This is a genomic window from Streptomyces sp. NPDC054813 (assembly GCF_053611365.1).
Window position 1 is genome coordinate 1 of the sequence record NZ_JBSHAF010000038.1, and the last position, 55,198, is coordinate 55,198.

At 69.4% G+C, this 55,198-nt stretch carries 53 protein-coding genes and 8 pseudogenes (1 of these 61 cut by a window edge); 37 read left to right on the forward strand and 24 right to left on the reverse strand.

Annotation, left to right across the window (positions count from 1 at the left end; all coding sequences use genetic code 11):
* From ACWGJB_RS45315 to ACWGJB_RS45340, 6 genes and pseudogenes are all read left to right on the forward strand, one after another.
* On the forward strand, positions 1–735 hold a 735-nt coding region (locus ACWGJB_RS45315), incomplete at its 5' end, for a zinc-binding dehydrogenase (protein ID WP_453385888.1).
* Between the two features lie 78 nt (positions 736–813).
* Positions 814–962 (forward strand): annotated as a pseudogene (locus ACWGJB_RS45320) (GlsB/YeaQ/YmgE family stress response membrane protein); the annotation flags it as partial.
* Positions 963–1,412: 450 nt separating this feature from the next.
* Positions 1,413–4,658: a formate dehydrogenase gene (gene fdh / locus ACWGJB_RS45325; protein ID WP_453385889.1), complete on the forward strand. Its 3,246-nt coding sequence runs from the start codon at positions 1,413–1,415 to the stop codon at positions 4,656–4,658.
* On the forward strand, positions 4,655–5,566 hold the full coding sequence (locus tag ACWGJB_RS45330; RefSeq protein ID WP_453385890.1) for a 4Fe-4S dicluster domain-containing protein: 912 nt from the start codon (positions 4,655–4,657) through the stop codon (positions 5,564–5,566). Before fdh ends, ACWGJB_RS45330 begins: the two co-directional genes overlap by 4 nt.
* A gap of 68 nt (positions 5,567–5,634) precedes the next feature.
* Positions 5,635–6,543: an NrfD/PsrC family molybdoenzyme membrane anchor subunit gene (nrfD, locus tag ACWGJB_RS45335; protein WP_453385952.1), complete on the forward strand. Its 909-nt coding sequence runs from the start codon at positions 5,635–5,637 to the stop codon at positions 6,541–6,543.
* A 706-nt stretch (positions 6,544–7,249) separates the two neighbouring features.
* Positions 7,250–8,254 carry an AI-2E family transporter gene (locus ACWGJB_RS45340; RefSeq protein ID WP_453385891.1) on the forward strand — a complete coding sequence of 335 codons (1,005 nt, stop codon included), beginning with the start codon at positions 7,250–7,252 and terminating at the stop codon, positions 8,252–8,254.
* A gap of 188 nt (positions 8,255–8,442) precedes the next feature.
* On the opposite strand, the gene ACWGJB_RS45345 is transcribed toward ACWGJB_RS45340, so the two are convergent.
* Positions 8,443–9,507 (reverse strand): MBL fold metallo-hydrolase, encoded by a 1,065-nt coding sequence (locus ACWGJB_RS45345; RefSeq protein ID WP_453385892.1) that lies wholly within the window; start codon positions 9,505–9,507, stop codon positions 8,443–8,445.
* A gap of 338 nt (positions 9,508–9,845) precedes the next feature.
* Here ACWGJB_RS45345 and ACWGJB_RS45350 point away from each other — a divergent pair, with 338 nt between their 5' ends.
* Positions 9,846–9,983 (forward strand): hypothetical protein, encoded by a 138-nt coding sequence (locus ACWGJB_RS45350; protein ID WP_453385893.1) that lies wholly within the window; start codon positions 9,846–9,848, stop codon positions 9,981–9,983.
* A gap of 136 nt (positions 9,984–10,119) precedes the next feature.
* Here ACWGJB_RS45350 and ACWGJB_RS45355 read toward each other — a convergent pair whose 3' ends face one another.
* Together ACWGJB_RS45355 and ACWGJB_RS45360 are read right to left on the reverse strand one after the other, a co-directional pair.
* Complete coding sequence (locus ACWGJB_RS45355; protein ID WP_453385894.1) at positions 10,120–12,207, reverse strand: pentapeptide repeat-containing protein; 2,088 nt, start codon at positions 12,205–12,207, stop codon at positions 10,120–10,122.
* Positions 12,208–12,805: 598 nt separating this feature from the next.
* Complete coding sequence (locus tag ACWGJB_RS45360; RefSeq protein ID WP_453385895.1) at positions 12,806–13,405, reverse strand: DinB family protein; 600 nt, start codon at positions 13,403–13,405, stop codon at positions 12,806–12,808.
* 174 nt (positions 13,406–13,579) lie between these two features.
* Between ACWGJB_RS45360 and ACWGJB_RS45365 the strand changes: the two genes are divergently transcribed.
* The 7 genes and pseudogenes from ACWGJB_RS45365 (at position 13,580) to ACWGJB_RS45395 (ending at position 20,211) form a co-directional block, all read left to right on the forward strand.
* The gene (locus ACWGJB_RS45365) at positions 13,580–13,780 is read left to right on the forward strand and encodes a hypothetical protein (protein WP_453385959.1); all 201 of its coding nucleotides are present in this window, start codon (positions 13,580–13,582) and stop codon (positions 13,778–13,780) included.
* Positions 13,781–13,946: 166 nt separating this feature from the next.
* Positions 13,947–15,290 carry an aminomethyl transferase family protein gene (locus ACWGJB_RS45370; RefSeq protein WP_453385896.1) on the forward strand — a complete coding sequence of 448 codons (1,344 nt, stop codon included), beginning with the start codon at positions 13,947–13,949 and terminating at the stop codon, positions 15,288–15,290.
* A 141-nt stretch (positions 15,291–15,431) separates the two neighbouring features.
* Positions 15,432–16,304: a methylenetetrahydrofolate reductase gene (locus tag ACWGJB_RS45375; RefSeq protein ID WP_453385897.1), complete on the forward strand. Its 873-nt coding sequence runs from the start codon at positions 15,432–15,434 to the stop codon at positions 16,302–16,304.
* Entirely contained in the window at positions 16,301–17,206 is a 906-nt protein-coding gene (gene purU, locus ACWGJB_RS45380; protein WP_453385898.1) for a formyltetrahydrofolate deformylase, read from the forward strand. The genes ACWGJB_RS45375 and purU overlap by 4 nt, the downstream gene beginning before the upstream one ends.
* Before the next feature lie 210 nt (positions 17,207–17,416).
* Positions 17,417–18,298 carry a bifunctional 5,10-methylenetetrahydrofolate dehydrogenase/5,10-methenyltetrahydrofolate cyclohydrolase gene (locus tag ACWGJB_RS45385; protein ID WP_453385899.1) on the forward strand — a complete coding sequence of 294 codons (882 nt, stop codon included), beginning with the start codon at positions 17,417–17,419 and terminating at the stop codon, positions 18,296–18,298.
* 121 nt (positions 18,299–18,419) lie between these two features.
* Positions 18,420–18,887 (forward strand): annotated as a pseudogene (locus ACWGJB_RS45390) (chorismate-binding protein); the annotation flags it as partial.
* A 397-nt stretch (positions 18,888–19,284) separates the two neighbouring features.
* Positions 19,285–20,211: a LacI family DNA-binding transcriptional regulator gene (locus ACWGJB_RS45395; protein WP_453385900.1), complete on the forward strand. Its 927-nt coding sequence runs from the start codon at positions 19,285–19,287 to the stop codon at positions 20,209–20,211.
* 544 nt (positions 20,212–20,755) lie between these two features.
* Here the strand turns inward: ACWGJB_RS45395 and ACWGJB_RS45400 are convergent.
* Together ACWGJB_RS45400 and ACWGJB_RS45405 are read right to left on the reverse strand one after the other, a co-directional pair.
* On the reverse strand, positions 20,756–22,555 hold the full coding sequence (locus tag ACWGJB_RS45400) for an FAD-dependent oxidoreductase (RefSeq protein ID WP_453385901.1): 1,800 nt from the start codon (positions 22,553–22,555) through the stop codon (positions 20,756–20,758).
* 55 nt (positions 22,556–22,610) lie between these two features.
* A complete protein-coding gene (locus ACWGJB_RS45405) occupies positions 22,611–23,576 on the reverse strand; it encodes a zinc-binding dehydrogenase (protein WP_453385902.1) in 966 nt (321 codons plus the stop codon).
* 120 nt (positions 23,577–23,696) lie between these two features.
* Between ACWGJB_RS45405 and ACWGJB_RS45410 the strand changes: the two genes are divergently transcribed.
* Complete coding sequence (locus tag ACWGJB_RS45410) at positions 23,697–24,194, forward strand: MarR family winged helix-turn-helix transcriptional regulator (protein ID WP_453385903.1); 498 nt, start codon at positions 23,697–23,699, stop codon at positions 24,192–24,194.
* 10 nt (positions 24,195–24,204) lie between these two features.
* On the opposite strand, the gene ACWGJB_RS45415 is transcribed toward ACWGJB_RS45410, so the two are convergent.
* Complete coding sequence (locus ACWGJB_RS45415; protein ID WP_453385904.1) at positions 24,205–24,315, reverse strand: zinc-binding dehydrogenase; 111 nt, start codon at positions 24,313–24,315, stop codon at positions 24,205–24,207.
* The gene (locus ACWGJB_RS45420; RefSeq protein WP_453385905.1) at positions 24,312–24,476 is read right to left on the reverse strand and encodes a hypothetical protein; all 165 of its coding nucleotides are present in this window, start codon (positions 24,474–24,476) and stop codon (positions 24,312–24,314) included. The genes ACWGJB_RS45415 and ACWGJB_RS45420 overlap by 4 nt, the downstream gene beginning before the upstream one ends.
* Positions 24,477–24,515: 39 nt before the next feature.
* Here ACWGJB_RS45420 and ACWGJB_RS45425 point away from each other — a divergent pair, with 39 nt between their 5' ends.
* Positions 24,516–25,235, forward strand: coding sequence for an MmyB family transcriptional regulator (locus tag ACWGJB_RS45425; RefSeq protein ID WP_453385906.1), 720 nt, complete (start codon positions 24,516–24,518; stop codon positions 25,233–25,235).
* A complete protein-coding gene (locus ACWGJB_RS45430; RefSeq protein ID WP_453385907.1) occupies positions 25,225–25,530 on the forward strand; it encodes a hypothetical protein in 306 nt (101 codons plus the stop codon). Before ACWGJB_RS45425 ends, ACWGJB_RS45430 begins: the two co-directional genes overlap by 11 nt.
* 274 nt (positions 25,531–25,804) lie before the next feature.
* On the opposite strand, the gene ACWGJB_RS45435 is transcribed toward ACWGJB_RS45430, so the two are convergent.
* Positions 25,805–26,008 carry a cold-shock protein gene (locus ACWGJB_RS45435; RefSeq protein WP_020120296.1) on the reverse strand — a complete coding sequence of 68 codons (204 nt, stop codon included), beginning with the start codon at positions 26,006–26,008 and terminating at the stop codon, positions 25,805–25,807.
* Between the two features lie 463 nt (positions 26,009–26,471).
* Here ACWGJB_RS45435 and ACWGJB_RS45440 point away from each other — a divergent pair, with 463 nt between their 5' ends.
* Positions 26,472–27,263 carry a CPBP family intramembrane glutamic endopeptidase gene (locus tag ACWGJB_RS45440; protein WP_453385953.1) on the forward strand — a complete coding sequence of 264 codons (792 nt, stop codon included), beginning with the start codon at positions 26,472–26,474 and terminating at the stop codon, positions 27,261–27,263.
* Here the strand turns inward: ACWGJB_RS45440 and ACWGJB_RS45445 are convergent.
* Together ACWGJB_RS45445 and ACWGJB_RS45450 are read right to left on the reverse strand one after the other, a co-directional pair.
* A pseudogene (locus ACWGJB_RS45445) lies at positions 27,234–27,687 on the reverse strand (DNA polymerase/3'-5' exonuclease PolX); the annotation flags it as partial. The gene ACWGJB_RS45440 and the pseudogene ACWGJB_RS45445 overlap by 30 nt on opposite strands.
* Positions 27,688–27,783: 96 nt before the next feature.
* Positions 27,784–28,587, reverse strand: coding sequence for a VOC family protein (locus tag ACWGJB_RS45450; protein ID WP_453385954.1), 804 nt, complete (start codon positions 28,585–28,587; stop codon positions 27,784–27,786).
* Positions 28,588–28,737: 150 nt separating this feature from the next.
* Between ACWGJB_RS45450 and ACWGJB_RS45455 the strand changes: the two genes are divergently transcribed.
* The 3 genes from ACWGJB_RS45455 to ACWGJB_RS45465 all read left to right on the forward strand — a co-directional run bounded on the left by ACWGJB_RS45455 (position 28,738) and on the right by ACWGJB_RS45465 (position 29,796).
* Positions 28,738–28,953 (forward strand): hypothetical protein, encoded by a 216-nt coding sequence (locus ACWGJB_RS45455; RefSeq protein WP_453385908.1) that lies wholly within the window; start codon positions 28,738–28,740, stop codon positions 28,951–28,953.
* 286 nt (positions 28,954–29,239) lie between these two features.
* Positions 29,240–29,410, forward strand: coding sequence for a DUF5133 domain-containing protein (locus tag ACWGJB_RS45460; protein ID WP_453385955.1), 171 nt, complete (start codon positions 29,240–29,242; stop codon positions 29,408–29,410).
* 173 nt (positions 29,411–29,583) lie between these two features.
* Entirely contained in the window at positions 29,584–29,796 is a 213-nt protein-coding gene (locus tag ACWGJB_RS45465; protein WP_453385909.1) for a hypothetical protein, read from the forward strand.
* A gap of 23 nt (positions 29,797–29,819) precedes the next feature.
* Here ACWGJB_RS45465 and ACWGJB_RS45470 read toward each other — a convergent pair whose 3' ends face one another.
* Positions 29,820–30,662, reverse strand: coding sequence for a hypothetical protein (locus ACWGJB_RS45470; RefSeq protein ID WP_453385910.1), 843 nt, complete (start codon positions 30,660–30,662; stop codon positions 29,820–29,822).
* 239 nt (positions 30,663–30,901) lie between these two features.
* Between ACWGJB_RS45470 and ACWGJB_RS45475 the strand changes: the two genes are divergently transcribed.
* Positions 30,902–31,207 (forward strand): hypothetical protein, encoded by a 306-nt coding sequence (locus ACWGJB_RS45475; protein WP_453385911.1) that lies wholly within the window; start codon positions 30,902–30,904, stop codon positions 31,205–31,207.
* 299 nt (positions 31,208–31,506) lie between these two features.
* On the opposite strand, the gene ACWGJB_RS45480 is transcribed toward ACWGJB_RS45475, so the two are convergent.
* On the reverse strand, positions 31,507–33,192 hold the full coding sequence (locus tag ACWGJB_RS45480; RefSeq protein ID WP_453385912.1) for a ribonuclease J: 1,686 nt from the start codon (positions 33,190–33,192) through the stop codon (positions 31,507–31,509).
* A gap of 86 nt (positions 33,193–33,278) precedes the next feature.
* On the opposite strand from ACWGJB_RS45480, the gene ACWGJB_RS45485 reads away from it, so the two are divergent.
* Positions 33,279–33,677, forward strand: a complete 399-nt coding sequence (locus ACWGJB_RS45485) for a hypothetical protein (RefSeq protein ID WP_453385913.1) — start codon at positions 33,279–33,281, stop codon at positions 33,675–33,677.
* A 511-nt stretch (positions 33,678–34,188) separates the two neighbouring features.
* The gene (locus ACWGJB_RS45490; protein ID WP_453385914.1) at positions 34,189–34,728 is read left to right on the forward strand and encodes a hypothetical protein; all 540 of its coding nucleotides are present in this window, start codon (positions 34,189–34,191) and stop codon (positions 34,726–34,728) included.
* 180 nt (positions 34,729–34,908) lie between these two features.
* Here ACWGJB_RS45490 and ACWGJB_RS45495 read toward each other — a convergent pair whose 3' ends face one another.
* From ACWGJB_RS45495 to ACWGJB_RS45505, 3 genes are all read right to left on the reverse strand, one after another.
* A complete protein-coding gene (locus ACWGJB_RS45495) occupies positions 34,909–35,727 on the reverse strand; it encodes a hypothetical protein (protein WP_453385915.1) in 819 nt (272 codons plus the stop codon).
* A 501-nt stretch (positions 35,728–36,228) separates the two neighbouring features.
* A complete protein-coding gene (locus ACWGJB_RS45500; protein WP_453385916.1) occupies positions 36,229–38,388 on the reverse strand; it encodes an ATP-binding protein in 2,160 nt (719 codons plus the stop codon).
* Positions 38,389–38,503: 115 nt separating this feature from the next.
* Positions 38,504–39,007 (reverse strand): MarR family winged helix-turn-helix transcriptional regulator, encoded by a 504-nt coding sequence (locus ACWGJB_RS45505; RefSeq protein ID WP_453385917.1) that lies wholly within the window; start codon positions 39,005–39,007, stop codon positions 38,504–38,506.
* A 301-nt stretch (positions 39,008–39,308) separates the two neighbouring features.
* On the opposite strand from ACWGJB_RS45505, the gene ACWGJB_RS45510 reads away from it, so the two are divergent.
* The 5 genes from ACWGJB_RS45510 to ACWGJB_RS45530 all read left to right on the forward strand — a co-directional run bounded on the left by ACWGJB_RS45510 (position 39,309) and on the right by ACWGJB_RS45530 (position 41,921).
* Positions 39,309–39,776 carry a cupin domain-containing protein gene (locus tag ACWGJB_RS45510; protein ID WP_453385918.1) on the forward strand — a complete coding sequence of 156 codons (468 nt, stop codon included), beginning with the start codon at positions 39,309–39,311 and terminating at the stop codon, positions 39,774–39,776.
* A 49-nt stretch (positions 39,777–39,825) separates the two neighbouring features.
* Positions 39,826–40,401: an NAD(P)H-dependent oxidoreductase gene (locus ACWGJB_RS45515; protein WP_453385919.1), complete on the forward strand. Its 576-nt coding sequence runs from the start codon at positions 39,826–39,828 to the stop codon at positions 40,399–40,401.
* Between the two features lie 96 nt (positions 40,402–40,497).
* Complete coding sequence (locus ACWGJB_RS45520; RefSeq protein WP_453385920.1) at positions 40,498–41,442, forward strand: NADP-dependent oxidoreductase; 945 nt, start codon at positions 40,498–40,500, stop codon at positions 41,440–41,442.
* 29 nt (positions 41,443–41,471) lie between these two features.
* Positions 41,472–41,600 carry a hypothetical protein gene (locus ACWGJB_RS45525; RefSeq protein WP_453385921.1) on the forward strand — a complete coding sequence of 43 codons (129 nt, stop codon included), beginning with the start codon at positions 41,472–41,474 and terminating at the stop codon, positions 41,598–41,600.
* A 138-nt stretch (positions 41,601–41,738) separates the two neighbouring features.
* Positions 41,739–41,921 (forward strand): hypothetical protein, encoded by a 183-nt coding sequence (locus ACWGJB_RS45530; protein WP_453385922.1) that lies wholly within the window; start codon positions 41,739–41,741, stop codon positions 41,919–41,921.
* Positions 41,922–41,925: 4 nt separating this feature from the next.
* On the opposite strand, the gene ACWGJB_RS45535 is transcribed toward ACWGJB_RS45530, so the two are convergent.
* Positions 41,926–42,840, reverse strand: coding sequence for a DUF5996 family protein (locus ACWGJB_RS45535; RefSeq protein WP_453385956.1), 915 nt, complete (start codon positions 42,838–42,840; stop codon positions 41,926–41,928).
* 249 nt (positions 42,841–43,089) lie between these two features.
* Here ACWGJB_RS45535 and ACWGJB_RS45540 point away from each other — a divergent pair, with 249 nt between their 5' ends.
* The 4 genes and pseudogenes from ACWGJB_RS45540 (at position 43,090) to ACWGJB_RS45555 (ending at position 46,641) form a co-directional block, all read left to right on the forward strand.
* Positions 43,090–43,944, forward strand: coding sequence for an NmrA/HSCARG family protein (locus tag ACWGJB_RS45540; protein WP_453385923.1), 855 nt, complete (start codon positions 43,090–43,092; stop codon positions 43,942–43,944).
* Between the two features lie 34 nt (positions 43,945–43,978).
* Positions 43,979–45,120 (forward strand): annotated as a pseudogene (locus tag ACWGJB_RS45545) (transcriptional regulator); the annotation flags it as partial.
* An 18-nt stretch (positions 45,121–45,138) separates the two neighbouring features.
* Positions 45,139–45,312, forward strand: a pseudogene (locus tag ACWGJB_RS45550) (transcriptional regulator); the annotation flags it as partial.
* Between the two features lie 363 nt (positions 45,313–45,675).
* Positions 45,676–46,641: an ABC transporter permease gene (locus tag ACWGJB_RS45555; protein ID WP_453385924.1), complete on the forward strand. Its 966-nt coding sequence runs from the start codon at positions 45,676–45,678 to the stop codon at positions 46,639–46,641.
* A gap of 593 nt (positions 46,642–47,234) precedes the next feature.
* On the opposite strand, the pseudogene ACWGJB_RS45560 reads toward ACWGJB_RS45555, so the two are convergent.
* Positions 47,235–47,546 (reverse strand): annotated as a pseudogene (locus ACWGJB_RS45560) (transposase); the annotation flags it as partial.
* 229 nt (positions 47,547–47,775) lie between these two features.
* Here ACWGJB_RS45560 and ACWGJB_RS45565 point away from each other — a divergent pair.
* Both ACWGJB_RS45565 and ACWGJB_RS45570 read left to right on the forward strand, forming a co-directional pair.
* Positions 47,776–48,015, forward strand: a complete 240-nt coding sequence (locus ACWGJB_RS45565) for a VOC family protein (protein WP_453385925.1) — start codon at positions 47,776–47,778, stop codon at positions 48,013–48,015.
* Between the two features lie 32 nt (positions 48,016–48,047).
* Positions 48,048–48,284, forward strand: coding sequence for a DUF1330 domain-containing protein (locus ACWGJB_RS45570; protein ID WP_453385926.1), 237 nt, complete (start codon positions 48,048–48,050; stop codon positions 48,282–48,284).
* Between the two features lie 303 nt (positions 48,285–48,587).
* On the opposite strand, the gene ACWGJB_RS45575 is transcribed toward ACWGJB_RS45570, so the two are convergent.
* Together ACWGJB_RS45575 and ACWGJB_RS45580 are read right to left on the reverse strand one after the other, a co-directional pair.
* A complete protein-coding gene (locus ACWGJB_RS45575) occupies positions 48,588–49,415 on the reverse strand; it encodes a hypothetical protein (RefSeq protein WP_453385927.1) in 828 nt (275 codons plus the stop codon).
* 39 nt (positions 49,416–49,454) lie between these two features.
* Positions 49,455–49,619, reverse strand: a complete 165-nt coding sequence (locus ACWGJB_RS45580) for a hypothetical protein (protein WP_453385928.1) — start codon at positions 49,617–49,619, stop codon at positions 49,455–49,457.
* 1,192 nt (positions 49,620–50,811) lie between these two features.
* Between ACWGJB_RS45580 and ACWGJB_RS45585 the strand changes: the two are divergent.
* Positions 50,812–50,919 (forward strand): annotated as a pseudogene (locus ACWGJB_RS45585) (IS5/IS1182 family transposase); the annotation flags it as partial.
* Positions 50,920–50,966: 47 nt separating this feature from the next.
* Here ACWGJB_RS45585 and ACWGJB_RS45590 read toward each other — a convergent pair.
* Positions 50,967–51,419 carry a nitroreductase family deazaflavin-dependent oxidoreductase gene (locus tag ACWGJB_RS45590; protein ID WP_453385929.1) on the reverse strand — a complete coding sequence of 151 codons (453 nt, stop codon included), beginning with the start codon at positions 51,417–51,419 and terminating at the stop codon, positions 50,967–50,969.
* 220 nt (positions 51,420–51,639) lie between these two features.
* Positions 51,640–52,860 carry a Gfo/Idh/MocA family protein gene (locus tag ACWGJB_RS45595; RefSeq protein WP_453385930.1) on the reverse strand — a complete coding sequence of 407 codons (1,221 nt, stop codon included), beginning with the start codon at positions 52,858–52,860 and terminating at the stop codon, positions 51,640–51,642.
* A gap of 417 nt (positions 52,861–53,277) precedes the next feature.
* On the opposite strand from ACWGJB_RS45595, the pseudogene ACWGJB_RS45600 reads away from it, so the two are divergent.
* A pseudogene (locus ACWGJB_RS45600) lies at positions 53,278–53,619 on the forward strand (MFS transporter); the annotation flags it as partial.
* A gap of 88 nt (positions 53,620–53,707) precedes the next feature.
* Here ACWGJB_RS45600 and ACWGJB_RS45605 read toward each other — a convergent pair.
* The 3 genes from ACWGJB_RS45605 to ACWGJB_RS45615 form a co-directional block, all read right to left on the reverse strand.
* Complete coding sequence (locus tag ACWGJB_RS45605) at positions 53,708–54,322, reverse strand: DDE-type integrase/transposase/recombinase (RefSeq protein WP_453385931.1); 615 nt, start codon at positions 54,320–54,322, stop codon at positions 53,708–53,710.
* Positions 54,319–54,627 (reverse strand): transposase, encoded by a 309-nt coding sequence (locus ACWGJB_RS45610; RefSeq protein WP_453385932.1) that lies wholly within the window; start codon positions 54,625–54,627, stop codon positions 54,319–54,321. Before ACWGJB_RS45610 ends, ACWGJB_RS45605 begins: the two co-directional genes overlap by 4 nt.
* 91 nt (positions 54,628–54,718) lie before the next feature.
* Positions 54,719–55,198: the 3' portion of an NAD(P)H-binding protein gene (locus ACWGJB_RS45615; protein WP_453385933.1), read on the reverse strand. It continues 411 nt past the right edge of the window; only the last 480 of its 891 coding nucleotides appear in the window; its start codon lies off the right edge, out of view; the stop codon is at positions 54,719–54,721.

Consider the following 55,198-nt stretch of genomic DNA (forward strand, 5'->3'; position numbering starts at 1 on the left):
CCCGACGACCGCTTCGTCTACCTCTCCGATGTGCTCCCCACCGCCTGGCAGGCCGTGGCGTACGCCGCGGTGCCGCCGGGCGGTACTCTCGCCGTCCTGGGGCTCGGCCCCATCGGAGACATGTGCTGCCGCATCGCCCAAGCCCAGGGCGTGGAGCGGGTGTTCGGCGTCGACCTCGTGCCCGAGCGGCTCGCACGGGCCAGTCGTAGGGGCACCGCAGCCTACGACCTGCGGGTCTATGAAGACGAGAAGGAACTGGTCCAGGCGATCCGGGACGAGACCGGAGGCCGGGGCCCGGACGCCGTGATCGACGCCGTCGGCACCGAAGCCCACGGCAGCGCGGCCGCCAAGCTGGCCCAGACCGCTACCGGGCTGCTGCCCCGTAGGCTCAGCGTCCCGCTCGCCGAACGCTTCTCCGTCGACCGTCTCGGCGCCCTCCACATGGCCATTGACCTGGTTCGCCGCGGCGGCACGATCTCGCTCAGCGGTGTGTACGGCGGTATGGCCGACCCGATGCCGATGCTCACCCTGTTCGACAAGCAGATCCAGTTGCGCATGGGACAGGCCAACGTCCGCCGCTGGACCGACTCGATCATGCCCTACCTCGCGGACGGGGACCCGCTCGGTGTCGACGACTTCGCCACGCACCGGCTTCCCCTCACGGACGCTACGCGCGCCTACGACATGTTCCAGCGCAAGCAGGACGGCTCGGTCAAGATCCTCATGCAGCCCTGAGCAGCATCTGCCCTGCGGCTGCCGTGAGCAGAGGTTGTCGTCTTGGGCCGGTCGGCTGAGTGCCGTACGCCACGCCCCATGGGCATCATCGGCCTGCTCGCCGGCGCCATTCGCCAAGGCCCTGATGCCGGGCAAACCCTGGCGGCATCCATTGTCACCTGCTCATCGGCATCGTCGGCGGTCTGCTGGGCGGCTGGCTCGGCAAGGTGATCTCCGGCGTCGACTCCGCTGTACCGCAACGCTGCAGGCTCCACTGGCCCTGCGTAGTCACAGCGGCGGCGGGTACCCGACGTCGCGACCACGCCCGGCCGGGAGAGGGAAAGCACGTGAGCGACCGCCGTCCGAAGGAACCCGGGAACGACAGAGCGAGAGCGGGCGGGACCCGTGTTCAGGAACCTGCCCGACCAGCGGAGGGGCGCCGGCGAGAATCCGTGGACGCCCGGCAGTGACGCGACGTGGAAGGCCGAGGACGAGCAGCCGGCCCCCGTGATGCCCGACGGGGACGCAGCCGGAACGGGGCGGTAAGGCTCCCTTGGCTGCGGAGATCTCCGACCGGGCATCCCGTGTCCGAGGAACCGCCCGGCTGCGTCCCGCGCGCCGTACCCATCCCGGTGGGCCAGTCTGGGAGTGACACCCACCAACGCCGCCGGGCATCCCGGCCGCCGAAAGGACACACCATGGGTGTGCGTACGTGGATCAGCGACTGGCCCGCCTTCCGTCAGCTCACCGGATCCGACCCGCTGGGCCGGGGCCGGGCCGCCATGTCGGCGCGCACCGAACACCTCAGGCCCCGCACGGACACCGCCGACAGCGTGGTGCGTTCCGTGTGTCCCTACTGCGCGGTGGGCTGCGGACAGCAGGTCTACGTCAAGGACGGCAAGGTCGTCCAGATCGAGGGCGACCCGGACTCGCCCATCAGCCGAGGGCGCCTGTGCCCCAAGGGTTCGGCCACGCTGCAGCTCACCACCGGCCCGGCTCGTCGCCACGAGGTGCTGTACCGGCGGCCGTACGCCACCGAGTGGGAACCCCTCGACCTGGAGACCGCCATGGACATGGTGGCCGACCGGGTCATCGAGACGCGGCGCCGGACCTGGGAGTGGGAGTCCGAGGGACTGCGCACCGCGCGTACGCTCGGCATCGCCAGCCTCGGCGGCGCGACCCTCGACAACGAGGAGAACTACCTCATCAAGAAGCTGCTGACCGGCCTTGGTGTCGTCCAGGTGGAGAACCAGGCCCGGGTCTGCCACAGCTCCACCGTCGCCGGGCTCGGCACCTCCTTCGGGCGGGGCGGTGCCACCACTTTCATGCAGGACCTTCAGCACTCGGACTGCATCGTCATCCAGGGCTCCAACTTCGCCGAGGCCCATCCCGTCGGCTTCCAGTGGGTGATGGAGGCCAAGGCGCGCGGCGCCCGGATCATCCACGTCGACCCGCGGTTCACCCGCACCAGCGCCCTCGCCGACCTGTACGTTCCGATCCGGGTCGGCAGCGACATCGCGTTCCTCGGCGCGATCATCAACCACGTCCTGACCGAGGAGAAGGACTTCCGCGAGTACGTCCTCGCCTACACCAACGCAGCCACGCTGGTGAGCGAGGACTTCCGCGACACCGAGGACCTCGACGGCGTCTTCTCCGGGCTGGACGAGGACAAACACCACTACGACCCCTCCAGCTGGCAGTACGAGGGTGTCGAGGTGCAGCAGCCCACCGGTGAGGTCGACGAGCAGTACGAGGAGCGCGTCCACGGCTCCGGCGGACCGGAGGCGCACGGCTCGGGCGGGGCGCGTACCGCGGGCCGGGCACCCCGCGACGAGACGCTGCGACATCCGCGCTGCGTCTACCAGATCCTCAAGCGCCACTACGCCCGCTACACCCCGGAGCTGGTGGAGGAGGTCTGCGGCGTACCGCGCGCGAAGTTCCTCCAGGTGTGCGAGGACCTGACCGCCAACTCGGGCCGCGAGCGGACGAGCGCGTTCGTGTACGCGGTCGGCTGGACCCAGCACTCGGTCGGCTCCCAGTACATCCGCGCCGCGAGCGTGCTCCAGCTGCTGCTCGGCAATATCGGCCGCCCCGGCGGCGGCATCCAGGCCCTGCGCGGCCATGCCTCCATCCAGGGCTCCAGCGATATCCCCACCCTCTTCAACCTGCTGCCCGGCTACCTCCCCATGCCGCACGCCCACGCGCACGAGGACCTGGACGCCTTCATCGAGGCCAGCCGCACCGACAAGGGCTTCTGGGCCAACATGCGGGCCTACTTCGTGAGCCTCCTGAAGGCGTACTACGGCGACGCGGCCACCGCCGCCAACGACTTCTGCTTCGACCACCTGCCGCGCCTGACCGGCTCCCACTCCACGTACGACACGGTGATGGCCCAGTTGGACGGCGTGTGCAAGGGCTACTTCCTGATGGGCGAGAACCCCGCGGTCGGCTCCGCCAACACACGGCTCCAACGGCTCGGCATGGCCAACCTGGAGTGGCTCGTCGTACGCGACTTCTCCCTCATCGAGTCGGCGACCTGGTGGCAGGACGGCCCGGAGATCGAGACCGGCGAACTGCGCACCGAGGACATCGGCACCGAGGTGTTCTTCTTCCCCGCCGCCTCCCACACCGAGAAGAACGGCTCGTTCACCAACACCAACCGCTGGCTGCAGTGGCACCACGCGGCCGTCGAGCCCGGGGGCGACGCCCGCAGCGACCTGTGGTTCATGTACCACCTGGGCCGCCGTATCAAGGCGCGGCTGGCCACCTCGACCGATCCGATGGACCGGCCCGTGCAGGATCTGACCTGGGATTACCCCGTCGAGGGTCCCCTGGCCGAACCGGATGCCGCCGCCGTGCTCGCCGAGATCAACGGCCATGGCCCGGACGGGGCGCCCCTCTCCGCGTACACCGAACTCAAGGACGACGGCTCGACGAGGTGCGGCTGCTGGATCTACTGCGGGGTGTACGCGGACGGTGTCAACCAGGCCGCCCGTCGCCGGCCCGGAAGCGAACAGGACTGGGTGGCCGCCGAATGGGCCTGGGCGTGGCCCGCCAACCGCCGCGTCCTCTACAACCGGGCGTCGGCCGCCCCGGACGGCACTCCGTGGAGCGAGCGCAAGGCGTACGTCTGGTGGGACGAGGCCGAGGGGAAGTGGACCGGGTACGACGTCCCGGACTTCGTACCCGACCGCGCCCCCGACTTCGTACCGGACGAGAACGCGACCGGACCCGACGCGCTGCGCGGCGACGACCCGTTCATCATGCAGGCCGACGGCAAGGGCTGGCTGTATGCGCCCGCCGGCTTGGAGGACGGCCCGCTCCCGACCCACTACGAACCGCAGGACTCGCCCTTCGCCAACGCACTGCACCCGTCAACACCGCGTTCCCCCGTACGTCAGTTGCTGCCCCGGGAGGGCAACCGCTACCACCCGAGCGGCGACGACAAGGGCGCCGAGGTCTTCCCGTACGTCGTCACCACGCACCGCCTGACCGAGCACTTCACGGCGGGCGGTATGAGCCGCTGGTCGCCGTATCTCTCCGAACTCCAGCCGGAGTTCTTCTGCGAGGTCTCCCCCCAACTGGCCGCCGAGCGCGGCCTCGAGCACCTCGGGTGGGCCACGATCGTCACGGCCCGCAACGCCGTCGAGGCCCGCGTCATGGTCACCGCCCGGATCACGCCTCTCATGGTGCACGGCCGGACGGTCCACCAGATCGGGCTGCCGTTCCACTGGGGACCCAATGGCGTGGCCACCGGCGACGCGGCCAACGAACTCGTCGCGATCGCCCTCGATCCCAACGCCCATATACAGGAGGACAAGGCGCTGACCGCCGACATCCGCCCGGGCCGCCGGCCCCGTGGGCCCGACCTGCCGAAGCTGGTCGCCGAATACCGCAGCCGGGCGGGCATCACCGCCAGTACAGGGACGGAGACCCGGAAATGACCGACCGCCACCTGCTCAGCGGTACCGAGCCCGACCCCGCACGCGACGCAGGACACCCCGAACCCCCGCCCCGTGTCGGCTTCTTCACCGACACCTCCGTCTGCATCGGCTGCAAGGCCTGCGAGGTCGCCTGCAAGGAGTGGAACGCCATCCCGGAGGACGGCCTCTCCCTCACCGGCATGAGCTACGACAACACCCAGGGCCTCGGCGCCTCCAGCTGGCGCCATGTCGCCTTCATCGAGCAGCAGGTGCCGACGCCGGACGGACGTACCCGGCTTCCCCTGGCCGAAGCCGAGTCCGAGGCTTCCGCCGAGCCCGGGGAAATGCGCTGGCTGATGTCGTCCGACGTGTGCAAACACTGCACCCACGCCGCCTGTCTCGACGTCTGCCCCACCGGCTCCCTCTTCCGGACCGAGTTCGGCACGGTCGTCGTCCAGGAGGACATCTGCAACGGCTGCGGCTACTGCGTACCCGCCTGCCCGTACGGCGTCATCGAACAACGCCCCGAGGACGGGCGGGCGTTCAAGTGCACCATGTGCTACGACCGGCTCGGCGCCGGTCAGGAACCCGCCTGCGCCAAAGCCTGCCCGACCGAGTCCATCCAGTTCGGCCCCCTGGACGAACTGCGCGAACGAGCCGCACTGCGCGTGGACCAGTTGCACGCCGCGGGCGTGGACGGCGCACGGCTGTACGGGCACGAGCCCGATGACGGCGTCGGCGGCGACGGTGCGTTCTTCCTGCTCCTGGACGAGCCCGAGGTCTACGGGCTGCCCCCGAACCCGGTCGTCACCACCCGCGACCTCCCGACGATGTGGAAGCACGCCGGTGCGGCAGCCCTCTCCCTGGCCGGAGCCTTCGCCGTCTCCTTCGCGCTGCCCGAACTACTGCGCAGGAAGGCGACACGATGAGCGACTCCGCGAACGGCTCCGGGCAGGACGTACGCCGGGGGACCCGAAAGCGCCGTGGGGAACAACTCATGGTTCCCCGCGCCGAGTTCGAGTCGTACTACGGACGTCCGGTCATCAAGGCACCGTCCTGGAGCGCCCGGGACATCGCCGGGTACTTCTTCCTGGGCGGGCTCGCCGGTGCAGGCTCCGTGCTCGCGGCGGGCGCCCAGCTCACGGGACGTACGACCACGGCCACGGCGATGAAGGTGTCCTCGCTCGCCGCGGTCTCATTGTCCGCCGCCGCGCTCGTGCACGACCTCGGGGTGCCGAGCCGGTTCCCGAACATGCTCCGCGTCTTCAAGCCGACCTCGCCCATGAGTGTGGGTTCGTGGCTCCTCGGCGGTTACGGACCGGCGGCCGGCGCAGCCGCTGTCACCGCCGTCACCGGGCGGCTGCCCAGGGCTGGGGCGGCGGCGACCGCAGCGGCGGCGCTGCTCGGACCGGCCGTCGCCTCGTACACGGCCGTCCTGGCGGCGGACACCGCCGTTCCCGCCTGGCACGGCGCGCACCGCGAACTGCCCTACGTGTTCGCCGCCTCCGCGACGGCCGCCGCCTCCGGCATGGCCCTGCTCCTCGGTCCGGCGCACGAGTCGGCCCCCGCACGCTTCACCGCGGTGCTCGCCGCCGGCGCCGAGGAGGTCGCGACCCGGGCGGCCGAGCGGCGCCTCGGCATGGTCGCGGAGACCTACCGCGAGGGTCACGCCGGAACCCTGCTGCGCACCGCCCGTCTGCTGACTGCGACAGGCGCCGCCGCCGGCCTGCTGCTCGGACACCGCAGCCGTCCGGCGGCCGTCGTCGCGGGCCTCGCCCTCCTCACGGGCTCGGCCTGCACCCGCTTCGGCATCTTCGCGGCAGGCGTGGCCTCGGCCGAGGACCCGAAGTACACGGTCGTACCCCAACGCGCCGGCACGAACCCGTCCGACGAGGCTGAGGGCTGACGGCGCGCGACCCCAGGCTCGGGAGCCCCGCACAGAGTTCGCCGAGACCGACGAACCAGAAGACGACCTGCAGTACCAACTCCCGCTGGTTGACATCCATAGGGGCGTCGAACGCGCCTACACCTTCAACGGCCCTTGGTGGTCGCCGAGATGGTCATCCGGCTCCGAGACACACTCCAAGAGCTGTCAGAAACGGCTTGGCGCCGGCGGCAACCTCCAACAGGGTACCTATCTGGACGAATTGCCGCTTGGGCAGGTCGACGACATCGAGTTGCCCGAACACCCGACGGCGCACCTCCTCGCTGTGGATGCCCGACCGCGGACGTGGTAGCAGCGGAGCGTCTGGGTACCCGGCGCCGGTGCCGTCAGCCCGTCCTGGACGACCTGCTCGTGGGTGACCGCACAGGGCGAACACGGCTGCCGCGCCCGGCACCGGGAACGGTGGCCGACGGTGTCCCGCAGTGGTACCCACGCCCGTCCGAGGCAGTCGAGGAGAGGTGTCGCGATGTCTGCGCAGTCCGAGCCCGGGGCCGTTGGTGAGGAGCACGGCCCCGGGGCCGTTGGTGAGGAGCACGGCGCTGTCGAGGGGACGCGCGCGCACGACCCTGGTGCGGGCTCCGCGGATGGCGTGCCGGCGCCCCGGTCCGAGTTCCAGGAGTCTCCGCACCGGGATGCGCGTGAGCGTCGTCGGCGGTCGTGGGTGACCGTGGGGTTCGCTCTGGGGCTGGGGGCGAGCCTGGCGTGGCTGGCCGTCCAGACGGTACTGCGGGTCAGCTCGATGCTGACCTTGCTGTTGCTGGCCGTGTTCATCGCGATCAGCCTGGAACCGCTCGTCGTCTGGTTCACTCGCCGGGGTCTGCGGCGCGGCTGGGCCGTCGCGATCGTGCTGACGGGGTTCGTCATGGTGCTCGGCGGGTTCCTGGCACTGGTCATCCCGCCGGTGACCAAGGAGGTCTCGGCACTGGTCGACGCCGTACCGGGCTGGTTACAGCAGCTCCACGACCACCAGTCGGCGATCGGGCGCCTGGAGGACCGCTACCACGTGGTCGAGAAGGCCAAGCAGCAGATCGGGTCGGGAGGCGGAGCGACCGGCCTGGCCGGAGGGGTTCTGGGCGCCGGCCAGATGGTCCTGAGCACCCTCACCTCCATGGCGATCGTGATCACGGTGACCCTGTACTGCATGGCGGCGCTGCCGGCCATCAAACAGTTCTGCTTCCGCTTCGTGGCGGTCAGCCACCGCGAGCGCGTCGAGGGCGTGGCCGAAGAGATCATGAACCGGATAGGCAAGTTCATGCTCGGCAACCTCGTCACCTCCGGGATCGCCGGCGTGGCGACTTTCGGCTGGTGCGCGGCCACCGGTGTTCCGTATGCCGCCGCGCTGGGGATCTTCACAGCGCTGATGGACATGATCCCGATCGTCGGCTCCACCCTGGCCGGCATCGTCGTCAGCCTGGTCGCCCTGTCCGTGTCCGTCCCCGTCGCGACTGCGACGGCCGTTTTCTACATCGTCTTCCGGGTCGCCGAGGACTACCTCATCGTGCCCAGGGCCATGAAGTTCGCCGTCGACGTCCACCCGCTCGTCACCGTCCTCGCCGTGCTGGTCGGCGGCGCGCTCCTGGGCATCATCGGCGCCCTTGTCGCCATCCCGGCGGCCGTCGCCGTCGGCCTGGTCCTAGACGAGTACGTCTTTCCCAAGAAGGAACGGACATGACGCCCCGTGGACGGACGCCCCTCCCGGACCGACGCCCGGAGGGACACCCCGCGACCGTTGTCGAGGTCCGTCCCAACGGCCGTCAGCCGAGAGGTGTGGGACGGCTGGTGCTCCTTGGCGAATCTGCTCGCGTCGACAATGAGGTCCGCACCTGGGGGCTGCCAACACCATCGAGGACCCGTTTTCCGCTACCCCTGGCGGCCGCGGCCGCGCCGAACAGGCACGTGCATCAGGTCCGTGCCCAGGAGCGTGCGGCTGCCGTAGCCGGACCGGTGAGCGCTGTCACGGAGCAGTCCTCGCCAGGTCGCGTCGGAGACGGCGGCCGGGTCTCCCGGGCCGAGGTGCGTGGCGACCAGAGTGCCGGCACCGGCTTCGGCCGCGATACGGCCGAGTTCCGCGACGTCGGTGTGGGTGGTCAGGATGTGGTCGATGACGGGCTGCGGTAGGCCGAGGCTCGCCAGCCCGGCGGGGTAGATGGCCTCGTGGACCAGGACGTCCGCGTCTTCGGCGAGCGTGATGATGTTGGAGGTGGGGGCGGTGTCGCCGGAGAAGACGACGCTGCCGTGGTCGGTGTCGAACCGGTAGGCATAGGCGGGGTAGACCGCGCCGTGCGGTACGAGGACGGCGCTGACCTTGACGTCGTCGTTCTCCATGACGGTGAAGGGCCGCATGGCGGGTGCGGTGTTCGTCGTGGAGGCGCCGGTCGCGGCCGGCGGCAGTATGTCGTGGACGTTCAGCAGGGTGGCCGGGTCGATACCGGCGTGTTCGGTCATGAAGAAGGTGGGAGAGGCGGCGTATGCCTGCCCGGCCAGCTTGCTCATCTCGACGGTGCCCGGCACGGGACCGGGTGCACCGACGACCGTTGAGGCGATACCGGCGGAGCCGGGGCCGTACACGTCGATCGCCTTCTGGAAGCCCTGTGCGCCCGAGGCACCCGCCGACAGCAGCGGGAACGAGTAGTAGTCGACGATGTGGTCGGCGTGGAGGTGAGTGAGGAAGATACCGGCGAGGGAGGGCATCGACAGCCCTGCGCGCAGGTACTGGGTCACCGCTCCGCGGCCGCAGTCGACGACGTATGTCCGGCCGTTGACGACCAGGGCGGACGCGATGCCGTAGCGGTTCGCCAGTGGCGGCGGTCCGCCGTTGGTTCCGAGAAGGACGAGCGACAGGGTCGGGTCGGGGGCGCTCGCGGATGTCGCGGCCGCGGCCTGGGCCGCTCCGAGCAGCGGTGTGGCGACGGCGGTGGCTGCCACGGCGCCCAGTACCGCTCTGCGGGACGTGCGCCGCCCCCCTTCCCGTGGCGGACTCGTCTCCGGGCCATGGCCATGGATCGATTGTTCGTTTTCGGCGGCTTGGCACATGACGGGGCGGCTCCTCTGCTGTGCGCAGGACATGATGAGCACGGGCAGGGCGCGATCCAGCGGGGTCCGACCCGCTCTTCGTCCTCGCATCGCATACCGCAACCGCGATCATTCGGCCGAATGCTGCCCGCCGACGTGCACGGGAGGGGAGGGCGCGGCACGCAACATAAGATGCCGTTCCGTCGCGTTGAGTGTGTTCCGGCGCTATCTGCCCGAGTCAACTCGGCCGCGTGGCAGTGCGGTTCGTCGACGACTCCGCGGTCGCGGTCGTCTCGGTGGACCTGTTCGCCGTGTCGCCCGGCCATCGGATCGAGCGCGCCGGCGGTGGTGGAGGCAGGACCACTTCGGCAGCGGCCGCGTTTTCATGAAGACGGGCGGCGCACGGGGTACCGGAAAATCAGCATGATGGCCGGCCGGTGCTGCAACCGCCGGCCAGGGGTAAGTGTTACGGCGGAGGAGCGGCGCCGGTCGATCGGGTTGCGGAGGTTCTTGGACGGTTTCCGACTACCGTTCGGAGGTTCCCCCGCTGGGCGAGGGGTGCTTGCCAGGGATGGTGGCCCGTATCCGCAAGGTGCCGTCGGGGGTGGTTTCGGAGCGCGCCTGGATGGTGTCGGCGATCGTGCGGGGCCACTTGGTCGTGCTGGACCAGACCGCCTCCGCGAAGTCGGCGCCGTCGGTGTGGGCTCCGGTCAGGTCGGCCCCGATCAGGTCCGCGCCGCGCAGCCGGGCTCCGACCAGCCTGGCCCCGTTGAGGCGCGCTTCGGTCAGGTGGGCTCCGGCCAGGTCCGCGTGGGTGAGGTCGGCCCCTGTGAGCTTCGCCTTGTACAGAAAGGCCAGGGTGAGCCTGGCCCTGATCATCCGGGCCTGGGAGAAGTCCGCGGCGAAGAGATGCGCGCAGGTCAGGTCGGCTTCCGTGAGGATGGCGTTGGTCAGGTCCGCCTCGCTCAGGTGGGCAGAGGTCAGCTGGGCCCGCAGGAGCTTCGCGCCGCGCAGACCCGCCTTGTCCAGTGCGACATCGGTCAGGTCGGCGTCGGTCAGGTCGGCTCCGGTGAGCTTCGTTCCCGAGAGCAGGGCGCCGGTCAGGTTCGTACGGGTCAGGCGGGCCCCGGACAGGTCCGCGCCCACCAGATAGACGCCGCGCAGGTTCGCGCCGGTCAGGATCGCCCCGGTCACGTCAGCGCTGACGGTGTTGGCTCCGGCCAGGTCCGCGCCTTTCAGGTCGGCTCCCGACAGATTCGCGTGCGTCAGACGCGTCCGGGTCAGGTCGGCCCGGCTCAGGTCGGCGCCCGTCAGGGTCGCTTTCGTGAGGTCGGTCCGGCTGAGGTCCGTTCCGGAGAGGCTCACTCCCATGAGGTCGATGCGGTACAGCTGCTCACCTGACAGGGAGCCCCCGGAAACGGTCGTCCCGGACTTCAACGCGTCCCTGAGACCGTCCCGCCCGACGAGCCTGTTGCGCCCGGCGGTCTGCGGCTCCTTGCCGTGGCCGACGTCACCGGCCCGCAGCGGCCGGAACGCCGGGGCGGCATCGCAGAAGGCGATCAACAGCCGCTGGAAGAAGGGAGGTTGGCTCTTCCGGTCGGGCTTGTAGGGTTCGGGCGACCAGCCGTGCAGGCGGTACACGTCCTCGAAGAGCCGCTCCGAATCGTCCCGCATCCGGTCGGCCGGCCCGATGGGCCAGACGGTCTCCGACGTCCACAGTGCCCCGGCCAGGTTCGCGCCCGTCAGTTCCGCGCCGCTCAGGTCCGCGCCCGTCAGGTCGGCCCGCTCAAGTCGGGCCCCGGTCAGGTCGGCGCCGGTGAGGTTCGCCCGGACGAGCACGGCCCCGCCCAGGTCCGCTCCACGCAGCCGCGCTCCCGTGAGGTCCGCGTCCAGCAGGCTCGCGTGCGTCAAGTCCGCCCCTGTCAGGTCCGCCCCGGTCAACTGTGCCCGGACCAGCCTCGCGGAGCCCAGTTCCGCGCCCTCCAAGCGGGCCCGGGTCAGGTCGGCGTCGATCAGGTTCGCCACATAGAAGAAGCCCCTGGACAGGTTCGCCTCCCGAAGGCACACCCCTGGCAGCGTGCCCAGTCGCGCGTAGACCCAGGGAAGATCCACCCCGGTCAGGTCCGCCCCCCTGAGGTGGGCGTCTTTCAGGTTGACCGGCCGGGCCACCTCCTGCGCGCGGATACGCCGGGCCAGTTCGCCGGCCCAGGGATACGGGCCGGCGGAGGCTACGGGAGGGTGACCGGGCGGCGTGTTCCAGTACCGGCTCTCGGTCACCCGTACCTCGGTTCCCCCGTCCAGGGCATCGGGTATCAGGATCCTGAGGGCGAGCCGGCCGACCGGCTTGAACACGATCGGGGTGACGACCCCCAGGACCAGCGCGACCAGGGGCTTGACCGCACCTGCCAAGGCCGCCGCACAGCCGACCGCCGCACCGAGGACGGCGTGCACGCACAGACCCGCGACGAAGGCGCCGGTACCGGGCCCGTCGGGGTAGTCCCACCGCCCGTTCCGGTGCTGGAACGGGTCACGGTCGCGCAGGACGGCAGCCCGGACGATGAGACATCTGTACAGGGCGGCACCGACCAGCCCCCATACCGCATATGGCCACATGCGGTAACGATACGGGCCGATCACCGATCACCAACAGCGCAATTCCACAGGCTGGTTGACGCTGCACCGACGTGACTGACCGGGGCTGCTTCACGGCGCCCAAACGGCCCGCGACCAGTCGGCCCCGATACCCCCCACCTGGGCCGGCAGACGGCATCACCCGCCGGTACGTACGTCGCCCCTCCGTCAGATCCCTCGTCATGTCCCGATCACGGGAAGGGAGTTCTCCTTGAACCAGCGCGTGAGGAATGCGAGCAGGACCACGATCTTTCGCGGTGTGCTCTGGCCTGGGCCGTAGATCGCATACAGCGGGCGGTCTGGTGTGGGGGCGGGTGCTCGGCCCCGTACTGATGCCGCATACGTCGTCGCCCGCCTTCTGGGAGAGCCGGTTGCGGGCGTCGTCGCTCACGGGGAACACGTCTACCTGCGCAGCTTCGACGACACCTTCGCGCGCAGCGTGCTGTCGGCACAAGAACGCCTCGCGGATCCGCCGTCAGACGCCCGGACGCCCGGACGCCGTGCCGCGGATCCCGAACTCGGTCATGTTCAGGGGCTGGTACTCCAGCTGCAGTTCGTGATCTTGCTGCTTGGCTGTGCGTCAGGAGCGTGGCAGGCGTCGAGGCGTCGTGTTGACCACGTCGCCGTGCGGTCCTTGCTCCGCGGTGAAGCTGTGGAGGTAAAGGTCGCGAAGGACGCCGAGTTCGGCCCCGTGGTGAGCGGCTTCGTCCAAGGCGTGGAGGGCCAGTAGAAGGTAGCTCTCGTGACCGTAAACGCCGGCGCGGGAACCCATGGGTTGGAGGAGACGGTCATCCCCGAGGGACTTGACCTGGGTTCGGAATCGGGACCAGTCGGCGGCCATCATCTGGACGCCCTCGGTCGCTGTGCCCGGCCACAGGTGCCGGTCGTCGCCGCTCTGGGACTGGCCTTCGAAGAAGCGGCCGTAACCGCGCAGACAGTCGGCCCCGATGTGCCAGATTCGCCAGGCGATCGTCGTGAACGGTGCCGGGCGGACATCGCCTGCGGGCCGCGGGTCGGCACGGAACACGCCGTCCGTATCCGCCCGGAGTGTCATACACGAGGCGACGGGCTCCCAGAGGTACTCGGCGTCGGTGACGCCGTCAAGGCGAGCGAAGGTTCTGGAACGTACGTCGTCAAAGGTTTCGAGCAGGTCGCGGGTGACGGGGCCGGACGAGGTCATTGGCTACTCCAGGTTCGCCGACAGGTGCGGCCACCGTTGATCATCGGTGTGTGAAGACAGAAGATCAGGCGGTCGCCGCAGGTCACAGCATAAATCCTGCGCGTTGGCGGAACACGTTCGAGGTCCTGATGAGCCGTATCGCAGGGCGGTTTGCCCGGGTGGAACCGCGGCGCCGTGCACGGGAGTTCGTGCTCGGCCCTCGCGGAGGACGGTGTCGGCGAGGTGCCGCCCGCGGCGCGTGACGTGGCGACGGCCGCCGTCTCCGCGCTCGCGGCGGTCGGGGGCGCGTTCTGTGTGCGTGTGCACGACGTTCGTGCGAGCCTCGACGCGGTACACATGGCGGCCGCCTACGTCGAGTGCGTCGATCGCACGTAATGAATGCGAAACGGGCGTCTCTCCTGAGCGGGACCGCTCTGCTAGCTTTCGCTAGATCGTTTTAGCGCCCCAGTCCGCCGGTAGGTCGGTCGTGTTGGCCTGCCGCTGGGGCCTACTAGATCGATCTAGCTCTCACGGGACAGACAGCGAAGAATGAGGAGCCGTTATGGCAACCCCCTCCCTACAGGACGGCATCGACAAGGCCGGCTCGCCGATGAAGCTGCTGTGGCAGCCGAACGCCGAGCCGTGGACCCCCGAGGTCGTCGAGCGCGAGTACACCGGCTGGCGTCAGGAGCAGGCCGCGTGGCACGAGGGCGTGGCCCTGCTCAACCTCTCGCACCACATGTACGACATGTGGATCGAGGGCCCGGACGCGACGCGGGTGCTCGCCGACCACGGCGCCAACAACTTCGAGAAGTTCGCCATCGGGCAGGCCAAGCAGTACGTACCGGTCACCCGTAACGGCCACATCGTCACCGACGGGATCCTCGCCCGCGAGGGCGAGAACAAGTACCTGCTCAGCGGCATCCCCGCGGCTCAGCACTGGGTGCAGTACCACGCGGAGAAGGGCGGCTACGACGTCGGCTTCGTCACCGACCCCTCGTCCGCCTTCCGGCCCGGCGGCGGTGACCCGCAGCTGTTCCGCTACCAGATCCAGGGCCCGCTGGCCGCGGAACTCGTCGAGCGTGCCTTCGGCGGGCCGCTGCCGGAGACCAAGTTCTTCCACTCCAGCGTGGTCACGCTGGACGGCCGCCCCATCCGCGCCCTGCGGCACGGCATGGCCGGGCAGGCCGGCTTCGAGTTCATCGGCCCCTGGGAGCACGCCGCGTACGTCCACGAGACGTTCCTGAAGGTCGGCGAGCCGCTCGGTCTGATCCAGGTCGGCGCCCTGGCCTACGCCACGCCCAGCGTGGAGAGCGGCTGGATCCCCTCGCCGGTGCCCGGCATCTACACCGACCCCGACCTGCTCGACTACCGGCGGCACTTGGCCCTGTTCGGCATCGAGGGCAAGCGCCCGCTGAACGGCAGCTACTTCTCCGAGGACATCGAGGACTACTACGTCTCCCCGTACGAACTCGGCTACGGGAAGATGATCTCCTTCAACCACGACTTCCTGGGCCGGGACGCTCTGGAGAAGGCCAAGGGCGAGGTCCGCCGTACCAAGGTCACCCTCGTCCTAGACCCCGACGACGTGCGCACGGTCATCGGGGAGGGCCAGGACCCCGGCTTCGTGCTCAGCTACGCCCGTCATCGGGTGGAGAGCGCCGCCGGTCCGGTCGGCGTCACGATGCAGAGCGCGTCGATCGACCCGGTGGGCACCGTGCTGGCGCAGACCCTGATCGACGCCGAGGACGCCGCCGCCGGCACCGAGGTGACGGTGGTCTGGGGTGAGCACCCTGGCTCCGGCACCGATCCTGAGGCCGACCTCGGCTTCCCCCGCATCCGGGCCACCGTCCAGCCCTCCCCGTTCAACGAGCACGCGCGCACCTTCTACCGCCGCGACCGCTGACGCGACCACCTGCCCGGCACCGCTCCGGCCCCACGCGCCGTGCGACGCGACCCCGCGTCGCCGCCCGCCCTACCCGCCCCAGCGGTGCCTCGGGGCCCGGAGGACTCGGCCCCCGCAGACGAGAAAGCGAGACGAAAGACGATGAATCCCGCGAGCACGGCACGAACAGCGGTCGGCACAGCGCTCCTTGAGGACTTCTCCCTGGAGATGACCGGCAAGGACATTCCCAAACTGGAAGAAGCCCGCGACACCATCCCCCAGGGCACCCGCATCAACGTCACCTTCCTCGGCAACGAGGATCTGGAGATGCGCCTGGCGGCGGCCCGCGCGGTCAAACGGCTCGGCTTCGTGCCCGTGCCGCACATATCCGCCCGGCGTCTCGGATCACGCGCCGACTTCGAGCAGTTCCTGGCCGGACTGCACGCCGACGGCACGTCCGACAACGTGTTCCTCGTCGGCGGAGACCCGGCACACCCCGAGGGCCCGTTCGCGGACTCCCTGTCCCTCATCGACACGGGGCTGCTGCAGGAGTACGGCGTCCGGCACGTCGGCATCACCGGATACCCCGAAGGCCACCCGGCGATCGACGGCGACACGCTCTGGTCCGCGCTGCGGGACAAGCACACCGCGCTCGCCGCCCAGCCCCTGGAGGGCGGTGTCATCACACAGTTCGGGTTCGACGTCGACCCGGTGCTCGCCTGGGTGGAAGGTGCCCGCGGCCGGGGCATCGGCCTCCCGATCCGGATCGGCGTGCCCGGGCCCGCCGGAGTGCGCCGGCTCATGTCGTACGCGTCCCGCTTCGGCGTCGGGACCAGCGCGTCCGTCGTCAGGAAATACGGGTTCTCGATCACGAACCTGATGGGTACCGCGGGTCCCGACCGTTTCCTGCGCGACCTCGCCACGGCCTACGACCCCACCCGCCACGGCGAGTTGAAGATCCACTTCTATACGTTCGGCGGGCTCAAGGCCACCTCCGACTGGGCCGCCCGCTTCCGGAAGGACAGCCTCGCATGACCCTCACGCAAGACGCCGCGGCCCGCACCGCCACGGGCAAGCCCCCTGCCCAGCAGGCGTCGCTGATCGTGCAGGGCGCCGACGCGACGGGCATCGTCGCGGCCGTGACGTCGGTCCTCAGCGACCACGGCGCGAACATCGTCTCCCTCGACCAGTACTCCGACAATCCGCAGGGCGGTGCCTTCTTCCAGCGCACCGTCTTCGGCCTGGAGAGTCTCCGCGCAGCACTGCCCGCACTGCGAGACGACCTCGACAGGCGCCTGGTGGACGCGTTCGGGCTGACCTACACGCTGCGGGACATGTCGGTGCCCAAGCGGGTCGCGATCTTCGCCTCCAAGTCCGACCACTGCCTGCTCGACCTGCTGTGGCGCCACCGGCAGGGTCAACTCCCCGTCGCCGTCTCCATGGTGATCTCCAATCACCCCGACGTGGCCGAAGAGGTACGCAGCTTCGGCATCCCCTTCTTCCACGTGCCTTGCCAGGGCGCGGACAAGTCCGCCGCCGAGGCCGAACACCTGCGGCTGCTGAAGGGCAACATCGACTTCGTCGTCCTCGCCCGCTACATGCAGATCCTGTCCGGCGACTTCATCGAGCAGGTCGGTGTACCGATCATCAACATCCACCACTCCTTTCTGCCCGCGTTCATCGGCGCCGGCCCCTACGCCAAGGCCAAGGAGCGGGGCGTCAAGCTGGTCGGCGCCACCGCTCACTACGTCACCCAGGACCTCGACGAGGGCCCGATCATCGAGCAGGACGTCGTCCGCGTCACCCACGCGCACACCGCGACCGACCTCACCCGCCGCGGCGCCGACGTGGAACGCGCGGTGCTCTCCCGCGCCGTGCTGTGGCACGCCGAGGACCGGGTCATCCGCGACGGCAACCACACCATCGTCTTCGCCTGACGGAGGACCGTTCTCCGGCAGGCAACACCGCCCGGTGCAGGGACAGACGGTCTTGTCGTGCGCCACCCCTGTCGACCGAGCCGTCCGGCCGCGAAGACCGGCGGCCGGCCCGGTCACGGCGCCGTACAGCCGCGGTCACGCCGACCGCGCGCAGCACACCCCTCTCACCCGGGCGAATCGTTCCTCACGACAAGAAAGCGGTTCGCCACCATGACCATCACCATCGAGGGCACCAGGATCGCCCGGCGCATCCGCGCACAGGTCGCCGAGCAGGTCGCCGCGGCCACGGCCACGGCCACGGCCACGGGTTCGGGTCGCATCCCCGGCCTCGCGACCATCCTCGTCGGCGACGACCCGGCCAGCGCCGTGTACGTCGCCGCCAAACGACGCGCCATCCGGGAAGCCGGCATGCGCGACTTCCACCGCCACCTGCCTCCGAACGCGGCCCACGACGACGTGGCCGCGGTGATCGACGAACTCGCCGCCGACCCGCACGTCTCCGGCATCCTGCTCCAACTCCCGCTGCCCGCACAGCTGGACGCGCCCGCGCTGATCGACCGCATCCCCGTCATCAAGGACGTCGACGGCCTCACCACCGCCAGCGCCGGCCTCCTCGCCCGCGGGGAACGCGGGCTGCGCCCCTGCACACCCAGCGGCGTCATCGAACTCCTGGACGCCGAGGGGATACCACTCAAGGGCGCCCTGGTCGCCGTGGTCGGCTGGGGCGAACTGGTCGGACGGCCGCTGGCCCAGCTCCTGCTGCGGCGCGGCGCCACCGTGTCCGTCGCGCACGAGTTCACCATCGACCTCGCGGCCGTCACCCGGCCCGCCGACATCGTCGTGGTCGCCACCGGAGTCCGCGGGCTCATCGGACCCGAACACATCAGCCCTGGTGCCGTCGTCATCGACGTCGGCATCCACCGCACACCGTCCGGTCTGACCGGCGACGTCCGCTCCGCCGAACTCGACGGCATCGCCGACCGCATCACCCCCGTCCCCGGCGGCGTGGGTCCCATGACCATCGCCATGCTGATGGTCAACACGCTGCGTGCCGCCCAGTGGGGCGCCGAACGCGAGGCCGTCGCGGCATAGACGCCACGCGTGTTGCCCAACGGCCCGGTTTCGCGCCGCACTTCAGTGACCCCGCGTCCCTGGACGGGCTGAACACCCCGAGGGGCCGCGGCACCGCACCGCAGCACACAGGAGGCGCGGAATGGACAAGCTCCCTCCCATGGCCCTGCTCGGCGGACGCCTCGCCACCGGACTCGTCGACGTCACCGGCGATCCCTCGGCGCTGGACTCCAAGGGCTTCTGGGTTGTAGCGGCCTCGTTCGAGGGCCGGCTGACGTGCGCCCGCTTCCGAGACGTACGGCGGATCGACCGCCATGTCCCCATGGCGCCATGGCGGGGACCGTGCGCAGACACCTGGGTCACCTCACTCGACCGTCTCGCCTACACGAACAGCGTGACACGCATCCGTGAGCACATCGCCGCCGGTGAGGTCTACCAGGCGAACCTGTGCCGGGTCCTGTCCGCTCCCGTCGGCGCGGACGCCGACGTCGAGGCGCTGGCCGGACAGCTGGCACGACACAACCCGGCGCCGTACGCAGGCGTCATCCGCATTCCGCGGCACGGCGTCGAGGTGGCCACCGCCTCCCCGGAGCTCTGTCGTCGGCGCTCACCGAGTCGAGCAGACGGACGGCGGCGGGACCTTCGATGAAGGCGTGCGACATGTGATGGGAGAGATCGACGAAGGCCACGCCCGAGCGCCAGGCGGCCGGCTCCAGGCGCCACTCCGCGTACTCGGCGTCGACGCCCTCCGGCAGCCACGGCTCGGCATCTGGCTTCCGCAGCAGTTCCACGGCGGATCCCGCCCGGGCGATGCCGTCCTCCACCGTCTGGCAGACACGGTACCGAATCGCTCTTGTAGCGGCACCGAAACGGGCGGGGAACAACTTGAACGATCTAGTCGCGTAGGCTGGCCCCTGCGCTTAATCGTTCTAGATGTCGGATACCACTTTTGGTGACATCGCTCGTGGTCGGGCGCACCCGGTCCGACGCGGAGGGAGCATCTCGATATGGGCCGTTCTGGCCGGGTGACGTTGAGCGATGTGGCCAAGGCCTCCGGTGTGTCGCGGGCGACGGTGAGCTTCGTGCTGAACGACGACCCGCGGCAGACGATTTCCGTGGCGACACGGGAGCGGGTCCTGGAGGCCGCCAACGATCTGGGATACGTCCCGCACGGGATCGCCCGTGCGCTGCGCGAGGGGTCTTCGCGCATCGTCGTGCTCAACGTGGACTGGGGGATGGAGGGCAACTTCTCCCGCAGCTACGTCCGGGGCCTGGACGAGGAACTGGCCGACCACGACCACGTTCTCCTCGTCCGGCACGGGCACACGGCGCCCGAGGCCACGCAGAAGATCCTCGACGCCATCGTGCCGCGGGCGGTGTTCCGGCTGGGCGAGGTCTACATGCAGGGACGCGCGCCGAGTGAAGAGGACTGGGAGAACGGGTTCGCCGCCAACGCCGCCCTCCAGGTCGGCTACCTCGCCCAACGGGGGCACACCTGCCTTGCGATGGCCATGCCTGACCACGACTTCCCGCTCACCGAGGCGCGACTCGGATTCGCCCGGGAGGCCGCCCGGCGCCTGGAACTTCCACCCCTGGAGCACCTCGTCGTGCCCCGGCCGCGGGAGGCCGGCGCGGCCGCCGTCGAGACGTTCCTGGCGGCGCACCCGGACGTGACCGCCCTCGCCGCCTTCGATGACGACATCGCTCTGCGCAGCCTGACCGCCCTGCGCGACCTCGGGGTACGCGTGCCCGAGGACGTGGCGGTGATGGGCTTCGACGAGACCGAGCACGGTTCCTTGTCCACGCCCGCGCTCACCACCGTCCACATCGACGCCGAGATCCTTGGACGGCTGGCCGCCCGAAACGCCCTGGGTGTCGACAGTGGGGGACTGGCGCCGGTGCCCGGCCGGGTCGTGGTCCGCGCCTCGGTGTGACCGCGGTGGCCCGTCGCGAACAGGCTGTTTCCCGGCGGCGTTCGGGGGTCCGTGCCGCAATCGATGCTTGCAGGTCAGTGGCGGATGCCGCCGCCCGAAGGAGCTGACCAGCCCGATCATCCGCGAGCGCCTCGGGTGCTTTTCCCGGCCCCCGGAAATGATCTTCATCCTGTCCGTCGCCACCACTGAAGTCGTCTGCTGCGGCCGCGCTTAATCGATCTATCGATCTAGTTGCCGCTTCGCGACCGGACGAACGAAGAAGCAACCGCATGATGCAGACGGTTTCGACTGTTTCGCCCTTCGCCGTCAGGACACTGCCGCCACCACGGGTGGCGGCAGCCGCTGCGTCTCTTCGGGGACCATGGGGAGGCCTCCGTCAGCCGTCCGAAGTTCCTCACCGGACTGTGGCCGAACTCCTGGTCCTACAGGTGCACGTCAGCGACGCGGCCGCGGTGAGACCGCCGGTCACCAGCGCAGACAGGCCGAGCTGTGACTGACGCCGAGGCCGTGAAGTCTCGTCGAAGACCCTGTAAGAGCTGGGCGCTTACTGGTCGGTGCGATCCGTGCGGAAGTTGGCCGTCAGCCGGTTGATGCTTTTGACCGCGAGTTCGGCGAAGTTCGAGCGGGCGACGATGGTTGTGGTCTCGCCGTGCCGGCGGACACTGCGCAGGTCACGCTGCACCTGGCGCGAGAGCTGGTGGAGTTCGCGTTGGGCGGTGGCGAGTCGCTGCTCGGCGGCGGTGCGGGCCTGCCGGTGCTCGCGTCGGGTGCGGGGCGTGCCGGTGCTGCCGGAAGGGGTCTCGGTGGGGACGTCGGTGCTCGATTCCGTGGTCGTGGGTCGCGTCGCCGCGACGGGGCGGACGCCGACGGTGTCGAGATAGGTTTCGATGCCGGTGAGGTCGGCGGTGTCGACCACGGCCGCGACGTATCCGTCCGGGCGGACGAGCACCCACTGTTCGGAGGACAGTCCGTAGGCGCTGTGGACGCGGTCGCCGCTGTCGAGGATGTCGCCCCGGGCGCCGATGGTGTGGATGTGCAGGCCGCGACGCGGCGCCGGGGTCGAAGCGTCGTCGACGTCGTGGCCGAGCAGGGTCCAGTGGGGGCCCTGGAAGAGGGTGAACAGCCGGGTGGGGAGGCCGCCGGTGCCGGTCACGGGTGCGTCGGGGGCTCGGTCGCCGGCCAGTACACCCTTGTCGCGCTCCGGGGTGTGCAGCGACAGGGGTGAGTTAAGGTAGCCGAGGTCGAGCTGGCTGACCTCGCGGCCCCGGTGGATGTCACGGTTCTTGGCCGCTTCGAGCAGCTTCTCGGACAGGCCGAGGACGGCTTCGGCGATGGGCCGGCGTTCCTGCTCGTACGTCTCGAGCAGGGATTCCGGGGCGCCGTCGAGTACGGCGGCGAGTTTCCAGCCGAGGTTGTAGGCGTCCTGGACGCTGGTGTTGAGGCCCTGGCCGCCGGTCGGCGGATGGCAGTGCGCCGCGTCCCCGGTCAGGAACACCCGTCCGCGCCGGTAGGTGTCGGCCAGCCGGGCGTTCATCTGGAACGCGGACGCCCAGGACACGGAGCGGATCACGACGTCTTGGCGGCCGGTGCGCTCGCGGAAGAACGCGGTGAGTCCCTCGGCCGAGAGGTCCAGGTCGACGTCGAAGGGGACGGGGGCCTGGAGCTGGAACATGTCGGTGCCGTACAGCGGGCACATCGACACCTGCCCCGCGGTGTCCTCGCCCCAGCGGTGCCAGGCGTCCGACGAGACGCCATCGACGTACACGTCGGCCACGACCGCCCGCACACCGAGGGTCCTGCCGGGGAAGCCGATGCCGAGGGTCTTGCGGACGAAGCTTGATCCGCCGTCGGCGCCGATCAAGTACGTGGCCTGTGCGGTCTGTTCGCCGTCCGGGGTCGCGATCCGCGCGGTCACGCCGACGGCGTCCTGGTCGAAGCCGACGAGTTCGTGGCTGTAGTGCGGGGCGTGCCCGAGTTCGGCCAGCCGCTCGCGCAGTCGGCGCTCGGTGAGGAACTGCGGGACGAGCAAAGGTATTTGGTACGGCTCCTCCGGCGTCGGCTCCGACATCTCCACGGCGACCTGGTCGATGGGCCCGTCGTCGGTGTAGATGCGCTGGACGGGGTATTCGCCGCCGGAGGCGACGATCCGGTCGATCACGCCGAGGTCCTCGAAGACCTCCTGGCTGCGGGGCTGGATGCCCTTGCCGCGGGATCCGACGAACGGGTGCGGCGCCTTGTCGATCAGCAGGAAGGGGACGTTCCTGCGGGCGAGGTCGATGGCGAGGGTCAGCCCTGCCGCGCCGGTCCCGCAGATGATCACGTCGGTGTCCGTGGTGTGTGACATAGCTCTGTGCTCCTTCGGTAAGTCCAGTAGGCGCTGCATGACGGTCCTGCCGGGGTCAGGGCACCAGGACGGTGCGTACGCCCGGGACCTCGGGTGCGGTCCACGCGGTTTCCACGTCGGCGAGGGGGACCGGCTTGGCGGTGACCGTGAGACTTCCGGCCTCGATCTCGTCGACCAGGGACGGCAGTTCCTCCAGGTACGTCCGGGTCGAGACCGCGCCCTGGCCGTTCCCCTGGAGCCGGAAGTTCGCCGAGCGCAGTGCCACTGACGGGAGTTCGATGGCGGGGCCTGCCATGGCGCCGATCTGGATCCAGTTCAGGGCACGGCTGCGGTCGGGCCGGGCCTGGAGCAGCGTCATGATCGCGTCGCCGGCGGGCTTGCCCCAGAGGTAGTCGATGACCAGGTCGACTTCGGCGGCTTCCTGGGCCAGCGCCGCTGCGGTGGCGTCGGCGTCGTCGGTGAGCGCGACGGTGGCGTCCGCGCCGAGCCCGGTCAGGGTCGCCAGGCGGGCCTGGTCGCGGCCGGCGCCGACGACCCGGCCGGCGCCGAGCCGCTTGGCGACCTGGACGGCCATCTGTCCGGCGTTGCCGGTGGCCCCGAGGATCAGCACCGACTGCCCGGCCTCGATCGGGACGCGGCGGCGCAGCGCCACCCAGGACGACATGGCCGGGTTCATCGCCGCGGCGATCTTCGCGACGTCCGCGCCGTCGGGCAGCGGGATGCTGCGGCGGCTGTCGATGACGGTCCTGGTGGCCATCGGGCCGACGAGTTCGTCATCGGCGACGAAGTACACCAGGCGGCCGTCTTCGCGTCGACCGACACCATCGACACCAGGCACCATCGGCAGCTTCCCGGCGCTGGTGTAGTGGCTGCCCGATGCGCCGGTCCGCACGCGGGGGTGCAGGCCCACCGCGAGGACGTCGACGAGCGCCTGGTCCTCGTCGGTCGGGGCGGGCAGGTCGAAGGGCTCGTAGCGGGGCGGGTTGTCGAACGAGCTGACGACGGCGGCGTGGACGTCCATGGCTGCTCTCCTCGGGCTTGGTACGCGGAACGAACAATTTAGTATGTGCCACGAAGGATTTAGTTCGTGACGCAAATCAAACTAGTAGGTGCCACGTACCTTTGCAAGTAGGATCAGGACATGACGTCATCCCACGACATGCCGACCCCGCCCGGACCACCGCCCGCAGCTGAGGGCCTCGGGCTGGTCGATGCCCTGGCCCAGCTGTCGTTCCTGGTGCAGAGCGCCCTGGCGGAGATCGCGGGGCAGCACGACCTGTCGGTCGTTCAGACACGGCTGCTCGGGATACTGCGGGACCGGGAGCCGACCATGAACCAGCTCGGCCGGCACCTCGGCCTCGACAAGTCCTCGATCACCGGCCTGGTCGACCGCGCACAGCGCCGCGGTCTGGTCACCCGCACGGCCAGCGCAACCGACCGTCGCTCATTCCAGGTATCGATCACCGATGCGGGCCGGCAACTCGTCGAGCAGGTCGCCGCCCAGTTCGCCGAGCGGATCGAGGGGTGTGTCGAACCGCTTCCCGAAACCGACCGGCAGCGGCTGTCAAGGATGGCGACCCGGATCGTGACCGCCGACGCCCACGTCCGCGGCATCGACCTGCGCACCGCACCCCACTGACCGGACCCCGTCAGACGGAGCTACGCGGCACCGTCACCACGTGCTTGCCCGCGACGCCGCCCCGCTCGAACGCCTGGTGCGCCGCGGCGATGTCCGCGAACGGGTACACGCTGTCGATCACCGGCGCAGCGCGCCGGAGGTGACCTGGCCGCCCATGGCGTGCGCCAGTTGTACGGCGGCCGTGCCGACTCCGCCGGCCGCGCCCCGGACCTGCACCCGCTCCCCGGCCTTGATGTGCACCCTGTCGCGCAGCGCGATCAGCGCCGTGGAACCCGCGACCACCAGGGAAGCCGCCTCGACCGACGAGAGGTCCGCCGGGGCATGCGCGATACGGTCCGCGGAGACGACGACGCCCTCGCCCGCGCCCTGAACTTCTCCGCCGAGGAGTCCCGGCACCTGCACAGCCTCGCCGCCGCCGCGCGCATCCCGGCCCGCCCGCCGCGGACGTACGAGCCGGAGGAAGTCCCGGACACCACACGGCGGTTGCTGCGCACGATGACCTCGCCCGCTCTGGTCGTAGGCCGTTTCCTGGACGTGCTGGCCTGGAACCCGCTCGGCGGAGCCCTGCTGGGGGAATTCACCCGGCGGCCGCAGCCGCAGCCGCAGCGGGAGCGGGAGCGGAACCTGCTGGCGCTGTTCCTGCACCCCGAGGCCGACCGGGCGTGCCCGAACCGGGCGGCCACCGTCGCGGAGCTGATCGGGATGCTGCGCACGCAGGTCGCGGCCGATCCGGGGAACCCGCGCGCCGTCAAGCTGGTGGGTGAACTCGCCGTCGCATGGAACGCCTGCCGGGCCGTCGGGCGTGCCGCAGGCGCACAGTTCGGCCGGCGCAGCGCGGTGCTCGCCGCCGAACCTCACCGGGGTGGGTGGCTGGCGGTATGCTGCCGCGTGGCGCAAGGTGGTCGATCCGGTTCATCGGGCGGCCTGCGCAGGCGACTTCACCGCGCTGGGCCGCCTGCTCGGCGGCGGCCTTCCAACGGACTTCCTCACCGAGGAGTGCTCCGGGTGCACGTCGGCCGACATCGTCACCATGTGGCGTGACGAGTACGGCTTCGACCCCGCATCGCTCGCTCGTCTGCTGGAGACTTCTCCCGTCGTGGACCAGGGTGGGCTGACCTACGAGCGCGGCGACACGGTGGCGGTCTTCGCCCGGGGTACGTCGCAACTGCCGACCGAGTGGTCGGCGTTTTTCGTGCAGTGTCATGAGGACGATATGTGCGCCAGGTCGGCGCCGTCGCCATCTGACGCCCTTGACCATGCCGGTGAGGCCACGGTGCCGTCGCGGACGCCGGCCAGCGAGGCGCGCGTTTACGCAGCGGCTCGATGGCGTGGCTGATCATTGTGTCCCTGGTCGGCGCACGGCACGAACAGGATGCGAATCGGAGGCTGTCGTAGCTTTCGCCGGGGTGAAGTGAGGAGCCGGAGCAACCCTCGGGTCAGCCCGAATCCGTACACCACTTCCTCAACGCAACCCTGTGTTCCTGCCGATGGTTCATTGGCTTCCCGTGCGTGCCAAGACGCCGAGGTGCTCCCGGCACGCTGACGAATTACGGCACGCGGCAAGGCCGGCGTTTGAAGTGCGGAACGCCGGCCTTGCCGCAACAGCGGGATCAGACGGGGCGGATGTTCTCAGCCTGCGGGCCCTTCTGGCCCTGCGTCACGTCGAACTCCACCTTCTGGCCCTCCTGCAGCTCGCGGAAACCCTGGGCCGCGATGTTGGAGTAGTGGGCGAAGACATCGGGGCCGCCGCCCTCCTGCTCGATGAATCCGAAGCCCTTCTCGCTGTTGAACCACTTCACAGTGCCCTTGGCCATGACTGTCTCCTTCGAGGGAAACCGGACCCGCGCCCTGCGTGTCCGGGAGGTGATCGCCCTGGTCCGGAGAGGCGCTGAAACGCAAGAACGCCCGTGAATGCGATCACGGGCGAACGGGACTTCGGAACCACGACTGCTAGAGCAAAACGCTACACCCGCGCGGTGGCAGCCGCTATTCAGAAGGCGCCGGTGTCGGCGACTGGTTCTCTCGGTGTCCTCCCAGCCATCGCTCACCTCGGACCGTCGCCCGGCGCCGGCCCCTCGTTCGTGCGGCCGGGGGCGGCGTGGACCGCGCGGATGCATGCAGGCATTTCCCCGTGGGGTTGAGAGTCGTGTCGTAGGAAGAACCTCCAGGGGGCCTTGGCGCTGGCTTCGCGTACTGACGGCACTCACGGTCGGACTCGTCGCAGGTATCAGCATGAGCCCCGTTCCTCCGCGCTCTCCTGGCTACGCTCGGCCCGTGATGAAACGGTGGAAAGGCCACGCGACGCGCCATCCGCTGTGCGGCGCCGTCGAGTTGACGCTCGCCTGGCACGTCGTGCTGGTGCTGTTCGCCAAGGTGGTCCTGCCGCCCCTCGCCCCGTCCTGGTTTCCCGGCCTCGGCGCGACCGTGGTCAACGCGATCTGTTTCGCGGGGGCCTGGTTGGTGCTGTGGCGGTGGGGGTGGCTGCGGGCGTCCGGCGTGGCGACGCTCGGCCGGGTGCGGCGCTGGTGGCTGGCCGTCCCCATGCTCTTTGTCGCCTGCTCGTACGCCCTCGCGGGCCTCGACGGCAGCACGACCATGCTCGTCAGCTCGCTGGTCTCGTTGTTGTGGGTCGGCATGAACGAGGAGGTGTCCAGCCGGGGCCTGGTGCAGCAGATCCTTGCCCCGCTCGGGGCGACGCGCGCGGCGATCGGCGTCGCTGTCCTGTTCGGCGTCGGTCATGTGCAGAACTACCTGTTCTTCGACGCCCGGTTGGACGACACGCTGTGGCAGATGCTGGCCGCCAGGCTGTTCGGCTTCGCCTGCGCCGGGCTGCGCTTCGCGATCGGCTCGGTCTGGCCGATGGTCGTGGTGCACGGGCTGGACGACTTCTTCCAGATCCGTTCGCCGGGTGCGGCGCCGGACCGGTGGCAGGTGTACGTGTACGTCTTCCACGCCGCGTTCGGGGTGTGGTTGTTGCGGCGATACGGCAGCGGGGCCGTCGCAGAGCTGCACAGTGCTGTGCGTCAGGACCGCGACGGGCGCTCCGATCAGGCCGGGGCGCTCGACTGATGTCGGCGGAATCCACGGCAGCCCGAGCCGGGCATGGACCTCCTCCTCGGTCTCGGAGACGATCTTCCCCCCCGCTTTCGGCGTCGAACAGGCCGTACTCGGACGGCTTCAGCCCCTCGTGCACGGCCGGCTCCCGAGTGCGGATGTCGTGCGCCTTCGAGCCGGTGGAGTACTGCGAAGTCGCGCCCCAGGAATCCGGCGGTACGACCCGCAGATCGACGGCCAGCCCCTTGACGGTGTGCACCGAGGTCTTCGCCTGGCCGTGCGCGATAACCTCCGTGACGTACGGCAGCTGGGTGAACGCTTTCATCAGCGGCGCCGTTTTCTCGGACGCGACGAGGACGTCGATGTCGCCGTTCGTCTCCCGGACGCGGCGCAGCGACCCGGCGTAGGTGCAGCGGCGGCAGCCGGTCACGCGGGACAGCGGTGACCTTACGGGCCATGTCCGCCTCGCTGATAATGCCGATCACGACCTTGTCCCCGATCACTGGGAGGCCCTTGATCCGGTGGCTCCGCCTTGTCAGTACTGCCGACGCGAGGTCACCGTGAACTGGGCGCCGTCGGGGTCGCGCAGCGTGGCCTCCTGCCCGCCCTCCGCCAAGACACTGCCGCCGTACTTCCCCGCGGCTCGGACGCACGGTCCCACGTCGGCAACGGTGAAGTGGACCTGCCAGTGCGGTCGGACCGAAGGGTCGGGTGGCGTCTCCACCGAGCCCGACTCGATGCGGGCCACGACGGTGCCCTGGCTGCGCAGCAGTACTTCGCCCCCCGCGTACTCGACCTCGCAGGAGCCGGGCAGGTCCGAGGCCCATTCGAGGGCCTCGCCGTAGAAGATGGCCGCGTCGAAGGCGTCACGGGTGTGCAGGGTGATGAACGTCGATGCTGCCTGCCGCCACGCCTCCCACTCGGTGGCGAGTTTCCCCTGCCACACGCCGAAGCGGGCCCCGTCGCGGTCCGCGAGCAGCGCCGCCCTTCCGGGAGGGAAAGAGATCGGCCCCACTGCCACGGTCCCGCCGCGCTCCCGGACGCGGGCGACCGCCTCGTCCGCGTTCGCCACGGCGAAGTACGGCGTCCAGGCCACGGCCATCTGCCACGTGGTAGCCATCTCCGCGACCCCCGCGACGGGTACCCCGTCCGCCAGCGCGGTCCGGAAACGGTCGCCGAGTCTGGCGGTGCGCCACCGCCAGCCCAGTACGGCCCCGTAGAAGTCCTGCGTGGCGTCGAGGTCGCGGCTGCTCAGACTCACCCAGCACGGCGCGCCGAACACGGAACGTGTGGAGACGGCATCCGTCGCACCGGAGGAGTGTGTCGTGCCGTGGTTCATAGCCATCGCGCCCAGGGTCGTACGCCGTCAGCCACTGCTCTGCCCCCAGTGTCCGACCAGAGTTCCGGTCCTGCATGTCTGTCGCGGCGAGTTCGCGGGTCCACCCGTCCGGCGCACTTCGCTCCCCAGGCCCAATTCGTTGGATATGCCGTGGCAGCACAGCGATACGGCACGGGTGTGCAGTACACGGAGTTGCGGGTGCAGCTCCAGCGTGTCCTGGCGCGCAGCGAGCCCGCGTTCATGGGGCGCCTGGGCGTTGCCGGTGATGAGGACGGCGTGAACGGGGTCGAGTCGCCCGGCGCTGCGGAGACGCGCACCCTGGAGGGCGACCCGTATGGCCCACTCTCCAGAGGTGAACGGCGATGACGTTGCCCGTCCGGCAAGGCCCGGCAGCCTGCTGGACAGGCCCTTCGCCGGCTTCGGCCGGGGTGAACCGATCGCCGCCGCGTTCGAAGAGCTTGAGCGCGTGAACTGGCTGCTGGAAGGCGCCGCCGCCGTACCTGCCGCCGCACGGCGGACCTGTTCTGGGCGGGGCTCCGCCGTGCGACGCGGTCTGACGGCATAGGGAAGCGCGACCGCATGCTGTTGCCCCACGTCCACGTCAGGACCGCTGCCGCTGCGCTTCGCGCGTAACGGTCTGCTGCGGAATCCGCTGAACTCGCTCAGCTACCGCCGGCTCGACGACGCCGCCTACACACTCTGCGTCCTCATGGGGCAACGCAACGCCGCAGACGCCGTGGCACAGGCAGTGAGCCTTCTCGCCCGGGCCTCGACCGAGCATGGCTGGCGTCGGGGCGGGCACGCGCGCACCGCCAGCCGCTGACGCCGCACCGCGGCCGACCGCTCGTTCCGTCGGCACCCAGGCCGACCCGCGGGCGCCGCCTCGCGCGGCAAGCAGTGGATTTATGGTGGTCGTGAAGGACTTTATTCGGTCATCGAGCCGAGCGGTGTACGCCGCTTCGCCTGGTGTCCTGCCTGCCCGTCTGCGGGGGCGTCATGCGAGTCGAACTGGTCCAACCCGCCGCCAGCGTGCTCTTTGAGGTGCCGGACGAGATGCACGCGGAGATCATGGCGCTCATCGACGCGGTCACCGAGGACGCGAAGATGCGGGCCCCGGACCTGGCGGCAGCGTTCGGTGAGTGGTGCTGGCTCGTCTACACGGTCCACGGAGAGGTGATCGAAGTACTGGACGTCGGCTGCGCGCAGTGAGCCTCTGCTCGGTCGCCTGACTGTCACCGCGTATCGGGCCGGGACTCGTAGCGCAGGCTGTGGAAACGACCGTCCTCCTCGCGCCCCGCGGGGTCGCCTCCCAGCGCCCGTACCGCCTCGATCGCATACCGCTGTTCCCGCTCGTCGGTGAAGAGACGCTGCGGATAGGTGTGGGAGACATCGACGGCGGTGCTCAGACCGTGCACGGCCAGTACCCGGACGATCGGGTGGTACGACACGGTCCGCAGAACGAACGCGCTGACCCACACCGGCCTTCTGGCACCGTCCAGCAGTGCGGTGAATGTCCGGGCGGTGATATAGCTGCCGCCGCCTGTCAGCGTGATGAGGCCGACCTCGGCGAGCGCGCGCCTCAGACCAGGGCTGGGTGGACTCTGTTCCAGGTCATCGGTGAAAGCGGCGTCCAGCAGTCCCACCTCGAGGGCGTACTGCACGGCGGGCGCCGCCACGTCCAGGCCGAAGACAGGTACTGCGTCAGGTCGGCGTCGCTCGGCATAGAACTCCTTGTCCCATGCGGCGAGCTCTGACCTCGACATCGTCTGGCAAGCAGGGGAGGTGTACCGCTCGTACATCTCCGCCAGCGTGACGTCGTGGTTGAGCAGCGCGGCATTGATCCCGTACGAGCAGCACACGTCCAGCATCGCCGGCCTGCCGGGGTGGCCGTCGTCGAGCGCGGCCCGGTCGGTTGCTACCTGCCGGAAGACCGGCTGGGCATGATGCGGGATCTCGTACTCAAGCGGGGCCAGCCGCTGGAAGTACGCGCGGGGGTCCGGACGGTCGTAGATGTCATCGAACCGCGATTTGCCGCCCGCCACATCGTCGGCACCGCCAGGGCCGGATTCGGCCATTTTGTACCCCTCCTCCTGGAACGCTGATTTACGTCCATCATGTCCCGCCTTCCGTGCCGGGGACGTCTGCCGCGCACGGCGCAGTACAGGGCACACCGGGTCGCGACTCAGCCCCTGCCGACACCACAGGGGGATTCTCCGTAGCACCGCGATCGCCGCTCAGGCGCAATCGGTGCTGCGGACCTACGGTGGTCGCATGGGCGCCGACGAGCCGGGCCGACGTAGCGGAGGAGGACGGGATGGATGAACACTTCGTGTGGGTGTCGACGCGCCGCATTCGGCCGGGCACCCTCGATGACTTCGAGAAGGCGTGGCGGCCGGCCACCCGTCCGCAGGGTATGCACCGTGCCTTCGCGTACTGGTCCGAGGACGGACAGGAGATCACCGGGGTGTCCTTCTGGGACTCCAACGAGGCGTGCGACTCCTGGCGGGCCTCCGAGTCCGAGACTCAGCGGCGTGCCGCCATGGCCCCGTACGTCGTGGAGGAGCGGGAAGGCTTTTACCGTGGCCGTGAACTCGCCATCCCCAGCGGTCGCCCCGGGTGAGGGCCCTGTATGAGGGGCTCAGCAATTCAGCAGCTGTAACCGGCAAGTACGTCCGCGCGCATGCGCGCAGAGCGGCACCCTCGGTCATGACGCTCCGGTGCGGCCTGCACAACGGGCCGAGAAACTCTGCCTGACCTGCAGACTTCCCCGGCCGCGCGGTGAGTGTCATGTTTCCGATGAACCGTCCTGTGGGGTGCGGTGCTACCCCGGCCTCCTCGCGTGGTCGCTGACTCCCGAGCCCGGCCTCGATGCCCGCCGGGCCGCGAGCGGAACCGGGGAGCGCGCTGCCGTGCTGTGGCTCAGGCGTCGATGATGACGGGGATGATGAGGGGCTTGCGGCGGTGGGTGCGGAAAGCCCAGTTCGCCACGGCGCGGGCGAGGAGTTGTTCGAGTTGGCGTGCGTCCCCGACACCTTCCTCGGCTGCGGTGGCCAGGGTCTTCTCGATGACGGGGATGACCGGCTCGAAGGTGGTGTCGTCGTGGACGAAACCGCGGGCCAGGAAGTCGGGGGCCTCGGCGAGGGCGCCGGTGTCCGCGTCGACGATCGCCACCACCGTGACCACGCCTTCGGCGGCGAGGGTGAGGCGGTCCTTGAGGGACGCTTCGGTGGCGCCGCCGACTTCCATGCCGTCCACGTAGACGTTGCCGGCGGGGACCTTGCCGGTGATGGACGCGCGCCCGTCGACGAGGTCGACGACCACGCCGTCCTCGGCGATGACGACCCGGTCGGGGTCGACACCGGTACGGATGGCGAGGTCGCCGTTGGCCCGCAGGTGGCGCCATTCGCCGTGCACGGGCATGACGTTGCGGGGTTTGACGATGTTGTAGCAGTAGACGAGTTCGCCGGCGCTGGCGTGCCCGGAGACGTGCACCTTGGCGTTGCCCTTGTGGACCACGTGGGCGCCCCACCGGGTGAGTCCATTGATCACCCGGTAGATGGCGTTCTCGTTGCCGGGGATGAGGGAGCTGGCGAGCAGGACGGTGTCGCCCTTGCCGATGCGGATCATGTGGTCGCGGTTGGCCATCCGTGACAGCGCGGCCATCGGTTCGCCCTGGGAGCCGGTGCACACCAGAGTGATCTTGTGGTCGGGGAGCTTCTCCAGCTCCTTCGTGCTCACGACCAGTCCGGACGGGACCTTCAGATAGCCCAGGTCACGGGCGATGCCCATGTTGCGGACCATCGACCGGCCGACAAAGGCGACCTTGCGGCCGTTTTGGTGGGCGGCGTCCAGGACCTGCTGGATGCGGTGCACATGGCTGGCGAAGCTTGAGACGATGACCCGGCGCGGCGCGGTGCGCATCACCTGCTCGATCGCCGGATTCAGCTCACGCTCGGAGGTGGTGAAGCCGGGTACTTCGGCGTTGGTGGAGTCGGTGAGGAACAGGTCCACGCCCTCCTCGCCGAGGCGGGCGAAGGCGCGTAGATCGGTGATGCGGTCGTCGAGAGGGAACTGGTCCATCTTGAAGTCGCCGGTGTGCAGCACCATCCCGGCGCCGGTGCGGATCGCGACCGCGAGGCCGTCGGGGATGGAGTGGTTGACCGCCACGAACTCGCAGTCGAAGGGCCCGAAGCCGCGCCGGTCGCCCTCCCGTACCCGCACCGTGCGCGGCCGGATGCCGTGTTCCTTGAGCTTGGCCTCCAGGAACGCCAGCGTCAGCTTGGAGCCGACGACGGGAATGTCGGACCGCTCGCGCAGCAGGTACGGCACGCCGCCGATGTGGTCCTCGTGGCCGTGGGTGAGTACCAAGGCCACGATGTCGTCCAGCCGGTCCCGGATCGAGGTGAAGTCCGGCAGGATGACGTCCACGCCGGGCTGGGTCTCCTCGGGGAACAGCACGCCGCAGTCGACGATGAGCAGTTTGCCGGCGTGCTCGAAGACGGTCATGTTGCGGCCGATCTCACCCAGACCGCCCAGGGCGACGACCCGCAACCCTCCTGCGGGAAGGGGTGGGGCGGCTTTGAGGTCGGGGTGTGGATGACTCATACCTTGACGTTACCCGGCGAGCGGGACGGGGTGATCCATTGCCTGCGTGATCTTTTCCTCCCGACGGAGCGGGACAGGCGCAGTGGGTGCCCCGAGACGACCGGATCACGCCGACAGACGCCCGGGCGAACGTGCACCCCACGCACACCCCTCCCCGAACACAGTGCAGTTGGCAGCTAGGCCACCCTGTCGGCTACGGAGGCGAGGAGTTCAGCACCTGGGCCCAAGACACGCTGGGCATCACGATCAAGGTCGTCCCCCGCCCCAAGGACGCCAAAGGCTTCGTCCTGCTGCCGAAGAGGCGGGTGGTGGAACGGAGCGACTCCTGGACGATGCGGGCCCGGCGCAACGCGAGGGACTACGAGCTACTGATGTCCCACGCCGAAGCCCACATCCAGTGGGCCTTCATCACCCTCATGTCCCGCCGCCTGGCCCGCCCCCGCCGCCAGAACGAGGCGCCGCCGGTCACCCTCGCAGCCGCCTGAAGACCAGCACGCTACCGGTGGCGTTCGGAACAGCGACCATCGACGCCCAATCGAACGGCAAGCGGGGATCACGACCACCATTCATGCCTCCGTGAGCTGCGAAAAGAGGAAACGCAGGGCCTGTCAAACGGATCGTTGATCGTTTGACAGACCCCGACCTGGCCGTCGTCACAACGGTGCCGGTACCCCGCCTGCGTTTTCGCCTATGCCGGTACATCAGATGCTGGGAGCATTTACGCCGATCTAGGCGTCGGATCAAAATGGGGGTCTGTCGTGAAATCCGCTCTCAAACTTCTCGCGGTCCCGCTCTCCGCAGTCCTCGTCGCCGGCTGCGGCGGCTCCAGCGGCTTGGGCAACTCGGGGGGTTCATCCGGAACTCCGGCGGCCACGGCCACCGCATCGGCGGGAATCCCGGGGTGCGCCCCGGCGTGCCTCTCGGGGGGGTTCGGATCCCGGAAGCCTGCCTACGGGCCCGCATCGGACGTCACACTTCTTCAACGGGCAACTGACGGTGACCTTCACAGGACGGTGGGAGAGCCACGAGGACCAGCCCGTTGAGTTCTCCGTGGCGCCGGACGGCAGTTGGGATCTGCACCGGGTCCTGTTCTGGTCCGACCTCATCCCGGTGGGTAACGACCACAAACGTGCCGCCGGAGTTGCCAGCACCGCGTCGGGGCTGGTGGCGTGGCTCAGAACCCGCCCGAACCTACAGGTCTCCAAACCCCGGAGCGACACGATCGGCACCGACGCTCTCCCTGCGCAGGTAGTCGACATCGCGATCTCCAGCAAGGCGGTGAATGAGGCCTCCGACTGCCCGGTGCGAGCCTGCGTAGACTTTCTGACCTGGCCGAATTCTGGAGACAACGTCTATGGCCTTGCCGAGCCCGCGGTGCTACGGCTCTATCTGTCCGACATTAGATACGGAGGCAAGAGCCACCTATTCGCCATCGGGATCGAGGGGAGGGACCAGGCCGACCTCAAGGTCTTCCTCCCCGATGCGGAGCACCTGATCGCCAGTGCCGACGCCCCTGTCACCCCGGCACCCTCATGACTCGCCGTCGTGACGAGACCGCCGCCCCACAACGTTCCCGGCCGCTCTCGCGGCAGCCGCCCGAAGGTCCCCCACTGCCGTTCGGCCGGCCGTCCATTGACGCCCAACCGAACGGGAAACCGGATCACTCTCACACTTCACAATGCGCTGGCCTGCGGAAAGAGGATGTGACCCAGCTTCTTAGCCGAGCTTCCGCAGCACCTCGGCGACGGTGGCCCGGTACGTCCGCAGCGCCTGCAGCCCGGCGGCGTAGCGGTCGCGGTGCCGTGTGATGTCCACGGTCTGTTGCCGCGCCCGTGCAGCGTGCCAGAGCTCGGCCGTATGGTGGCGGCGCTTGCAGGTGACGTCCGCGACGGCGGTGGCCCGCTCCCGCTGCGTATGCCGGGTGTTGCCGTCACTGCTGCGTTGCCAGGCGTTGTCGGTGTACGCCGCGACGGGGTCGGGATAGCGCGTGAATCCTCGTTCTGCCACACAGCGGGACCACACGTCCCAAGCCGCGCGGATGCGTGGGTCGCGTTTGACCGCCTTGTCGACCTCGATCGCCCGTGTACTTGCGTAGAGCCAGTCCCGCTTGAGGTCGATGCCGCGCATCAGCCGCCGGCTCGCCTCGGCGTTGCAGGCGGGGAAGTCCGCATACTCGGCGTTGGTCATCCGGCGGCCCTTCGGGCGGAGGGCCGGGGACTTGGCCGGGTCCCAGCCGTAGCCCCAGCGGCGGGCGGTGGCTAGATCCAGGACGCCGTAGTCGGTGCCGACCGCGGTGGCGACGATGGGGTCGCTCGGGTAGCGGGGGTCGAGCGGGAAGTCCCGGTGGCCGTGCTCCGCCATGCACTGCCGGACCAGCAACGCCGATGCCCGCTGCGATTGTTGGTAGTCCTGCGGCGTGTAGTCGTAGCGGTCGGCCGGCAGGGGGCCGAGGTCCGACGCCGTACGGATGACCTCCGGCCGTCCTGGACCCGAGACACAGATCGCCGCCAGCACCGTAACGACACCCAGTCGCATCCCCCGCCTCATCATGCGAAGGGATGCTAGCGGGCGGCGTGTAGCGGTCGGCCGTGGCCCCCAGCACTCATCCACGCCCGCCAGGACTTCAAGTGACACAAAGCTTGATCAGATGACACCTACCGAGCAGCCTTCCGGACCCCTGGATCTGGGTCCGACCCGCACCACCAACTCGCCCACTACGACGCCGATATGTGTACCCCGTTTGAGGAACCCAGCCCTGGTCATCACCTTGGCCGTCATCAGGGTGCACGCTCTGCTCTTCAGCCGCATGCCCGGCCCATGGCTCGAGCAGCGAGTACGGCAATCCGGACTCTGCGGAGCAGGGGCGATCCTGATGCTGATCCGCTGGAACCTGCGCTCCCCATCGGTCCTGGCTGTTGGTATCGGCCTCGTGGCACTGGGGCATGCGATGCAGTCCCGTCGATGAGGCGCGCCGGCCCTCAAGGTCAAAAGCCAGGCTTGAGCCAGGAATCCCCTCCCTTCGGGGAGGAGAGGATGTCAACGGTAGTTCGGCGAGGTCCTGGGTGGCCGTGGCAGTGTGCTGGTGACCGCCGAGGCCGTCTTGCCCGGCGGTTTCGCAGAGATCTCACTACTCCGGCAAAGAGTGTGGTGGGGTCGGTGTGGATGTCGCAGCAGGTATTCGATGAGACGTTCCTTGGCCAGGGCGAGGTGACGCCGGTAGGTGCCGTAGGGCACCCCCAGTCGTCGGGCGGCGGCCTTGTGGGTGCGGGAGGCCGCCATGTAGGTGGCGGTGAGAGCCTCGTGCGCCTTGACGCCCGGGGGGTCGATCTGCAGCGCGTCGAGGGCGGTGCTGATGGCGCCGCGCAGGTCTGCGACCGGGTCGGGTGAGCCCGGAGGCACGAGATGGGAGTGCAGCAGGACGCTGGTCGCGAATTCGCGGGGGGTGTGCCAGGTGCGCAGCGCCTCGAGCACGCCTTCCGCAAACGCGGCGCGCGGTAACTGGTCGCCCGGGCCACTCGCGGAGGTGGTTGCGGGCCATGTTGCTACGGGCGGGACCGCTGTGCGAGCGCGGTGTTGCACCCACTGTTCCACTGTTTGCCGTCGCCAGTCCCGGCCGAAGACGTGCTGTTGCCTCCCGTCGACGTCCACGGCCGCGACCTCCGGCATCCCGGCTTCGGCGAGGTAGCGCCCCCACCGGTCGGCGTCTTCGAAGACGGTGAAGGTCACCGCGCGTCCGTGGGTTCTCATCTCCTCCCCGATGGTGCGCCGGCTGGTGAGTTCCATCAGGGGCGAGGGCCGCTGGTGCCCGCCGGGTTGCACCGCGAAGCGGCGGATGCCCAGGTGCTCGCCCGGCCCCAGGGGAGCGGCCGCCTCCACTAGGTCCCAGACTGCTGCGATCACGGGGTCCTCGGCGCGGTCCTCGGGCAGTGGTGCGTCGAGCCGCAGAATGGCCATGAATGACGCGGGTACGGAGGAGCCCGCATAGCGATGGACACGGAAGGCCTCCGGTTGGCGGCGCACCCAGTGTGCGACCGCTGCCGCTGATGCCGGGCCCTCCGCTTCCTCGGCCATGCGCAGCACGCCGGGCACGTCTTCGGCCCGGAGCGGAGTGTCTTCGATGTGAGGGTGTGTCCGGTAGTTGTATAGGTCGTCCGGTCCGCCCTGGTTACGGAAGAGGAACATCCACTCCGCGACCCGCAGCAGCGCGTCCTTCTCGGCGGCGCCGCGCACGGCCTGGAGGCCCGCGAGCGATATGCGGGCGCGGACATCGTCGTAGCGCTCGGGGTCCCGCCAGCGCAGGTCGGCTTCGAGGGTCGCCCGCACCGAGTCGTGCGGGTGCAGCCCTTCGGGTGTGGCCTCGATGTAGGGCAGCTGGCGCAGCCAGGAGAACACCGTGTCGGTGTCCGCGTCACCCAGCACTGCGCGCAGCAGGGGCTCGCGGGTGACGTAGGCCTGCGCGACCACCTCCAGGGCGCGCCGGTGGACGGCGCTGGGCAGGTCGCCCACCAGCCGCTCGACCAGGGTCGTCAGGACGTCGCCGGTCGGCTCCCACGGTGCGCCGGGTGCGGCCGGGGGGACGGAGGCGGCCAGCGAGAGGGCAAGCGGGCTGCCTCCGGCGAAGGCGACGAAGGCGCCGCGCTGCTCGGCGGGGACACCCCGCGCAGCGAGCAGGGCGTGGGACTGGGCGGCGTCGAGCGGCCGCACGGCCAGTGCGGTGAACAACTGCGCCCACCCAGGGTCCAGCGACCATTCGGCGTCGGGGGCGACCCTGCTGGCTACGACCACGATCGCATGGTCGGCGAGCCACAGCAGGAAGCTCTCGCGCAGCCACGCCTCGAGCGGCTGACACTGCTCGAAGGTGTCGATGAGCAGCACCGCACCGGGTTGGGCACACGCCGGGGCCGCGAGCTCCTCGAGCCGGCGCGGATCAGCGTCGAGGAACCGTCCGTCCACGTGCACCACGCGGCGGCCGGTGAGCTCGGCCTGCCGGGCGGCGTAGCGCACCAGCGAGGACTTGCCGATGCCGCCGGGACCGTGCATGTACGCCACGAGCGGAGCGTCCGCCGCGCCCGACAGCATCCGGTCGAGCACCGCCCGCTCCGGTTCCCTGCCCACCAGCGCACCGGCTCGAGCCTGCGCCAGCCGGCCCGCCAGGCCCGTCGCTCCCAATCCAAGCTCCTCTCTGGTTTCCGTCATGCCTCCACGGTCGAGCAGCCCGCGAACCTCGACCGGTGGACCGATCCTGCCGCCCGGCTGATCACACTCGTCCTGATCCGCCGCGGTCTCCGGGGCTCCGACGCCTGTCGCGTCCTTATGCTCCGCCTTTGCGGCGGCGAGGCGCGGCCGAGCGAGGCGGCGTCGAGCGCATGTGGTCGCGCACCGGCGCCAGCAGGCCGGCGAGAGCCTTGACGCCGTCGCGCGAAAGCGGCTCGAACAGGAGGCCGCTGACCACCTCGACGTGACCCGGCAGCACCTTCGCAAGCAGCTCGCGCCCGGCATCGGTGATGGTGACGGTGATGCTCCGCTCGTCGTCCGGCGAGGGAGCGCGGACGACCAGGCCCTCCTTTTCGAGCAGACCTACCTGGTAGGTCAGGCCACTGCGGCTGTAGACGACGCCGTCGGCCAGGTCGGTCATGCGGTGGCTGCCCGTCGGTGAGTCTCCGAGGCGGGCCAGCAGTTGGAACTGCACATAGCTGAGATCCCCGGTCTCGCGCAGCTGCTGCTCGACCGCATGCCGGAGCAGGCTGGTCACCTCGACGAGGTCGAAGTAGGCGCCGAGCTGCACGGGGTCGAGCGACGGCGGTGAATCAGGCATGACCGGAGTCTACTGCTTCGAATTCGAAGAGTGTGGCGTGCCGCCGTTCCAGCCGCTGCGGGCGGAGCCGGAACTGAACTCCTCCGCGAATTCCGGTGCCATCCCGGGCGGGTGGATCGGGCGGGTGGATCGGGCGGACGCGAGGGTCTCATTTGGCCCGATGTCGTGACCTCGTGAGCGCACGGTGTGGGCAGTGTTGGGCCCGACTGGGCATCGCAGAACATGGAGATCGGGCAGTGGCGCGGCACAGGGTTGCGGAAAGGAGGACGGCGCCGCCGCCCACGGATCCCGAGGACCGGCCATGAGCATCCCCTACCTCGCGCAACGTGAGGACCAGCAGCAACTCGAGTGGATCGGCGGGAGTGTCTTCAGTGTCCTGCTGGACGCCGAGGCGACCGGTGGGCAGCTGACCGTCGGCCGCTTCGACGTCAGCAAGGGCGAGGCGCCGCCGTTCCACGTGCACAACAACGAGGACGAGGTCTTCCTGCTCCTGTCCGGTTCGGCGCTGGTGTGGGCCGGCGACGAGGAGTACGAGTTGTGGGAGGGCGGCATCGTCTTCCTGCCCCGGCGCATCCCGCACGGCTACCGCATCACCTCCGAGAAGGCAGACCTACTTCTCATCTCGACTCCCGGAGGGCTGGAGAAGATGTTCCGCCACGCGGGCCGTGACCTTCGTGAACCACGCCCGGAGGGTTTCGAGATCCCCGCGCAGCTGCTCGCCGAAGCCGCGGAACTGTCCGGCAACGTCGTCCTCGGCCCTCCCCGGTGATGGCACCACAGCCCGGCCGCAGGGAAGAAGCAACGAACACGATGCCGGGATGAGCACCGCGGCGTGGAGTCCGGTGTCCTTGGCCGTCGTGAGCGCCGGTGTCGGCTGTCCGCGTCCGACTCGCCTGCTCGCGGACTGGGTCGCGGAGGCTGTGTGCCGGTCACTGGCGGCTGGTGGTGCGCGCGCCGAGGTGGAGGTGCTGGAGCTGCACCGGCTGACGGCCGACCTCGCCCAGCGCTCCGCCCAGGGCCGCGCCAGTCTCGACCTGCGGGAGGCGATCGCGGCGGTCGTGGCGGCCGACGGGCTCGTGGTGGCGACCCCGGTCCTCACCGGATCCCCGAGCGAGGTGTTCGACTCGTTCTTCGCCGCCCTCGGGGACGGGGTCCTCTCCGGCATGCCGGTGCTGCTGGCGCTCAACAACGGCTCCCGCTGGCAGCCACCCGACCTCGCGCAGGTGATGCGCAGGCGCCTGACCGACGTGCACGCCGACTCCGTGCCCACGCTCGTCGTCGCGGGCCCCGCCGACTGGCGGGCCACGGCTCGCAGCGACGCGGCGCGGCTGCGCGCCTGCATCGACCAGGCCGCCGCCGAACTCGCCGCGGCGATGCGCTCGCACCGGCAGTGACCGACAGACTTGCTTCGAATTCGAAGCAGAGGTACAGTCATCAACAGTTGCTTCGAATTCGAAGCAATGTGGATCGCAGTGAAGGTGAGTACCGAAATGAAGGCAGTACGTTTCCACGAGTACGGCGACCCCGGCGTCCTGCGCTACGAGGACGTGGAGCAGCCCGTCCCTGGGGCCGGTGAGGTCCGGATCCGCGTCGCCGCGACGTCGTTCAACTCCGTCGACGGCAACATCCGCGGCGGCTTCATGCGTGGCCCCATCCCGGTGGTGCTGCCGCACACTCCCGGCATCGACGTCGCAGGCACGGTCGACGCGCTGGGGGAGGGCGTGGACGGCATCGCGGTCGGCGACGACGTCATCGGCTTCCTGCCGATGGACGGGAACGGCGCCGCTGCGGAGTACGTCCTCGCGCCGGCCGAGGTCCTGACGCCGGCTCCCAGGACCGTCCCGCTGCCCGACGCCGCCGCACTGCCAGTCGTGGGCCTCACCGCGTGGCAGGCGCTGTTCGACCACGGCAAGCTGACCGCCGGACAACGCGTGCTGATCAACGGCGCCGGCGGAGCGGTCGGCGGCTACGCCGTGCAACTGGCCAAGGGAGCCGATGCCCACGTGATCGCCACGGCCAGCCCGCGCAGCAGCGAGGCGGTCAAGTCGGCCGGCGCCGATGAGGTCATCGACCACACCACCACTGGGGTGACCGCGGCGGTGACCGAGCCGGTCGACGTCGTGCTCAACCTCGCGCCGGTCGACCCGGCCGAGCTGGCCGCGCTCGTCACGCTGGTCCGTCCGGGCGGGGTCGTGGTGAACACGACGGTGTGGATGCCCGCGCCCGCCGACGAGGAGCGCGGCGTGCGCGGCATCGACCTGTTCGTCCGCAGCGACGCCGACCAGCTGTCGCGGCTGGTAGCGCTGATCGACCGCGGGGAGCTGCGCGTCGACGTCGCCGAGCGGGTGCCGCTGGCAGAGCTGTCGGCGCTCCACGCCCGGGCCGCCGAAGGCGCGGTGCACGGCAAGGTCATCGTCGTCCCGCCCGTCGCCTGACGCCAATCCTCCACCGAAAGGAAGGGGCCATGGCCCTGAGTTTGGATCCCGAAATCGCCAAGGCGCTGGCCCCGATGGCCGGCGCGATGGCGGACGCCACACCATCGGCAGTGGGGGACACCGACCTGTTCCGCAACGAGGACACCGCCTGCCAGTAATCGAATCGGAAGAGGACAACTCGTAGGCGTGGTCCGGGACCGCAGTGATGGGCCGTTCGCCAGGTGAGGGCCCGGGGGTGAGATTTCCCCCGGCTCCCCGAGTAGAGAATTGCGTACGCCGATATCCAGGGCGCGTCGATGATGGAGCTGGTGGGGGTTGCCTCTATGTCTTTCGTCAAGCTGGACACCAAGCTCTACAAGGAACACAACCCCATCGAGCGGCTCATCAACAGGCGCATGACTTGGGCCATGGCGCCGATGTTGGTGCCACACAGGACGGCGTCGGGCTGGGTGAGGCCGGCGGAGCTGAAGAGCCGGTGAGGGTCTACCCCTGCTCCTGCCACCGGTTCGGGTCCTCTTCGAGGGTCGCTCGGTCCCAGTCGCCCTGTTCCGCGGCAGCCTCGTAGGTCGTGTGCAGGAAGTCAGCCACTGCCCTGTCCGGGTCGGCCGCGGTGCGCACCGCCTCGTAGGGCAAGAGGAACTGGCCGAGGCCGGGGCTGTAGAACGCGTCGGCCGGGCTGATCGGATGGTCGGCGAAGCCATCCGGTTCGGGGTAGGCGTACGAGTAAAAGGCCCCCTCTTCCCCGCCGCCGGGCCAGAATCCGCAACTGCTCAACTCGCGGGAGTAGCCCTCCACCATCACCCAGTCACCACAGTTCGGGGCGCCGCCCGGATGCGGCGGAGCCATGCGTCCCGAGAACCTCGTGCAGGCCAGATCCATGGCGCCCCAGAAGAAGTGCACTGGGCTGACCTTGCCGACGAAGTGCGAGCGGAACTCTCCCAGCACCCGGTTGGCCTGCAGCAGTTGCCGCCAGAACAACTGAGTGGCGTTTGGATCGTAGGAAGCGTGCTGGTGGTCCTCATCGAAGGGGATCGCCGGGTCCACCTCGTTCGGATGGGCCTGGATCTTTGTCTCGATTCCCAGCTCGCCCAGGGCTTGCATTGTCTCGCGGTAGAAGTCGGCCACCGGTCTGGGCTCCAGAGCCACGGTGCGGTTGGTGCCGTTGCTGCTGCGCATACGCAGTAGATGGTCGAGGAAGTCGAACTCGATGTCGAAAACTCCGGCGCGATAGGGAATCGCCGATGTCGTCAGGCCGCGGGGGCTGACATACAGGGTGACCTGCCACCAGTGATTGACCAGGGGCGCGTGGGCCAGCCGGATCTTGCCTACGATCTGGGTCCACATGTGCAGGGTGTCACGGGTCTCGGTCCAGTCGGCGACCCGCAGTTGCGGCCACATCGACTGCGACACCTGGTCGGAAGTCCCGGCCACAGCGAGCTCCTTCCGGGACAATGTGGCACATATTGACCACGGTGTCCTCAGCCAATGAATCAGGCAACCCGGCGCGCCGCACCGGTCGCCGGACGGGGACGCTTGCACGCTCCACGAGCAGTCGGTGTTCCGGCATCGCAAGCACACTGTTGCAGTTGCCCGGTCTCACTGGTGGCGGCGAGGTCCTGTGGAGTCGACTCGGAAGGACCTTTCATCATGAGCCTTGACCAGCCGATCCTGGTACTCGGGGCAGCCGGGGGACAGGGCGGCGCCGTCGTCCGCGCATTGCAGTCCCGCGGTGCCGCCGTCCGCGGCCTGGTCCGCAACCCTCGATCCGCCTCGGCCCGGCGCCTGGCCGGCCAAAACGTCGAGGTCGTGGGCGGAGATCTCGAGGACCGAGAATCTCTGGCCTCAGCCATGCGGGGAGTAGCCGGTGTCTTTGCGATGACCACGCCCTTCGAGTCGGGACCGGCCGCCGAGATCGCACAGGGCCGAGCCATTCTCGCCGCCGCGCACCAGGCCCGTGTGCCACACCTGGTCTTCAGTTCCGTCGCAGGTGCCGACCAGGACACCGGCGTACCGCACTTCGAGACCAAGGCAGTCATCGAGCGGGAACTGGCCGCAGGCGAGGTGCCCTATACGATCCTGGGGCCCACCTACTTCTTTGACAACGCCCTCGGCGACGAGGAGCGGATCCGCCAGGGGGTACTCGCTCTCCCCCTGCCACCCGACCGCCGTCTCCAGCAACTGGCCCGCCCCGACCTGGGTGCTTTTGCGACCGCTGTCCTCGTCGCGCCCGACGCGTTCGTCGGACGGCGCATCGAGCTCGCCGGCGACGCCCCCACGCCCGGTGACATGGCCGCCGCGTTGGGCGCGGCTCTCGGTGGGACTGTTCGGCACAACGAAGCGCAGCTCGACGAGATCGGCAACGACGACATGCGAGCGATGTGGGCATTCCTGCGCAGCGTCGGCTACGGCGTCGACCTGCCGGCGCTGCACGCCGCCCACCCCGAACTGCGCTGGACGTCGTTCGCCGACTGGGCCCGAAGCACCTTCTCAACGGCACCATGACAGGCTGCCTTCGCTGCGGCCCCGGGATGCGCGGGAACACCTGGACCCGGCCGAGTGCGCCATCGCGCCCGCGCCCATGCCTGCGGCCGTGCAGACGGCGCCCGGGCCGCCAGCCGCATCGGCAACTGGAGAGCGTGATCGGGGCCGGGCCGGCGGGTGCGGGGCTCCGCGCGCAGGGCGGGGCGTGAAGGTGGTGGCGGCCGGGCGTCGGGTGCGGCCTGCCGACGCTCCGGACCCGCTTGCGGGGCGGATTTCCGCGGCGGTTTCGGCGGCGCTCGCCGAGCATGGCGGGGACGTGGCGGCAGCTTCGGCGACGCTGGTGAAGCGGGCGATCCCGGATGCGATGGCCCTGCTGGACCAGTCCCGTCTGGGCGGCCGCTATGAGGTGGTTGCGCATCCGTGGCTGCCGGACGTGTTGCGCAAGCAGTCCGCGCGGGGTGCGGACCAGGTGTGGGAGGCGCGCCCGAAGTAGACCCGGCCTGAACTCCCGGCCGGCGCCCACGAGGTGACCGCGCTGGATGTCAACGGGGCCTACCTGTCCGCGCTCAAGACGCATCTGCCGCTCGGCCAGCTGGAACATTCCACCGGCGGCTCGCACGACCCGCGACGGGCCGGTGTCCACCTGATCACGCCGCCCGGCTGGGACCACGACGCTTACCTGCCCCACCCGATCGGGGAGCGTGACGAGCCGGACGCGTTGCGGGTGACCGAGCCGCCCCTGCGTCTGGCTGCTGCGGATTGCGGGCCCGAAGTACGGGCTGTGCGACCCCCCGGTGATTCACGAGTCGTGGACGTCTGGGGCCACCGAGGGTCTCCTGGAGAAGTTCCGCACCACGCTGAAGGACGCCCGGGACCGGGCGATCGCCGACGGGGAATGAGGTGACGCTGGAGTACATCAAGGCCATGTACTCGAAGTTCGTGTCGCCGATGGGGGAGTCGAACTACCATCGGGAGCTGTACCGGACCGACTGGATGCACCTGATCCGCTCCCAGGCGTTCGCGAACCTGTGGTTCAAGGCCCACCGTGCCTACGACGAAGGCCTCATGGTCGTCGGTGCCATGGGCACCGACGAACTGCACGTGGCCGGCGGCTGGCGGGCTGTCTTCCCGGAAGGGCGCGGCGTGACCGAGGTGAAGGTCAAGGACGTCTACACCGTGGGCAACGCAGCCCCATGACTGCGGAGGAGGCCTGACATGCCCGAGCGCAACCTCGACTTCGGCAAGTTCGGCGCCCGCGGCATCAAAGGCCACGAGGCCGTCGCCCGCCGGCTCGACGCGCTCGCCGGGTACGTCGCCACCCCCATCACTGCCCGCCGCGGCCTGATCGCCCGCCTGCACTACCTCACCCGCACCCAGCACGCCCACGCCGTCCCGGTGTCCGGCACGACCTGGCACATACGCGCAATCTACGAAGCCCTCAGCGCGTAACGCGGGCACTGTCCCGGCGAATTGGCAGGGCGCGAGCGCGCCCTCACCGTAGGCGGCGGCCACCGGCTCGGCAGTTCCAGTTGCATCTCACGCAGCGCGGGCTGGATCGCGCCGGCCTTCTGCTCCAGGCTGTGGCCTGGTATTCCGGCATGCCGGTGACGCACCCGGTGCGGCAGCCGGGTGTCGCCGCGCGCCTCCCATACGATCACGGCCATGGGCGAGCGGTGGTCTGCGGCGGGGTCCCTTCGGCAGCCCCGTCAGGGCGGATGGTCGAGGTTGACGTCGTCGCGTTTCGTGCCAGCGGTGGTGGTCTCTCTGGTCATCGCGGCCCTGGCCGGGCTCTTCGTCGGCGCCTACTGCTGGGCCATGGCCAATCCCGTACCGCATCGCATCCCCGTCGCAGTGACGGGAAAGTCGGTCACGGGCGACCGGTTCACCAAAGGACTGGAAGCCACACTCCGTACATCGCTGGTCCTCCATCCGTACTCGGAATACGGCAGGGCGCTCGCGGCGGTCGACGCCCAGCGGGAGTTCGCAATCCTGCAGCGCCGACCGGCCGGGGTGGAGGTCGACGTGGCGAGCGCGGCGGGCGCGTCGGTCGCCCGGGTGCTCGGCCAGAGCGCCCCCGCAGTGGGCCGGGCGCTCAGCATCCCCGTCCAGGTCAGGGACGTCAAACCGCTTCCGGCCACCGACCCTCAGGGGCTTGCTCTCTTCTACATCGCCCTGGGGTCGACCATCCTCGGTTTCGTGGGTGCCGTCCAGCTAGGGGTGCATGCCCAGGCTCTCCGCCCCGCCGAACGGATCGCCGCCACCATCAGCTATTCCGTGCTGGGTGGCCTGTGGATCTGCGTCATGGCGGACTGGGTGCTCGGCGTGGAGCGGCTGCCGTTGGCCCAGTCATGGGGGATCTGCACATTCACCATGGTCACGGCGGGCATGATTTTCACCGCGTTCCACACCTTCCTGGGCCGCTGGGCGATGTTGCCGACATGGCTGCTGCTGGTCATCCTCGGCAACCCCTCGTCGGGGGGCGCGGTCGCCTGGCCGCTGCTTCCGCCGGTCCTGGGCTTTCTGGGGCGATTCCTGCCTCCGGGGGCGTCGGTGAATGCCCAGCGCAACGCCGTCTATTTCCCGCACAACCAGCACGTCGAGCCCTATGTGGTGCTCGCCGTTTGGTGCCTGGCCGCCACGTCTGTCTTCCTTGTATGGCGTGCACGCCACCCCGCCAGCCGGGCGACCGCACAGGCCGCCACGCCCGGCGTGGGATGAGCGCGCTAACGCATCGCAGCCGCCGACAGTCACGCGGACCTCAATGCGCTCGTACACCTGAGCGCACCCCCATGCATACGCCGGTGGCGGGGCCTCGGCGGTCGGCCGATGAACGCTTGGGGCGCGGCACGGTACCGGTCTCGGTGTCCTTTGACGCCAGGGTCGCGTTGGACGACCTCGACGTCGATGCCGGGGCGGGCGCCGTGGTCGGTGGCTATGGTGCGACAGCCGGTGTCGGCCCATGCTCTGGTCATGCGAGGGCTTGTGGTGGCGATCCGGGATTAGATGGGTGCCGCCTGCGGTGTCGGAGACGCTGGCGGCGATCACCCACAGGGCCAGGAAGAGACCGCGGGTGTCGACGCCGAGGTGGCGCTTGCGACCTGCGAGTATCGCCAGGCTGTCTGGGTGGCAGGGCGAGTACGCGTCCGCGAGATCGACAACGACGAGGAGCGGCTGTTGCGGATCATCCGCAGAGGTATGGGGCGGGAGCGGCTTCGCAAAGGTTGTGCCGCACAGTACTGGTGGGCCGTCGGCGAGGTGCCTGCGAAGCAGGCCCATTTCCCACGGCCCTCAGCTCGAACGACGCACGCAATGTCGAGCCCCACCGCGGTGGCCGCGGCCTCCAACTCGGCGATCGCGGTTTCGATCCGCTCCTCCTCCTCGACGAGGCGCCCACAGCTCATGGCTTGTGCCTGGAGGCGTTGGCCGCCAGCTTCGTGCCGTCCAGAGCGACACGGCCCATTTTGACCATGCCGAAGTTCAGCGCGAGGAACAGCGACTGCGGGAACCGGCCGGCGAGGACGTCCAATGTGGCGGCGGAACCGGGCGATCGAGCGGAAGTCGGGGGCCAGGACCCGGAAAGCGACATCGTCCACGCACGTGCGCTCGATCGCCCGTGAGGAGCGCTCTCGGCAGCGATGAGACCGCCGCGATCGGACAAGAGCTCGATGATCGAACTCGCGGACCTCGTTGACTTCCCCGGGCTCCTTGCACCGCTCGGCTTGAAACGCTGCCAGAGCCCTCCCGTTGACTGATCCAGGGTTCGACACTCCGCAGGCGAGTACCCCTCCGGTTGCAGCGCCCCGCCGAGGGTTCTTTACTCATAGGTACAGATCTGACCGAACCATGCGGCCCGTGAGACAGGACGCGGAGGACTCCGCCGTCGGTGAGGGCGTAGCCGCCGCGTGCCGGTGCGCTGGGCCTTCAGCCGGTCTCTGGTCGCACCCGGACCTGATCACCAGTGACTACGAGGGCGAGAGAGGACGTCTGCTCGCGCTCGGGGCGACCAAGCTCCACGAAGTCGTGCGCGGTGGCGCCCGGTGGACCACGTTCGCCGACGTCGAGGGCAACGAGTTCGACCTCATCGCCGGCTAGAGCACCCGCCACCAGGAATCGAGGAGAAGACCATGACGGCGACAAGGCAGCCCAGGATCCCCGGCCCCGACCACCAGATCGCCGTCGAGCCCACCGGCGCCCGGGTCGTCGCACACGACGCCGGAATCGCCGAGCGCACCGTCCTGATCGAGTTCGACAGCTTCGAACAGGCGGTCGCCGCACGCGCGAGTGCGGCCTACCAGGAGGCGCTGGCCGTACTTGCTGACGGCGTCGAGCGCGACTTCCGCATCATCGAAGGCCTCGCCTGACGACCGATGCCGCGTCAGGGAGGAACACGATGCCGGCTGCGGGGATCACCCCGGCTCGTCAGCGCGCCGCACCGTCGCGAAAAGCGTCAGGCCGGTGGCATCGGCGGTGATGTCCGGTCCGGCGACGGTTCCTTCCCGGCGGCGCGGCGGCTCGGACGTCGGCCTCGATGTCGGCGGGGGTGCGTTCGACGAGGTTCCAGCGGCCGATGTGGGTCATCAGGGCGGCGTACGGGTTCGGGGTCGCGATGTTGGAGAAGTAGAACGTGTCTCCGGGGCGGCACAGGCGGGACAGGGTGGTGCGGATCAGGGCTCGGGTGAAGCGTTCTTCGAGGTAGTCGAAGAGGCCTCCGGCCAGGACCAGATCGAAGGGGCCGTGGTCGGTGGCCAGATGGGCGGCGGTGAGCAGGACGTTGCCAGGGGGGCCGCGGCGGTCCGGGCGCGGGTCGCGGGCGGCAGGTGTGTGAGGGCGTACTGGAGGGCGTCGGGGTCGACGTCGTTGAGGACCAGGCGGTTGGCGGGGTGCAGGAGAGCCGGGTCGACTCGGCGCAGGTCGGCGGCGCCTCCGGACGCTATCAGCAGGATGCGGCGGCCGGTGGCGCGCGCGGGGGCCGTGCTCGGGACATCCGCCGGGTCGCTCCCGAGTGCGGACTCGATGAGTGCGGCCTGGTGGGCAAACTTGTTGCGGTGCTGGTCGGTGAGGGGAGCGTGCAGGAGGTAGTCGTCGAAGTGGTGGCCCCAGGTGCCGGGCACGCCTCGGGGCTGACCGCGCAGGATGTACTCGATGATCTCGAAGTCGCCGGCCCGGCCGCGAGCCTGCTCACGGCTCAGCTGGACCATGCCGCCGGCGTCGGCGAACATCTCGGCCAGCAGTGCCATGGCCGCCGTGACGGTGTCCTGACGGGCCGTGGCGAGCGCGGCGGGGAGTCGGCGGAGGGCGAAGCCGTCGAAGTAGCGGTGTGCGGTCGCGCGGTCTGCGTCGGCGATCGCCTGGAGTTCGGCCATGGCTTTCCGGACGAAGTCGGCCAGCGCGGTAGGGCCGACTGTCTGATCCGCCGTGATCGCCTGATTCAGCGGTCCCGGCGGCGCGGGTAAGTCCGACGGTTCGGTCGTCTCGACGTCGATGGTCGTCATCGCGGATCCCCTCGCTGCTCAGCTCCCCTGGTAAGGAAATTAGCGGCGGTGCGGGCCTTTCTCCAGAAATCGGGAAACAGCACGCATATGATCCGGCGCGACGACCGACGTATCACCCCATACGCCCTCGGTGTCCTGCGGAGACCATCCCTCGCGAGGAACGAACCGGAACCAGACCTTGATCTTCTCGCCTGTGTCGCCCATGACGGGCATCATGCTGCCTCGTTCGACACCGCCCCGCACCGGAGTGGAGCCGGGCACCGGCGCCACAAAAGGGGCGGCCTCGGCCTTTCCCGACTCCCCACGCATGGCTTTCTGCCCCGGCGTGACCAAAGCCCACCCCACACACCACCCGGGTCCCACTGACGCCGGCATCACCGTTCCCGAATGCGCCACCACCACCAGCGCCCCGCCATCCACCCGCTCACCCAGCCCGGGTTCGGAAGAGTCCGACGTTCGAACTCCACATCGATTCGCTCCACCAAGCGGCCCAGATCTGCTCGGGCTCCTCTGGGCAGATACAGCAGGGCGACTTCTAGGTCATCTCGTCCGTCCTCGATCTCGATGCCGGGACTCTCGCCGGGACCAATCAGATATCGTCCCGGCTGCCTGAAAGCCCATTCGAACCGGCTGAGGGCGTTAGCAACTGCGTCCGGCCACAGGTATTCGGCTTCAACACGTCGCACCGCTGCCCGAGTTCGAGCTGATACGCCCGCGATCCGACGGACCGGCAGGTGCTTGGGTGGCCGCCACCGCTCGGCGCGGACGGCCTTCGGACGCCTACGCGGCATCGCCCTTTCGGATCAGAACCATGGTGGCATTCTGTCACGGTCCGCACCCAGCGAGAGGGGCAACGGGCCCGACCCCCTCTCCTCAGGGTCTCGGTTCGGGCCAACAACGTTCGAGAGCAGCTGGCGCCGAACGCTTCCGCCCTGTTGTCCGGTCTGTCAGATCGGCAAGGGGTGACTGCCTGCGCGTTTCCTGGCACAGGACCCTCTGCATGCAACAGAACAGAGTCGAGAGAGAACCGGAAGCATCTCGGTGCCTCGCCTCGAACGCAGCACCACCCGACCCGCGTCCACAGAGAGCAGGGCCCTGAAGCCGTCCCACTTGATTTATGCGCTGTTGAGCTGTCCGCGGGACATGGTCGTCCAGCGCCATGGCGATCAACGGATGGCGATTGCACTTCACTGGCCGGGATCTGGCGTGGCCACCGCAAGTGACGCCCCTCATGGAGGAGTTCACCAAACTGTTTGCCAGGCTCGACCAGCAGTCGGACACGTGGGGTGTACCGGAGGGATATCCATTTCTGATCAGCCCCACGGGCTGGTACGACGTCGCGTTGAACCGGTACTTCCCGGTGTGGCTGGCGCCCTCTCCGTGGAACACGCGGGCCGCGCACGCCCGCGCCTGGCGCCTGCTGCGGAAACTCCGCTGCAGCACCACCCGAATCACCAACCTCGTCCAAGCCCTCCTCCCCCTCCGCCTGACCTGCTCAAACTGAGGTTGGCAAGGCTCAGTGTCATCCAACGGCCCCGATGCGGCCCGGGCTCACTGCCCGACGACCGGTTCCAGGATGAACACGGGGAACTCCCGCGAGGTCTTCTTCTGCACGTCGGCGTACCTCGGAAAGACGGCGACCGCGCGCTGCCACCACTCCGTCCTCTCCTTGCCGGTGGCCTCATGGGCCATCATGTCCTGCTTCACGGGGCCGTCCTGGAGTTCAACGTGCGGATCGGCCTTGACGTTGAAGTACCACAGCGGATGCTTGGGGGATCCGCCCAACGAGCCGACCACCGCATAGCGCCCGTCGTGCTCGACGCGCATCACCGGCGCCTTGCGGATCTTGCCGCTCTTGGCGCCCCGGGTGGTCATCACCACCACGGGCCGCCCTGTGTCCTCCCACAGTGTCGTCCCCTTGGTGCCGCCGGAGCTCTCGAATACCTCCACTTGCTCGCGCACCCACTGCGTCGTGCTGGGTTCATACTCGCCCTCGAGAGGCATGGCATCCGTCCCCTCATCGTAGGGATGTTCTCGCACCCTGCTCTAACACGGTGCACGCATCAGACATTCTGGACAGGGGTGACCTCGTAGGTGAATGCCCTGCCCGCGCGGTCGGGTACCTCGGGCAAGAGCCAGGGCAAGCGCACCACAGCCGCCGCGGCCTACCGCGTCCTCGCCGAGGGCGAAGCGGTTGAGCTCACGACCTGACTCACTGCGGGGCTTACGCGCCCTGCTCTGCGAGTGTGACCTTCCGGCCCGCGCGCGCCGCCTCTCGGATCCGCTCCAGCATGGCGTGTCGCCGGACGGCGTGCTGGAAGTCGGGAACGCCGTCCTCGTCCGGTGCAAGGTTCCCGGTGATCTGGTCGCGCAGAAGTGCGTACTCGTGAGCGACGCTGCAGGCGGGCTCGGCGGATCGCTCGGTCCACTGGGCCAGCGAGCGTTGATAGCGGGCGGGAACCGGAAGTTCGGTCACCGCGCCTGCTTCTCCCCGGGCGCCGTACAGCTGTGTCCCCCCATACCACCACTGAGCCCGGTCGGCCTTGACGACGAGATCACCCTCCGTGCCGTTGATCTCCCAATGAAACGCAGTGGCGCGGGACGTCCCACCACGGAAGTGCATCGCAGCCACGGCCCCCGACTCCAGCACACCTGTGACGGCGATCTGGTCCTCTGCGCTCTTGGCCGCGACCGCCCCGCTCGTGACGTGGGTGACCTCGGGGCGCAGGTTCTCGATGAGCGCCGACACCTCGCGGAACTCCCCGAGCACCATGGTCAGCGCGTCGACCGAGTGCCCGAAGGGGATCGACAGCAGCGTGGCGCCGCTCGTGACATCCAGAATGTACGCATAGTTGTCGTCGTAAGTGGCGCCCCCGATCCCGCCCGACCCGAGCATGCTGGTCGACAGCACCCGCCCCACATAGCCGTCGGCGACCAGGTCCCGCAGATACCGAAGCGGCGGCGCCGACCGGGCCTGCAGGCCGACAGCCGTGAGCACACCCCTGCGCTGTGCGAGGTCGGCCAGTTCCTCGGCCTGCGCGAGGTCGGCGCCGAGCGGCCACTCGCTGAACACCGTCTTCCCCGCTTCCAGTGCGGGTCGGATGAGCTCCAGGTGATGCGGAACCTTCACCGTCACCACCACGAGATCGACTTCCTCGCTGCGGGCCAGCTCCTCTGCGCTGTCGAAGGTCAGCGGTACCGCATACTTCTCGCCGGCCGCGCGCGCTGATTCGGCGCTGCTGGTGCTCAGCGCCCGCAACTCGTATCCGTCGAGTCCTGCCAGTGCCGGCACATGGGCGGTGGCCGCCCACCCGCCGCTCGCGCTCAGCCCCACGACACCGACACGAATCAGCTCCCGATGAGGGGAAGTGGACGTCATGTGCACCCCAGTGTTCGCGACCGGCTGCTCTCTCACCTCGAAACTGCCAATTGCCGTGGAGGACACGGTCTCAGCGTCACGTTCAGCTACATGTCGATGGTTCGCCGTTCGTTGACGGCACCTCAACTCGGCGAGTTCGCTCCGCCCCGCCCTGCGGCTCGTCGACACCTTCGAGCCAGTTGAGGAACACCCGAGCGAACGACCGGCGCTATGCCCCGCTGGCGTGCGGACGGCACCAGGCCGTGATGCCATCGGCCTACCGCTGATTTCCGTTCCCAGACCGGGGGCCACCCCCGCCCGAGTCAATGGACAACGGACAGCCCCGAACCCTGTCCATAACTTCGGCTCGCCCGCCCAGCCCGGCCGCAGACCAGGTTCGGGCACGGGAGTGCTCAGCATCGGCTCCGGCAGCGTCCACGTCACACTCGAGCCCTTCCACCCAGAACACGCCGATGCCGCCCTGCCTGCCCTCGCTCACCGGCCACCCTCTACGCCACCATCGCCCGCCGCACCGGGACAACCGCCCGCACGACCGCACTGATCGCGCTCGGCGGGCTGACCACAGCAGCCCTCGCGCTCGTACCCGGCCATACGGCCTGCTGGTAGCGCTGTAACGTCGCGGCTGGCATGGTCCGCGGCAATCACACCCTCCTCCAGGCCACCGTCATCACCGACCGCTGGGGAACCATCCACTACGGCCGTCTGTCCGGACTCCTCGCCGCGCCCACGACAGCAGCCTCTGCCCTGGCCCCCTTCGTCGGCGTCGCGTTGGCCGCGTCATTGGGCGGCTATCCCCATCTGTTCGGCGCGCTGGCACTCATCACCGGACGCCGCCCTAAAGGGTGTTGCAGGAGGCCGTCCTCGATCGCCGTCGCGTTGTCGCCCGCCGCCCCGGCCCTTTCTGTCGAACCGGTCATCCGGTGTCCGTCGAGTGCCCGGACGAACCTCCTCGACCCAACCGTGATCCGCGATCGCCGTGCAGAATGCACCCGGCGACGTTGTCACGTCGGGCCACGGCGTTGTCCAGGGCTGCGACGGCAGGGCGGGACTTCATCCGCGCTTCGATCGAGTAGCCCACGATTCTCTTGCTGAAGACGTCCTTGATCGCACACAGATACAGCTTTCCCTTCGCCGTGGGATGTTCGGTGATGTCGGTGAGCCACAACCGGCTCGGGCCGGCCGCGGTGAAGTCACGGTGGACAAGGTCGTCGTGCACCGGCGGCCCGGCCTTCTTACCCCGGCCATGCTTCTTCCCGAACACACTCCACCAGCGGTGGGCCCGGCAGATCCGCCACGCGGTCCGGTCCGCCATAGCGGACCCGGTGCCGCGCGCTTCGTCGGCCAGGAAGCGGTAGCCGAACTCCGGGTCGTCACGGTGGGCGTCGAACAACACGTTGGCGCGATACGCCTCCGCGAGCCCGGCGTCGGCCACCGGCTTGTCGAGCCAGCGGTAGTAGGGCTGTCTGGCGAGATTCACGACCCGGCACGTCACCGTGACGGGCACCCCGTCCCCGGCCGGCTCCTTCACGAGCGGGTAGATCCTTTTCCCGGCAGATGTGCCTGCGACAGGCAGGCCGCGGCCCGGCGCAGGACCTCGTTCTCCTGCTCCAGCAGCTTGATCCGCCGACGTGCATTCCGAAGTTCCGCGTTCTCCTGGCTGGACGTTCCCTGCTTTGTCCCAGTGTTGATGTCCGCGCGGCGCATCCACTTCCACAGCGTCATCGCGTGGACTCCGAAGTCGGCAGTCACCTGCTCGACCGTCACGCCCGGGCTGCGGTTCCTCGGGACCCGCACGACATGGTCGCGGAACTCTTCCGGATACGGCTTGGGCACAGCGACATCCTTTCCACCCGCCCTACAGGGCAAGCCAGTTCGGACTTCACCCGATCGTGCAGCAGACCCGTACGGCCGGTATCGCTCGAGTTCAGGGGATGCCACGTGCGGTGTTCGGTGACGGCCACCATGCCGCGTCCGAGACCGATGTGGCCGGCCGGCCGGTAAGCCGGGGGACGACGTCGGTGACCATGGAGACCTCGTCCCGTTCGATCGCCTGGTACCACGAGATCCAGGTCTCGATCTGCTCCCCGCTCATGCCACGCCGCCAGCGCCGCGCGAAGGCTTCCTCAAAGGTCTCTGGCTCGAAGCGATAGGGCCGACCGGTGGCCGCGGCGATCCGTGTCACCGATTCATCGAGGGTCAGCGCCTCGGGTCCGGTGATCTCCAGGGTCGCGCCGTCGTAATCGGAACGTGGGCCCTCGTCGAGCACGACGGCAGTGATCACGTCTGCGATGTCCTCGTGGGTGACGAAGGCGGCCCGGCCGGTGTGCGCGGGACCGCTCACGACGAAGTCCTCGTCGGCGAGGGCGGCCGGCGTTGACGCGTAGATGCCCGCTCTGAGTACTGT

Excerpts from the sequence above, each read along its gene's own strand:
- ACWGJB_RS45590 (WP_453385929.1), bottom strand. The coding sequence starts at position 51,419 with ATGCCTCTCGAGGGCGAGTATGAACCCAGCACGACGCAGTGGGTGCGC.
- ACWGJB_RS45355 (WP_453385894.1), bottom strand. The coding sequence starts at position 12,207 with ATGTGGCCATATGCGGTATGGGGGCTGGTCGGTGCCGCCCTGTACAGA.
- ACWGJB_RS45535 (WP_453385956.1), bottom strand. The coding sequence starts at position 42,840 with ATGTGGCCGCAACTGCGGGTCGCCGACTGGACCGAGACCCGTGACACC.
- ACWGJB_RS45480 (WP_453385912.1), bottom strand. The coding sequence starts at position 33,192 with ATGAGTCATCCACACCCCGACCTCAAAGCCGCCCCACCCCTTCCCGCA.
- ACWGJB_RS45425 (WP_453385906.1), top strand. The coding sequence starts at position 24,516 with ATGCGCGATACGGTCCGCGGAGACGACGACGCCCTCGCCCGCGCCCTG.
- ACWGJB_RS45505 (WP_453385917.1), bottom strand. The coding sequence starts at position 39,007 with ATGCCTGATTCACCGCCGTCGCTCGACCCCGTGCAGCTCGGCGCCTAC.
- nrfD (WP_453385952.1), top strand. The coding sequence starts at position 5,635 with ATGGTTCCCCGCGCCGAGTTCGAGTCGTACTACGGACGTCCGGTCATC.
- ACWGJB_RS45575 (WP_453385927.1), bottom strand. The coding sequence starts at position 49,415 with ATGACGACCATCGACGTCGAGACGACCGAACCGTCGGACTTACCCGCG.
- ACWGJB_RS45440 (WP_453385953.1), top strand. The coding sequence starts at position 26,472 with ATGAAACGGTGGAAAGGCCACGCGACGCGCCATCCGCTGTGCGGCGCC.
- ACWGJB_RS45580 (WP_453385928.1), bottom strand. The coding sequence starts at position 49,619 with ATGGGCGACACAGGCGAGAAGATCAAGGTCTGGTTCCGGTTCGTTCCT.
- ACWGJB_RS45510 (WP_453385918.1), top strand. The coding sequence starts at position 39,309 with ATGAGCATCCCCTACCTCGCGCAACGTGAGGACCAGCAGCAACTCGAG.
- ACWGJB_RS45385 (WP_453385899.1), top strand. The coding sequence starts at position 17,417 with ATGACCATCACCATCGAGGGCACCAGGATCGCCCGGCGCATCCGCGCA.
- ACWGJB_RS45525 (WP_453385921.1), top strand. The coding sequence starts at position 41,472 with ATGGCCCTGAGTTTGGATCCCGAAATCGCCAAGGCGCTGGCCCCGATG.
- purU (WP_453385898.1), top strand. The coding sequence starts at position 16,301 with ATGACCCTCACGCAAGACGCCGCGGCCCGCACCGCCACGGGCAAGCCC.
- ACWGJB_RS45500 (WP_453385916.1), bottom strand. The coding sequence starts at position 38,388 with ATGACGGAAACCAGAGAGGAGCTTGGATTGGGAGCGACGGGCCTGGCG.
- ACWGJB_RS45450 (WP_453385954.1), bottom strand. The coding sequence starts at position 28,587 with ATGAACCACGGCACGACACACTCCTCCGGTGCGACGGATGCCGTCTCC.
- ACWGJB_RS45570 (WP_453385926.1), top strand. The coding sequence starts at position 48,048 with ATGACGGCGACAAGGCAGCCCAGGATCCCCGGCCCCGACCACCAGATC.
- ACWGJB_RS45330 (WP_453385890.1), top strand. The coding sequence starts at position 4,655 with ATGACCGACCGCCACCTGCTCAGCGGTACCGAGCCCGACCCCGCACGC.
- ACWGJB_RS45375 (WP_453385897.1), top strand. The coding sequence starts at position 15,432 with ATGAATCCCGCGAGCACGGCACGAACAGCGGTCGGCACAGCGCTCCTT.
- ACWGJB_RS45395 (WP_453385900.1), top strand. The coding sequence starts at position 19,285 with ATGGGCCGTTCTGGCCGGGTGACGTTGAGCGATGTGGCCAAGGCCTCC.
- ACWGJB_RS45470 (WP_453385910.1), bottom strand. The coding sequence starts at position 30,662 with ATGGCCGAATCCGGCCCTGGCGGTGCCGACGATGTGGCGGGCGGCAAA.
- ACWGJB_RS45465 (WP_453385909.1), top strand. The coding sequence starts at position 29,584 with ATGCGAGTCGAACTGGTCCAACCCGCCGCCAGCGTGCTCTTTGAGGTG.
- ACWGJB_RS45405 (WP_453385902.1), bottom strand. The coding sequence starts at position 23,576 with ATGGACGTCCACGCCGCCGTCGTCAGCTCGTTCGACAACCCGCCCCGC.
- fdh (WP_453385889.1), top strand. The coding sequence starts at position 1,413 with ATGGGTGTGCGTACGTGGATCAGCGACTGGCCCGCCTTCCGTCAGCTC.
- ACWGJB_RS45495 (WP_453385915.1), bottom strand. The coding sequence starts at position 35,727 with ATGCGACTGGGTGTCGTTACGGTGCTGGCGGCGATCTGTGTCTCGGGT.
- ACWGJB_RS45515 (WP_453385919.1), top strand. The coding sequence starts at position 39,826 with ATGAGCACCGCGGCGTGGAGTCCGGTGTCCTTGGCCGTCGTGAGCGCC.
- ACWGJB_RS45360 (WP_453385895.1), bottom strand. The coding sequence starts at position 13,405 with ATGACCTCGTCCGGCCCCGTCACCCGCGACCTGCTCGAAACCTTTGAC.
- ACWGJB_RS45430 (WP_453385907.1), top strand. The coding sequence starts at position 25,225 with ATGTGGCGTGACGAGTACGGCTTCGACCCCGCATCGCTCGCTCGTCTG.
- ACWGJB_RS45475 (WP_453385911.1), top strand. The coding sequence starts at position 30,902 with ATGGATGAACACTTCGTGTGGGTGTCGACGCGCCGCATTCGGCCGGGC.
- ACWGJB_RS45370 (WP_453385896.1), top strand. The coding sequence starts at position 13,947 with ATGGCAACCCCCTCCCTACAGGACGGCATCGACAAGGCCGGCTCGCCG.
- ACWGJB_RS45410 (WP_453385903.1), top strand. The coding sequence starts at position 23,697 with ATGACGTCATCCCACGACATGCCGACCCCGCCCGGACCACCGCCCGCA.
- ACWGJB_RS45520 (WP_453385920.1), top strand. The coding sequence starts at position 40,498 with ATGAAGGCAGTACGTTTCCACGAGTACGGCGACCCCGGCGTCCTGCGC.
- ACWGJB_RS45435 (WP_020120296.1), bottom strand. The coding sequence starts at position 26,008 with ATGGCCAAGGGCACTGTGAAGTGGTTCAACAGCGAGAAGGGCTTCGGA.
- ACWGJB_RS45540 (WP_453385923.1), top strand. The coding sequence starts at position 43,090 with ATGAGCCTTGACCAGCCGATCCTGGTACTCGGGGCAGCCGGGGGACAG.
- ACWGJB_RS45530 (WP_453385922.1), top strand. The coding sequence starts at position 41,739 with ATGATGGAGCTGGTGGGGGTTGCCTCTATGTCTTTCGTCAAGCTGGAC.
- ACWGJB_RS45400 (WP_453385901.1), bottom strand. The coding sequence starts at position 22,555 with ATGTCACACACCACGGACACCGACGTGATCATCTGCGGGACCGGCGCG.